Annotated in this window: 54 protein-coding genes and 5 tRNA genes (1 of these 59 cut by a window edge); 28 read left to right on the top strand and 31 right to left on the bottom strand. The window is 72.7% G+C overall.

Translation table 11 applies throughout. The annotated features are described in order from the left end of the window. On the bottom strand, positions 1-591 hold the 5' portion of the coding sequence (locus QRN49_RS11855; protein ID WP_284756011.1) for an acyl-CoA dehydrogenase family protein. The gene continues 1560 nt to the left of window position 1, outside the view; 591 of the gene's 2151 nt are visible here — the first part of the coding sequence; the start codon lies at positions 589-591; its stop codon lies off the left edge, out of view. Positions 592-789: 198 nt separating this feature from the next. Between QRN49_RS11855 and QRN49_RS11850 the strand changes: the two genes are divergently transcribed. Beyond that, positions 790-2256 (top strand): peptide MFS transporter, encoded by a 1467-nt coding sequence (locus QRN49_RS11850; protein WP_111110866.1) that lies wholly within the window; start codon positions 790-792, stop codon positions 2254-2256. A gap of 166 nt (positions 2257-2422) precedes the next feature. Here the strand turns inward: QRN49_RS11850 and QRN49_RS11845 are convergent, their stop codons facing one another. The 5 genes from QRN49_RS11845 to QRN49_RS11825 all read right to left on the bottom strand — a co-directional run bounded on the left by QRN49_RS11845 (position 2423) and on the right by QRN49_RS11825 (position 9004). Beyond that, positions 2423-2710, bottom strand: a complete 288-nt coding sequence (locus QRN49_RS11845) for a hypothetical protein (RefSeq protein WP_111046098.1) — start codon at positions 2708-2710, stop codon at positions 2423-2425. 392 nt (positions 2711-3102) lie between these two features. Beyond that, the gene (locus QRN49_RS11840) at positions 3103-6471 is read right to left on the bottom strand and encodes an ATP-binding protein (RefSeq protein ID WP_284756006.1); all 3369 of its coding nucleotides are present in this window, start codon (positions 6469-6471) and stop codon (positions 3103-3105) included. Further along, positions 6468-7256, bottom strand: coding sequence for a DUF4194 domain-containing protein (locus QRN49_RS11835; RefSeq protein WP_284756005.1), 789 nt, complete (start codon positions 7254-7256; stop codon positions 6468-6470). Before QRN49_RS11835 ends, QRN49_RS11840 begins: the two co-directional genes overlap by 4 nt. Beyond that, positions 7253-8818, bottom strand: a complete 1566-nt coding sequence (locus QRN49_RS11830) for a DUF3375 family protein (RefSeq protein ID WP_284756003.1) — start codon at positions 8816-8818, stop codon at positions 7253-7255. The genes QRN49_RS11835 and QRN49_RS11830 overlap by 4 nt, the downstream gene beginning before the upstream one ends. Positions 8819-8931: 113 nt before the next feature. Next, positions 8932-9004, bottom strand: a tRNA-Val gene (locus QRN49_RS11825). Positions 9005-9219: 215 nt separating this feature from the next. Here QRN49_RS11825 and QRN49_RS11820 point away from each other — a divergent pair. The 5 genes from QRN49_RS11820 to QRN49_RS11800 all read left to right on the top strand — a co-directional run bounded on the left by QRN49_RS11820 (position 9220) and on the right by QRN49_RS11800 (position 11397). Then, positions 9220-9291: transfer RNA gene (locus QRN49_RS11820), tRNA-Gly, on the top strand. 82 nt (positions 9292-9373) lie between these two features. Next, positions 9374-9447, top strand: a tRNA-Cys gene (locus QRN49_RS11815). A gap of 47 nt (positions 9448-9494) precedes the next feature. After that, positions 9495-9569: transfer RNA gene (locus tag QRN49_RS11810), tRNA-Val, on the top strand. Positions 9570-9692: 123 nt separating this feature from the next. After that, entirely contained in the window at positions 9693-10073 is a 381-nt protein-coding gene (locus QRN49_RS11805) for a hypothetical protein (protein WP_284756002.1), read from the top strand. 139 nt (positions 10074-10212) lie between these two features. Next, entirely contained in the window at positions 10213-11397 is a 1185-nt protein-coding gene (locus QRN49_RS11800) for an MFS transporter (RefSeq protein ID WP_284756000.1), read from the top strand. A 24-nt stretch (positions 11398-11421) separates the two neighbouring features. On the opposite strand, the gene QRN49_RS11795 is transcribed toward QRN49_RS11800, so the two are convergent. Continuing rightward, on the bottom strand, positions 11422-11817 hold the full coding sequence (locus QRN49_RS11795; RefSeq protein ID WP_284755998.1) for a hypothetical protein: 396 nt from the start codon (positions 11815-11817) through the stop codon (positions 11422-11424). A 224-nt stretch (positions 11818-12041) separates the two neighbouring features. Here QRN49_RS11795 and QRN49_RS11790 point away from each other — a divergent pair, with 224 nt between their 5' ends. The 4 genes from QRN49_RS11790 (at position 12042) to QRN49_RS11775 (ending at position 14322) form a co-directional block, all read left to right on the top strand. Further along, the gene (locus QRN49_RS11790) at positions 12042-12188 is read left to right on the top strand and encodes a hypothetical protein (protein ID WP_209049601.1); all 147 of its coding nucleotides are present in this window, start codon (positions 12042-12044) and stop codon (positions 12186-12188) included. 34 nt (positions 12189-12222) lie between these two features. Next, positions 12223-12486, top strand: a complete 264-nt coding sequence (locus QRN49_RS11785; protein WP_284755995.1) for a hypothetical protein — start codon at positions 12223-12225, stop codon at positions 12484-12486. 42 nt (positions 12487-12528) lie between these two features. After that, a complete protein-coding gene (locus QRN49_RS11780; RefSeq protein WP_284755993.1) occupies positions 12529-13023 on the top strand; it encodes a hypothetical protein in 495 nt (164 codons plus the stop codon). Positions 13024-13269: 246 nt separating this feature from the next. Then, on the top strand, positions 13270-14322 hold the full coding sequence (locus QRN49_RS11775) for a BLUF domain-containing protein (protein WP_284755991.1): 1053 nt from the start codon (positions 13270-13272) through the stop codon (positions 14320-14322). 3 nt (positions 14323-14325) lie between these two features. On the opposite strand, the gene QRN49_RS11770 is transcribed toward QRN49_RS11775, so the two are convergent. From QRN49_RS11770 to QRN49_RS11745, 6 genes are all read right to left on the bottom strand, one after another. Further along, positions 14326-14826, bottom strand: a complete 501-nt coding sequence (locus QRN49_RS11770; protein WP_284755989.1) for a GNAT family N-acetyltransferase — start codon at positions 14824-14826, stop codon at positions 14326-14328. Positions 14827-14856: 30 nt separating this feature from the next. Further along, positions 14857-15159, bottom strand: a complete 303-nt coding sequence (locus QRN49_RS11765; protein WP_071403887.1) for a DUF4190 domain-containing protein — start codon at positions 15157-15159, stop codon at positions 14857-14859. Positions 15160-15238: 79 nt separating this feature from the next. After that, entirely contained in the window at positions 15239-16342 is a 1104-nt protein-coding gene (locus QRN49_RS11760) for a zinc-dependent alcohol dehydrogenase (RefSeq protein WP_284755987.1), read from the bottom strand. Beyond that, entirely contained in the window at positions 16339-16791 is a 453-nt protein-coding gene (locus QRN49_RS11755; RefSeq protein WP_284755985.1) for a hypothetical protein, read from the bottom strand. Before QRN49_RS11755 ends, QRN49_RS11760 begins: the two co-directional genes overlap by 4 nt. Before the next feature lie 303 nt (positions 16792-17094). After that, positions 17095-18750, bottom strand: a complete 1656-nt coding sequence (locus QRN49_RS11750; RefSeq protein WP_284755983.1) for a catalase — start codon at positions 18748-18750, stop codon at positions 17095-17097. A gap of 134 nt (positions 18751-18884) precedes the next feature. Further along, the gene (locus QRN49_RS11745; protein WP_284755981.1) at positions 18885-19631 is read right to left on the bottom strand and encodes an HpcH/HpaI aldolase family protein; all 747 of its coding nucleotides are present in this window, start codon (positions 19629-19631) and stop codon (positions 18885-18887) included. A gap of 270 nt (positions 19632-19901) precedes the next feature. On the opposite strand from QRN49_RS11745, the gene QRN49_RS11740 reads away from it, so the two are divergent. The 3 genes from QRN49_RS11740 (at position 19902) to QRN49_RS11730 (ending at position 22234) form a co-directional block, all read left to right on the top strand. Beyond that, on the top strand, positions 19902-20495 hold the full coding sequence (locus QRN49_RS11740) for an HdeD family acid-resistance protein (protein WP_259585985.1): 594 nt from the start codon (positions 19902-19904) through the stop codon (positions 20493-20495). Then, a complete protein-coding gene (locus tag QRN49_RS11735) occupies positions 20495-20785 on the top strand; it encodes a hypothetical protein (RefSeq protein WP_111022873.1) in 291 nt (96 codons plus the stop codon). Before QRN49_RS11740 ends, QRN49_RS11735 begins: the two co-directional genes overlap by 1 nt. A gap of 66 nt (positions 20786-20851) precedes the next feature. Continuing rightward, positions 20852-22234, top strand: coding sequence for a hypothetical protein (locus QRN49_RS11730; RefSeq protein WP_209081473.1), 1383 nt, complete (start codon positions 20852-20854; stop codon positions 22232-22234). Between the two features lie 20 nt (positions 22235-22254). Here the strand turns inward: QRN49_RS11730 and QRN49_RS11725 are convergent, their stop codons facing one another. Then, the gene (locus tag QRN49_RS11725; RefSeq protein WP_194621975.1) at positions 22255-22461 is read right to left on the bottom strand and encodes a hypothetical protein; all 207 of its coding nucleotides are present in this window, start codon (positions 22459-22461) and stop codon (positions 22255-22257) included. Positions 22462-22594: 133 nt separating this feature from the next. Between QRN49_RS11725 and QRN49_RS11720 the strand changes: the two genes are divergently transcribed. After that, a tRNA-Gly gene (locus QRN49_RS11720) sits at positions 22595-22666 on the top strand. 284 nt (positions 22667-22950) lie between these two features. Here QRN49_RS11720 and QRN49_RS11715 read toward each other — a convergent pair. The 3 genes from QRN49_RS11715 to QRN49_RS11705 are packed head-to-tail and all read right to left on the bottom strand — an operon-like array spanning position 22951 to position 24601. Then, a complete protein-coding gene (locus QRN49_RS11715; protein WP_284755974.1) occupies positions 22951-23220 on the bottom strand; it encodes a DUF6510 family protein in 270 nt (89 codons plus the stop codon). After that, entirely contained in the window at positions 23220-24011 is a 792-nt protein-coding gene (locus QRN49_RS11710; protein ID WP_284755973.1) for a ferredoxin reductase, read from the bottom strand. The genes QRN49_RS11715 and QRN49_RS11710 overlap by 1 nt, the downstream gene beginning before the upstream one ends. Beyond that, positions 24008-24601, bottom strand: a complete 594-nt coding sequence (locus QRN49_RS11705) for a molybdopterin-dependent oxidoreductase (RefSeq protein ID WP_284755971.1) — start codon at positions 24599-24601, stop codon at positions 24008-24010. Before QRN49_RS11705 ends, QRN49_RS11710 begins: the two co-directional genes overlap by 4 nt. Positions 24602-24836: 235 nt before the next feature. Between QRN49_RS11705 and QRN49_RS11700 the strand changes: the two genes are divergently transcribed. From QRN49_RS11700 to QRN49_RS11665, 8 genes are read left to right on the top strand one after another with little or no spacing between them, the layout of a single operon-like run. Further along, positions 24837-26438, top strand: coding sequence for an ABC transporter substrate-binding protein (locus tag QRN49_RS11700; RefSeq protein WP_111039581.1), 1602 nt, complete (start codon positions 24837-24839; stop codon positions 26436-26438). Next, on the top strand, positions 26435-27463 hold the full coding sequence (locus QRN49_RS11695) for an ABC transporter permease (RefSeq protein ID WP_284755968.1): 1029 nt from the start codon (positions 26435-26437) through the stop codon (positions 27461-27463). Before QRN49_RS11700 ends, QRN49_RS11695 begins: the two co-directional genes overlap by 4 nt. Further along, positions 27460-28347 carry an ABC transporter permease gene (locus QRN49_RS11690; RefSeq protein ID WP_071244656.1) on the top strand — a complete coding sequence of 296 codons (888 nt, stop codon included), beginning with the start codon at positions 27460-27462 and terminating at the stop codon, positions 28345-28347. The genes QRN49_RS11695 and QRN49_RS11690 overlap by 4 nt, the downstream gene beginning before the upstream one ends. After that, positions 28344-30131, top strand: a complete 1788-nt coding sequence (locus tag QRN49_RS11685; RefSeq protein WP_284755966.1) for a dipeptide ABC transporter ATP-binding protein — start codon at positions 28344-28346, stop codon at positions 30129-30131. The genes QRN49_RS11690 and QRN49_RS11685 overlap by 4 nt, the downstream gene beginning before the upstream one ends. After that, positions 30128-32224: a CocE/NonD family hydrolase gene (locus QRN49_RS11680; protein WP_284755964.1), complete on the top strand. Its 2097-nt coding sequence runs from the start codon at positions 30128-30130 to the stop codon at positions 32222-32224. The genes QRN49_RS11685 and QRN49_RS11680 overlap by 4 nt, the downstream gene beginning before the upstream one ends. Continuing rightward, positions 32221-32895, top strand: a complete 675-nt coding sequence (locus QRN49_RS11675; protein ID WP_194654351.1) for a TetR/AcrR family transcriptional regulator — start codon at positions 32221-32223, stop codon at positions 32893-32895. Before QRN49_RS11680 ends, QRN49_RS11675 begins: the two co-directional genes overlap by 4 nt. A gap of 29 nt (positions 32896-32924) precedes the next feature. Further along, on the top strand, positions 32925-33347 hold the full coding sequence (locus QRN49_RS11670) for an SIP domain-containing protein (protein ID WP_111022884.1): 423 nt from the start codon (positions 32925-32927) through the stop codon (positions 33345-33347). Positions 33348-33399: 52 nt separating this feature from the next. Then, positions 33400-33903: a Dps family protein gene (locus QRN49_RS11665; RefSeq protein ID WP_111022885.1), complete on the top strand. Its 504-nt coding sequence runs from the start codon at positions 33400-33402 to the stop codon at positions 33901-33903. Positions 33904-33989: 86 nt separating this feature from the next. On the opposite strand, the gene QRN49_RS11660 is transcribed toward QRN49_RS11665, so the two are convergent. The 6 genes from QRN49_RS11660 to QRN49_RS11635 all read right to left on the bottom strand — a co-directional run bounded on the left by QRN49_RS11660 (position 33990) and on the right by QRN49_RS11635 (position 40597). Next, positions 33990-34652, bottom strand: coding sequence for a response regulator (locus QRN49_RS11660; protein ID WP_111030072.1), 663 nt, complete (start codon positions 34650-34652; stop codon positions 33990-33992). After that, positions 34649-35896, bottom strand: coding sequence for a sensor histidine kinase (locus QRN49_RS11655; protein WP_284755958.1), 1248 nt, complete (start codon positions 35894-35896; stop codon positions 34649-34651). Before QRN49_RS11655 ends, QRN49_RS11660 begins: the two co-directional genes overlap by 4 nt. Continuing rightward, positions 35893-36606, bottom strand: coding sequence for a DedA family protein (locus QRN49_RS11650; RefSeq protein ID WP_284755956.1), 714 nt, complete (start codon positions 36604-36606; stop codon positions 35893-35895). The genes QRN49_RS11655 and QRN49_RS11650 overlap by 4 nt, the downstream gene beginning before the upstream one ends. 93 nt (positions 36607-36699) lie before the next feature. Then, entirely contained in the window at positions 36700-37584 is an 885-nt protein-coding gene (locus QRN49_RS11645) for a glycosyltransferase family 2 protein (RefSeq protein WP_284755954.1), read from the bottom strand. Continuing rightward, entirely contained in the window at positions 37581-39074 is a 1494-nt protein-coding gene (gene rfaE2 / locus QRN49_RS11640) for a D-glycero-beta-D-manno-heptose 1-phosphate adenylyltransferase (RefSeq protein WP_284755952.1), read from the bottom strand. The genes QRN49_RS11645 and rfaE2 overlap by 4 nt, the downstream gene beginning before the upstream one ends. Further along, positions 39071-40597 (bottom strand): aldehyde dehydrogenase family protein, encoded by a 1527-nt coding sequence (locus QRN49_RS11635; RefSeq protein WP_284755950.1) that lies wholly within the window; start codon positions 40595-40597, stop codon positions 39071-39073. Before QRN49_RS11635 ends, rfaE2 begins: the two co-directional genes overlap by 4 nt. A gap of 134 nt (positions 40598-40731) precedes the next feature. Between QRN49_RS11635 and QRN49_RS11630 the strand changes: the two genes are divergently transcribed. Then, positions 40732-41820, top strand: a complete 1089-nt coding sequence (locus tag QRN49_RS11630) for a glycosyltransferase family 9 protein (protein ID WP_284755948.1) — start codon at positions 40732-40734, stop codon at positions 41818-41820. Between the two features lie 472 nt (positions 41821-42292). On the opposite strand, the gene QRN49_RS11625 is transcribed toward QRN49_RS11630, so the two are convergent. The 7 genes from QRN49_RS11625 to QRN49_RS11595 all read right to left on the bottom strand — a co-directional run bounded on the left by QRN49_RS11625 (position 42293) and on the right by QRN49_RS11595 (position 49157). Then, complete coding sequence (locus QRN49_RS11625; protein WP_284755946.1) at positions 42293-42997, bottom strand: SDR family oxidoreductase; 705 nt, start codon at positions 42995-42997, stop codon at positions 42293-42295. A 62-nt stretch (positions 42998-43059) separates the two neighbouring features. Then, positions 43060-44493 (bottom strand): PfkB family carbohydrate kinase, encoded by a 1434-nt coding sequence (locus QRN49_RS11620; protein WP_284755944.1) that lies wholly within the window; start codon positions 44491-44493, stop codon positions 43060-43062. Further along, on the bottom strand, positions 44490-45113 hold the full coding sequence (locus QRN49_RS11615) for a D-sedoheptulose-7-phosphate isomerase (RefSeq protein WP_111022892.1): 624 nt from the start codon (positions 45111-45113) through the stop codon (positions 44490-44492). The genes QRN49_RS11620 and QRN49_RS11615 overlap by 4 nt, the downstream gene beginning before the upstream one ends. Beyond that, on the bottom strand, positions 45110-46438 hold the full coding sequence (locus QRN49_RS11610) for a glycosyltransferase (protein WP_284755941.1): 1329 nt from the start codon (positions 46436-46438) through the stop codon (positions 45110-45112). Before QRN49_RS11610 ends, QRN49_RS11615 begins: the two co-directional genes overlap by 4 nt. Next, on the bottom strand, positions 46435-47436 hold the full coding sequence (locus QRN49_RS11605) for a glycosyltransferase (RefSeq protein ID WP_284755938.1): 1002 nt from the start codon (positions 47434-47436) through the stop codon (positions 46435-46437). The genes QRN49_RS11610 and QRN49_RS11605 overlap by 4 nt, the downstream gene beginning before the upstream one ends. Before the next feature lie 87 nt (positions 47437-47523). After that, positions 47524-48603, bottom strand: coding sequence for a glycosyltransferase family 9 protein (locus tag QRN49_RS11600; RefSeq protein ID WP_111022895.1), 1080 nt, complete (start codon positions 48601-48603; stop codon positions 47524-47526). After that, a complete protein-coding gene (locus QRN49_RS11595) occupies positions 48600-49157 on the bottom strand; it encodes a D-glycero-alpha-D-manno-heptose-1,7-bisphosphate 7-phosphatase (RefSeq protein ID WP_284755935.1) in 558 nt (185 codons plus the stop codon). Before QRN49_RS11595 ends, QRN49_RS11600 begins: the two co-directional genes overlap by 4 nt. A 101-nt stretch (positions 49158-49258) precedes the next feature. Between QRN49_RS11595 and QRN49_RS11590 the strand changes: the two genes are divergently transcribed. The 3 genes from QRN49_RS11590 (at position 49259) to QRN49_RS11580 (ending at position 51792) form a co-directional block, all read left to right on the top strand. Further along, positions 49259-50242 carry a glycosyltransferase family 9 protein gene (locus QRN49_RS11590; protein WP_284755933.1) on the top strand — a complete coding sequence of 328 codons (984 nt, stop codon included), beginning with the start codon at positions 49259-49261 and terminating at the stop codon, positions 50240-50242. A 50-nt stretch (positions 50243-50292) separates the two neighbouring features. Next, positions 50293-50649 (top strand): PRC-barrel domain-containing protein, encoded by a 357-nt coding sequence (locus QRN49_RS11585; protein ID WP_284755932.1) that lies wholly within the window; start codon positions 50293-50295, stop codon positions 50647-50649. Between the two features lie 162 nt (positions 50650-50811). Further along, entirely contained in the window at positions 50812-51792 is a 981-nt protein-coding gene (locus QRN49_RS11580) for an SGNH/GDSL hydrolase family protein (protein ID WP_139196714.1), read from the top strand. Here QRN49_RS11580 and QRN49_RS11575 read toward each other — a convergent pair. After that, a complete protein-coding gene (locus QRN49_RS11575) occupies positions 51749-52618 on the bottom strand; it encodes a universal stress protein (RefSeq protein ID WP_284755928.1) in 870 nt (289 codons plus the stop codon). The two genes, QRN49_RS11580 and QRN49_RS11575, sit on opposite strands and share 44 nt — an antisense overlap. Before the next feature lie 182 nt (positions 52619-52800). Between QRN49_RS11575 and QRN49_RS11570 the strand changes: the two genes are divergently transcribed. Further along, positions 52801-53274 carry an NUDIX hydrolase gene (locus tag QRN49_RS11570; protein WP_350309134.1) on the top strand — a complete coding sequence of 158 codons (474 nt, stop codon included), beginning with the start codon at positions 52801-52803 and terminating at the stop codon, positions 53272-53274. A 208-nt stretch (positions 53275-53482) separates the two neighbouring features. Next, a complete protein-coding gene (locus tag QRN49_RS11565; protein ID WP_284755924.1) occupies positions 53483-55564 on the top strand; it encodes an MSCRAMM family protein in 2082 nt (693 codons plus the stop codon). The last annotated feature ends 471 nt before the right edge of the window (positions 55565-56035 follow it).

Below are 56035 nucleotides of genomic sequence, written 5' to 3'. Positions count from 1 at the left end.
GCTCTGGACGTCCGAGCCGTGGCCGGTCTCGGTCATCGCGAAGCAGCCGGGGACCTCGAACGAGACGATGCCCGGCAGGAACTCGCGGTGGTTCGCCTCGGTGCCCAGGTGGTGCACGGCGGACCCGAACAGTCCCCACTGCACCCCGGCCTTGATCTGCATCGACGGGTCGGCGGTGACGAGTTCCTCGAACGCCGCCAGGTTGCCGCCGTGGTTGCTCTGGCCGCCGAACTCGGCGGGGTAGGGGCGCTGGATCGCCCCGGCGTCGACCAGGGTCCGGAGCTGCTCGAGCACGCGTGCCCGGTGCTCGGGGATCGGCTGGCCCTCGATCTTCTGCATCGCGGGGTCGAGCGCGAGACGCCGGGAGATCCGGCGGTCCTCGGCCCAGCGTCCGAGCAGGAGCTCCTGCACCAGCTCGACGTCGATCCGGACGTCGGTGTCCGTCCCGGCGGTCGGGGTGCCCGCTGCCGGGTCGCCGGCGGCGTCGGCGTTCGGCGCGGCGTGCTGCGCGGCGTTCTTCGCGTCGACGTCCGGCGCGGTGTCGCTGCCGCTGGCGGGGGTGGTGCGCTGGGCGGGTGCGGTGTCGACCATGGGCGGAGTCCTCCTGAACTGCGGTGTCCGTGTTGCACCGTCCACGCTAGACATCGGTGCCGACAGTGGCGGGAACCCCGTGCGGGCCGCACAACCCCGTGTCGCCGGTGCCGTCACGGGGTCGTGGGAACCCTCCAAAGACATGAGTGGGGTTCGACGATTGGGCGTGCCCACCCGGCCAGGGGCAGACTGGCCGCCATGTCACGTACCACCCCCGCGGACCGCGAAGGCCGTCCCGGACGCACCTTCTTCGGGCAACCGTTCGAGCTCTCGACACCGTTCGCCGTGGAGCTCTGGGAGCGGTTCTCGTTCTACGGGATGCAGGGCATCGTCCTCATCTACATGTACTACACGGTCACGCAGGGCGGCCTGGGGATCGACAAGGGCATCGCCACCGGCATCATGGGTGCCTACGGCGGCGCGGTCTACCTGTTCACGATCATCGGGGCGTGGATCGCCGACCGGCTGATCGGAGCTGACCGGACCCTGTTCGGCAGCGCGATCGTCGTGATGCTCGGGCACATCGCCCTCGCGCTCATCCCCGGGGTGGCCGGGGTCGGGGTCGGCCTCGTGCTCATCGCGCTCGGCTCCGGCGGGCTCAAGGCCACCGCCACCACGATCGTCGGCGGCCTCTACAGCCGCGAGGACCCGCGCCGCGACGCCGGCTTCTCGCTCTACTACCTCGGCGTGAACCTCGGGGCGTTCTTCGGACCGCTGCTCACCGGGCTGCTGCAGAGCTCGCTCGGCTTCCACTGGGGCTTCGGCCTCGCCGCCGTCGGCATGGCGGCGGGCCTGGTGCAGTACGCGATCCGGCGGAAGAAGCTGCCCGAGGTCGTCCGCCACGTGGCGAACCCCGTCGACCGCCGCCGTCTGCCGCTCATCGGAGCCGGCGTCGTCGTCGCGCTCGTCGTCATCGTCGTCGCCGTGCTGACCGGCCTGCTCAACGTCGGCAACCTGCCCACCGTCGTGGTGGCGGTCGTCGTGCTGGCCACCATCGGCTACTTCGTCGTGATCCTGTCGAGCGGCATCACCCGTGACGAGCGGTCGCGGGTCTTCGCGTTCATCCCGCTGTTCATCGGCAGTGCCGTGTTCTGGTCGCTCTACCAGCAGCAGTTCACCGTCGTGACGGTCTACTCCGACGAGCGCCTCGACCGCTCGCTGTTCGGCTGGGAGATGCCGGTGTCATGGGTGCAGTCGATCAACCCGGTCTTCATCATCGTGCTGTCCGGTGTCTTCGCGGCGCTGTGGACCAAGCTCGGTGACCGCCAGCCGTCCACCCCGACGAAGTTCGCCCTCGGCACCGGGATCATGGGGCTCGCGTTCCTGCTCTTCCTGCCGTTCACCGGCTCGGGCGAGAACGGCACACCGCTGCTCGCGCTCGTCGGCATCCTGCTGGTGTTCACGCTCGCCGAGCTGCTGCTCTCACCCGTCGGCCAGTCCGTCGCCACGAAGCTCGCGCCGCCGAAGTTCCAGACGCAGATGGTCGCGCTGTTCTTCCTGTCGGTGTCGCTGGGCACCGCCGTCACCGGGGTGCTGTCCCGCTACTACGACCCGGCGGACGAGGCCCCGTACTTCACGATCCTCGGCCTGGTCGCCGTCGTGGTGGGCGTGGTCCTGCTGCTCCTGGCCAAGCCGGTGCTGCGGCTCATGCGCGGCATCCGGTAACCTGAACGGAGCCACACGCCGACGCAACCAAGGAGTCACCACCCATGCTCGAACTCATCGCAGGGATCATCATCGGCGTCGGCGTCCTCGGTGGCGTCGGGTGCTGCATGGCCGTCGCGGCCATGATGAAGAGCGGCTCCGAGGAGTACTGAGTCCCTGACCCGGACTACTCGCCGCTGTCGGTCGTGACCGGCACCAGCTGACGACTCAGGACGGTCGCGCGCTCGAAGGGGCCGCGGCCGTCCTTCGTGTACGCGGGCTCATCGAAGGCGACGGTCCACGTGCGCTGTGTCCCGCCGATCTGACTCCCGCCGGGAGCCACGATCACCCCGATCGGCTCGTCGGCCCACTGCTCGCCGCCCCGATCGGTGTCGATGACCTGCACGAGGGCACCGATGCCGAGACCGGGAGCGTCGTCGGGGCGGGGACTGGGGGAGCGGCGGCGTCCGAACACGCCATCACCGTAGCGGCGAGTGGTCACGGAACGTCTGTGCGGCACCTGTCGACACGCTGACGGCCCGGCCGCCGGGTGGTCAGGACACCCCGCCTGCGGCGCGCCGAGTGGTCAAGAACCGTCGGCTGCGGCGCCGCCAGGCGACGGTTCGTGACCAGCGCGCGGAGGTGAGCGGGGTGTTCCGACCGGCGGGACGACGGCCGGGAGGCCCGTGGCGGGCCCGCACCGCGCCTCCAGGCCGCGGACCGGGTGGTCAGGACACCCCGCCTGCTGCGCTTCGACTGGTCACGAACTTTCGGCGGCGCCGCCGCTATCCGACGGTTCGTGACCACTCGGCGAACCTGAGCGGGGTGTCTTGACCCGCCGACACGCGCGACCAGACCCAACCCGCGTCAGACGGCGGCCGGCTCCACCCGGGCGATCTCGGTGATGGACGAGTGGCCCGTCTCGGGGTGCTTGCGCATCGACAGGAGCCGCTCCATCGACGGTTCGAGCGCAGTGACCTTGTCGAGCGGCGCACTCACGACGAGCTGGAACCCGAGCCGGAGCCACGCGGTGACCGCACGGCCGGCGAACTCCGAGTCCGCCTTGATGAACGCCTCGTCGAGGAACACCGGCGCGAACCGGGGACGGGGACGGGTCTCGTCACCGAGCTGGTAGCGCAGCGCGGCGCCGACGATGAACGCCACGAGCTCCTGCGTCTCACCACCGGACTTGTCGCCGAGCGAGGAGTACACGCCGAGGTCGTTGCCGTCGGTGTCGTACCGGACCGCCGTGATCTCCATGTGCCGGCGGACGTCGAGCACCGCGTCGCGCTGGGTGGTGCGGCCCCGGGCCGCGTCCGGGTCGGGCCGGATGACCGCCATGAAGCGCCGGAGCCGTCGGAACCGCGTCTCGAGCACGTCGTCGGTCAGTTCGGTGTCGACCGAGGCGGACAGGGCTCGGAGCTCACGGCGGAAGGCGGTGACGTCCTCGCGGGTGACCCGGCGGATCTGGATCTTCAGGCGGTCCCGGTTCGCGCCGAACGGCAGCTCCCGCAGGATCTCGTTGACCGGCTCGAGGCGCTCCTCGATCTCGACGACGGCGCGGTCGAAGGCGCCGGCGAGCGGGACGAGGTCCTCGCCGCTCCACTGCGACAGGCGTCGACGCCACTCGCTCCGACGCGCGTGCAGGCCGGTCGCCACGATCTGGTCGAGGATCGCGTGGTAGTCCGGGTACGACGCGACGCCCGTGCCGAGGTTCGGGTCGGGCCAGGCGTCCTGGTACCGCTGGAACGTCAGCGTCAACGAGGTCGAGGCCGCCGCGGCACCGTCGAGTGCCTGCGTGAGCCGCTCCTCGAGCCGGCGCTTCAGCCGTCGCGTGGCGTCGTCGAACCCGTCGACTCCGTCCGGGGCGCCGATCTCCTCGAAGGTCTCCTCGAGCAGACGGGACTGCTGGTCGTCCGGCATCGAACCGGGCGAAGAGTCGAAGCGCTCGAGGATCTCTGCGGCGGCGTCCTGGCCGTCGACGAGCACCGCGTGGCGCTCCTCGAGCCGCTGGACGGACAGCCGTGCGGCGGAGCGACGGTCGGCGGCCTCGTCGAGGGACTTCCGGAGCCGGGCGACCGAGGCCCGCAGTGTCCGGAGGCCGTCGTCGGCGGCGAGCAGCGCCTGCCGTTCCTCGTCGAGCCGGGCGAGGGAGGTCCCCAGCCCGTCGACGTCGATCGCGGCCCACGTGACGTCGACCACGTGCTGGTGCGCGGCGCGGAGCACGTCGAGCGCGGTGAGGTCCTGCGCGACGTCGGTGCGGCGGGCCTCGAGCGTGGCGAGGTCCTGCGCGATCGAGGCGAGCTCCTGCTCGACCGCGGCGACGCGGGCCTCGTTCGTGAAGCCGATGACGTTCGACTGGCGGCGGTCACCGTGCGCGCCACGACGGCCGTCGCGCAGCTGCCCGGACGCGGTGACCCGGCGGCCACCACCGCTGAGGTCCGACGCCGAGGCGACACAGCGGGCGTCGGTGCGGTCGGACTCGATCCGCTCGCGCACCCAGGTGCTGAACGGCGACGGCTTGATGGCGAGCTTGCCGGAGACCATCGCCGGGTCGCCGTCGAGGTCCAGGTGCGGGCCGGTCGGCACACCCTCGAACTGCACGCGGACGGGCAGGCGCAGTGCGTCGATCGCCTCGCTGAAGTCGCCGAGGCGGTCCTGGTCGACGAGCAGCGTGCGGGCGACGGGGGCCAGGACGGACTCGATGGCCGTGCGCCAGCGCTCCTCGCCGGGCAACACGTCGAGCAGTTCCGCCACGAAGGGCAGCTCGGCCGGGTCGATGCCGGCCGCGCGGGCCATCGCGAGCCGGGCCTCGTGCATCGGCAAGGGCATGGCGCCCTGCCGGTGCTCGAGCGACTGGCGCTCCTGCCGCAGGGACCGCTCGCGGTCGAGGAGCGGGTACTCCTCGCGGGTCAGGGCGTCGCGGCGTTCGTCGAGGGCGGTGCGCGCGTCGGCGTACGACCCGAGGAACTCGTGCGAGGCACGCTGGATCCCGATGAAGTCCTGCTCCGAGGAGACCGGGACCCCGAGCACCGCCGTGCGCTCGTCGAAGGTGCCACGGGTGCGGACCACGGCGTCGCGCTCACGGGTGAGCCGTTCGATGCGGTCCTCGAGCTGGGCGAGTGCGTTGCCGCCCTGGTCGCGGAGCCGGGCCTCGGCGTCGCGCAGTTCGATCTCGACGGCGGCGTGCCGGGCCTCGGCCGCGGCGACCTCGGCGCGCGATGCCGTTCGCTCGCGGGCGTTGCGCGACACCTCGGCGTCGAGCAGATCGCGCTTCCGCGAGGCCGTCCAGTGCGCGAACGGCGACACCTCGGCGCCGGTCGCGATGCCGTCCAGGGCCGCTGCGGCCTCGGTCGCACGCGAGATCTCGTCGTGCAGGTCGGTGATGGGGGAGAGGATGCGGACCTTGCGCTCCTCGGTGTCCATCGCCTCGTACGCCTCGTCGAGGGCGGAGAAGTGCGCGAGGGCCCGGTCGGCCGCCTCGTACGTGCCGGGGGTCTCGAGCACGAGCGACTTGTACAGCGCGTCGACGGTCGGCAGGTGCTGGCCGGCCTGGATCCGGGCGAGCAGGCGCATCGCCCGGTTGCCGCCGCCGGAGTCGCCGATGCCCAGACGGGTCTGCAGCGTGTACGCGAGCTCCTGGTAGGTGTCGCGGATGACGAGCCCCGGCACGCGGCCGGTCAGCTCGAGGTGGTGGAACCGCGACGGCACGAACTCCTCGAGCCGACGCAGGTCGAAGGTGTCGTCGACCGTCGCCATGGTCATCTGGATGTCGCCGACCCCGCGGGCGCGCTTCGGCACGATGTACGCACGCAGCACCGTGAAACGCCGTTCGTCGTCGTTCCGGAACGTGACCGCCGCCGCCCCCCACGTGGTCTGGTCGTCGCCGCGCAGGTTCACGTCGCGCAGGCTGCCGGTCTCCGGGTCGCGCCGGGTGTCGACCTTGCCGCGCAGGTACGTGAGCAGGTTGCGCTGGTCGGCGCTGCGGGCGCGGCCGGTGGTGGCGTCGTTCGAGGCGCCGTTGAACGGCACGTCGGACGGCATCATCACGGCCAGGTAGGCGTCCATCAGCGTGGACTTGCCGGTGCCCGAGGCGCCTGAGATGAGCGTCGCCGTGCCGGACAGCTCGACCTGCCGGTGGCCGTGGAACCCACCCCAGTTGACGACCTGCATCGACTCGGCGCGCCACTGCGCGACCGTGTCGAAGAGCGCCGGGATCTCGAACGTGTCGGTCACGCTTCCGTCTCGCCTTCGTCGTCGGTGTCGGTCTCGGCTTCGCCGTCAGTCGGGAGGCCCGGGTCGTCCCCGTCCGTCGGCTCGCCGCCCGGGGTGGTCGCGTCACCCTGCGCGGTTCTGGTCCGCAACCAGGTGTCCAGTTCGAGCAGGCGCTCCAGGGGGAGCAGCACCTCGACGACGCTCGCCACCCGGAAGCGGTCCGGGTCGGAGGTGCGGATCAGGATGCGTGCTGTGACGAGACGCTCGATCGCCTTCGCGACCCGGCCCTCGTCGCGGGTGCGGTCGGTCGCGGTCGCCGGACGGAAGCCCGCCACGTGCCCGAGGATCTCGGACCGGTCGACGACGACCTGGTCCGGGCCCGGTCGGGCGTCGGCGCGCAGGCGCATCCGCAGGTAGACGAGGACGATCGTCTCCTCGCGGGTGTACGGCAGGTCGCGGAGCAGGGTCGGGAACGTGCGGCGCTGGCTCTCCGACCGGGCCTGGCGCTTCCATGCGACCTCGCGGTCACGGTCGACGTGCAGCTCGAGGAACAGGTCGTTCAGGCGGGACCGCAGCTGGTACTCGGCGTCGAGCACCGCGCGCCACTCGTCGGGGTGCGTGCGGGAGCTGACGTACGAGTGCCGCAGCAGTGCCACCAGGGCGCGTCGCTGGTGCTCGTCGAGCCGACCCTCGTCGCCCTCGAAGAGGGCAAAGCTGGACTCGTCACGCTCGTCGTCCTGCATCACGGATGCGGGGTCGTCGTAGGGGACCGTGTCGTCGACCGGTGCCGGCGTCGTGTCGCTCACCGTGCCTCCTGTGCGTTCTCGTCGTGTGCGTCGCCGACCGGAGTGCGCTCGTCGTCGAGCGCAGCGGTGGGCATGTGGAAGGTGATCGCGGTGCCGTCGGGGCGGACCGTCCGGTGCTCGGCGACGTGCGCGGCGGACTCGAAGTCGTCGCGCCCCGTCAGCAGGTGCGCGAGGCCGAAGAGCTCGACCGGTCGGCGCTGCTCGGGCGGCAGCCCGTGGAACGCGTCGACGCTGGAGTCGGCCTCGGCGGAGCGGAGTGCCGCGCGCAGCTCGGTCAGGAGCGGCCCGCCGTGCATGCGGAGCATCTCGACGTCGAGGTCCTCGAAGACGTCGTCGTCGGGTTCCTCGATGGGCGGCGGCACGGACTCGGCGTCCGGGTCGTAGAAGCGCTCGCGCAGCGTGCCGACCTCGGCGGCCGCCGGCAGGAGCGGCAGCGGGATCCGGTCGCGCGCGCCGCCCTGGTCCATCAGGGTGGCGAGGCCGCGGTTGATCGAGCGGAGCACCGCGTCGAGCTCGCGGTCTCGCACCACGTCGTGGGCGACGATCTGGTCGCGGAGCGTGGCGGTGAGCTGACGGCGCTGGGCGAGGACGTCCTCGATGCCCTGGCGCAGGATCGTCACCGTGTTGCGGAAGGCCCGACGCTCGCCGGCTCCGAGACCCTGCGCGAACGGGTGCGCCAGGATCGTCGCGATGTCGTCCCGGAGCCGCAGGAGCAGGGCGTCGTCGCGCAGCAGTTCGAAGGCGCCCTCGAAGGCACGGCCCTCGGGCGTCGCTTCCATCAGGTTGTCCGTGCGGGCAAGGTAGTCGTCGAGGATCTCGCCGATCGGGCGGACCTCTTGCCGGAAGTCCTCGACGATCGAGCGGTGCATCGTCGCGACCGCTTCCTCCACGCGCTTGAAGTCGCTCGGCAGCTGCCGGATCAGGTCGGAGATGTTCGTGTACCCGTCGCGCATCCGGTCGTCGTCGACGGCCACGACGTCGTCGCCGTGCTCCAGGCGCTCCCGCTCTGCCTGCAGCTCGGCGATCTGGGCGTCGATCCGGCGGATCTGCACGTCGGGGTCGGGCTCGGCGCGGGCTGCCCACCGGTGCACGGCGTCGACGATCATCGCCAGCCGGCTCTCGCTGATCAGGGCACGGTCGGCCGACAGGGCGTCGACGAGGCTCAGCGCCTCGAGCGCGTGGCTCGTCAGGGAGTACTGCTCGTCGCCGTCGGGGGAGTTCGAGCGGACCAGCCACTGGGCGCCGACCCACTCGCGGCACAGCGCGCGGCCGTTCGGACGGGTCTCCTGCTCGCCCTCGGTCTGCGCGCTGTCGGTCTGCGCACTGGCCGCCGGTACCGCCTGGTCGCTCGCGGGCACGCGGACGCCCGCCGCCTGCAGGCGCGCCACGTGCTCCTCGACCTGCAGGTGCATGCGGTCGGCGGGGACGTACTGCACGTCGCGGTCGAAGACCGTGCGGAACACGGCGAGGACCGTGGCGCTGGTCGGCCGGGACATGAGCCGCAGGGTCGGACGGTCGAGGACCGCTCGGACCCGGGCGAACTCGAGGTCGACGTCGGTCATGCGCCCCTTCGTCCGATCGTGCTGGTGGTCTGGCCCGCGTGCTGCGGCCTGATGAGATGACAAGAGCCCGACGCTGCTGCGTCGGGCTCTTGTCGGTGGTGGGTGTTGCTGTGTGGGCGATACCAGACTCGAACTGATGACCTCTTCGGTGTGAACGAAGCGCGCTACCAACTGCGCCAATCGCCCCCTGCACTGTTCGTGCGGATCGATACTAGCGGAAGTCCGGCGGTGCATCGAACACGTCGCGCGGCCCGGGTGTGGCGCGCTGTCCGCAGGGGGTGTCGAACCGCCCCGATCCGCATGAACTCGGGGGACACGCCCGGTGAACGGGGAGGATTTTGGTGGAAGTGCCCCGGTGCGTATAGAGTTTACGTCGTCGCCGCGACAGCGGAACGACAAGTGCGGATGTGGCGCAGTGGTAGCGCATCACCTTGCCAAGGTGAGGGTCGCGAGTTCGAATCTCGTCATCCGCTCGAGTGTGGGTCTTCTCGAAGGCCCGCGACTCACCAGAGGGTATCCCACCGTTCGGGTACTCACGGAGACGTGAACCTCAATGGTGGGGTGGCCGAGAGGCTAGGCAGCGGCCTGCAAAGCCGTCCACGCGGGTTCGAATCCCGTCCCCACCTCCAGATCCACCCTCCAAGACCTTGATGGACTCCGGTCCACGCAGGGACTTGGGCGATTGGCGCAGCGGTAGCGCGCTTCCCTGACACGGAAGAGGTCACTGGTTCGATCCCAGTATCGCCCACCACCACGAAGCCCCCGGCAGGACCACCAGGTCCGGTCGGGGGCTTTCTTCGTTCCGGTCTGCTCGTCGTTCCCAGTCCGCCAGGACCGCGATGTTCCGTGGACCCCGCTCGGTACGGTGGTGGTCATGCAGATCGGCCGGAGGCGGAAGCGTGCCCGACGCGGCACCACGCCGGTGCTGTTCCACAAGGTCTGCGAGTGGCAGCGGAACGATCGGGACCCCGGTGACGTCGTCGTCGAACGAGGAGTCTGGCTGGCGTTCACCGCGCGCCGAGTCGCGGTCTACGAGTTCGACGGCCGTGACACCCACGCTGCCGTGCTCGAACTGGACGAAGTGCACGGCCCGACGTGGCAGGAGATGATCGACGAGGCGCCGGCAGACTGGCTCCTGACACACCTGGAACGATTCGCGAGCGGTGTGGACGTCCGCCGGGCGGTGTTGGACGACTACGCCCTCCGACACGGCGGCGGAGCACCGCCGACCATCGAGTGGGCGATCCGGCTGTAGCGACGGAGTTCCCTCGACGGCGACCGGAATGGCCCGGATCGAGTCAGCCGGCCTCGTCGCAGGGCGCGCGGCGTTCGCTGGCCCGCGTGTCGACCACGAGGGGCTGGTGGACCAGAGCGCGGTCGGCCAAGGTGAGCACGTGACCGCCTCGTCGACGACCACTGCCCCTCGGCTCGCTCCGCTGTACGCCGCCGGGTTCGTGACCGCCTTCGGGGCGAACGGCATCGCCGCGGCGGTCGGCGGCGAGCACCTCGAACTGGGCCTGACGCTCGCGTGGCTGGGGCTCTTCCTGGCGCTCTACGACGTCGCCGAACTCGTCCTCAAGCCGGTCTTCGGCGCACTTTCCGACCGCATCGGCCCGCGACCGGTGATCGTCGGCGGACTCATCGTCTTCGCGGCGGCTTCACTCATCGGCGTCTTCGGGACCGGTCCGTTCTGGCTCGGGCTCGCCCGTCTGCTGCAGGGTGCCGGCGCCTCCGCGTTCTCGCCGGCATCGTCCGCCGCGGTCGCCCGCCTCGTGCCGGCGCACCGTCGCGGGACGTACTTCGGTCGGTACGGCTCGTGGAAGGGTCTCGGCTACGCCGGGGGACCGGTCATCGGTGCACTCGTGGTGCAGTTCGGCAGCACGCAGTGGCTCTTCGGGATCCTCGTCGTGATGGCCCTCGTGACGGCGGTGGCGGTGCTCGTCGCCGTCGAGCCGACCGTGCCCCTGCCCCGGCAGCGGGCCACGCTCGCCGTGATGGTCCGAGCTGCCACGGACCGCCAGTTCCTGATCCCGGTCGTCGTCCTGGCCGTCGGCAGCGCTGCGATCGGCGCGCTGACCGGGATGCTCCCGGCGCTCGGCACCGAGGTCGGCATCCCGCTCCTGGTGTCGACGCTCGCGGTCGCCGTCCTCGCCGTGACGTCGTCGCTCGTGCAGCCCGTCGCCGGGCGGCTGCACGACGCCGGGCGTCTCGGCACCGCGGTCGCGGGGATGGCCGGGACGGCCGCGGTGGCCGCTGCGTTCCTGGTGGTCGCCGTCGCACCCTCGGCGGTGGCCGTCTTCATCGCGGCGCTGCTCGCCGGGGCTGGTGTCGCCACGCTGACACCCGTCGCGTTCGCGCACCTCGCCGGGACGACTCCGCCGGATCGGCTCGGTCGCACCATGGGTTCAGCGGAGCTCGGGCGTGAGACCGGGGACGCCGTCGGACCACTCGTCGTCGGTGGTGTCGGCAGTGCGATCGGGCTGCCGTTCGGGTTCGCGGCCTTCGCGGTGGTGGCGCTCGTCGGGACGCTCGTGGCATCGCGGTTGCCGTCGAAGACCGACTCGGCACAGGACGCGTAGGGGATCGACGAACCCGATCGGGCGCTACGCGTACGGGTCAGCGGACACCGTCCCGTACACATCGGTCCGACGTCGGCGATCGCGGTGCGCAGCGACCCAGCGAGCCACCGCGAGCGCGAGCAGCGCGGCGGACACCCCGGCGAGCAACCACACCCACCCGTCGTTTTCCTCGATGAGCAGGCGCAGGGCCAGCAGCCCGAGCGGTGCTGCCAACAGGATCCGTCGGAGCTCGCGCCACGACGGCTTCCACAGCGTGGTGAGGCCCTTCTTCCACCGACCGACCACGACGTACGCGATCACACATCCGGGGATGCAGAGGCCGAGCCACTTCACGATCGCCTCGACCCCGTCGTCGTAGAACGGATGCGCCACTTCGCGGAGGACGCCGCCAGCAGCAGCCGCGACGAGCAGCACCCACATGCGCGCTTCCCAGCGGCGAGGATGCCACCAGGGCGTGCGCCACAACGGCACTCGCTCGCGGACCACCGGCATCGCGACTCCTCCCCGGTCGGGCGTCCAGCCTATGCGCGACCTCGATCAACGACGGGACCGAGAGGCTGCCGTCCCTGGCGGGAATCCGGCCCTCCGCGTACGGTGTGACGGGTAGAGACCGACACCGCAGGTCGGTCCGACGAGGGGGCACCATGAAGATCTTGAGCATCGTGGCACGGGGGATCGGAGCGTTGCTCACGACGGTCGCCAAGACGATGGGCGGGATGCTGGGCGCGAAGCCGTACATCGACTCGCACGCGGCGGAGCTCTTGCCGCGTCGTGAGGACTACCGCCCGTAGATCGTTCGCGCCGGGCCACTGGTTGGATGGGCGCATGACGATCGCTCCCGGGACGGCTCCGCACCGGGGCGCGGTGGTCCTGCTCACCGTGCTGGTGATCGCGTCCTGGACGGCGACTGTCGTACTCCCGCTCCTGGTGCTGCACTTGCTCCTCGGCGTCGACGCACCCGCCGAGAGGGTGTTGCCGATCGCGCTCGGGTGGTTCGTGACCCCAGCACTGACAGCAGCCGGGCTGACCGTCGGACTGGTCATCCTCCGCCGATCGCGGAAGTCCGGAGCGCGTCAGCCGTCACCGTAGGATCGTCGAGCCGCATCCAGCGGAACGACGGGGGAGCACCTGATGGAACAGCACACCGAACAGCGCACGCGACCGCGGGTCGTCACGATCGCCGTGGCGCTCTGGTGGGCGTCCGTCATCATCAGCCTCGTGGCCGCCGCGCCCGGCATGGTCGTGACCATGCGCGAAGCCGGCGGCGCGATCATCGGGGCGTCGATCGGGCTCGTCCTCGTCCTCGCCTGGTCGGCACTGTTCGTGTGGCTGGCGACGCGGATGGGACGAGGCTCCGGGAACGCGCGTCTCTGGCTCGCGATCATCGCCGGGCTGAGTGCCTGCAGCACAGTGTTCGCCATCGCCACCGACGGCGTGGACTGGAGCTTCATCGAGGCCGTCTGCGTCGTCGTCGCCGCGGTGCTCAGCTACCTGCCCAGCGCCCGTCCGTTCTTCCCGCGGGACGAACGACGCCCGCGATCAGCGGAACCCCGCACCATCGGGTGGGACCCGACGACGGGCGAGCGCATCTTCGAGACGCCCCCGTCGGGCGACCGCGCGAACTGAAGCGAACCTCCAGGAACAGCCGGAGAACGTGCGTTCCCCGTTGTGGGGGTACCGCCGGACTCGGGCAGATGGTTCCATTCAGAGGTCGGCATCCTCCGGGTGCCGAACAGCCACGGACCGTCTTGCGTCGCAGTGAAGGTGGTCGCCGCTGGTTACGGTGACCACGAGGTGCCGTCGAGTCGATTCGGGTTCGACACGGCGGCGCCTCCCACACACCGGGGGACCGTCCGACCAGGAAGCAGCACCATGCGATCGCTCGTCTACACCAGCACCCAGACCCGTCCGATCACGGATTCCGAACTCGCCCAGATCCTGGCGGTCGGTCGCGAGAAGAACACCCGGCTCGGCGTCACCGGCATGCTCGCGCACCGCGACGACAACTGCATCGGCATCATCGAGGGCGAGGACGACGTCGTCCGGCAGCGCTTCGACCAGGTCCAGGCCGACCCGCGACACACGAACGTCCGGGTGCTGCTCGACGAGCCGATCGCCCAGCGCTCGTTCCCGGACTGGTCGATGGCGTTCCAGTCCCTCGACCCGCTGATGCACGACGTTCCGGGGTTCAGCGACCTGTTCAGCCCGGGTCGCCCGACCGATCCGGCGTTCGGGGCCTCCCGCGCTCGCGCACTCTTGGACTGGTTCCGGAAGCACCCGCTGGCACCCCTGACGAACCAGAACGCCGCCGACGAGGAAGTCCCGCGCACCCGGGCGATCAACGGTGCGATCGCGGTCCTCCACGACGGGGGACTGTCACGCTTCTCGCTCGAGGGCGTCGCGTCCCGGTCGGGGATGCGGCAGGCCGAGCTCCTCGAGCTCTTCCCCTCCGAGCACGCACTGCTGGCCGCCGCGGTGATGCGGTGGACCCGCGCGGTGTCGGCACCGCTGCTGCCGCTCGCCGGTGAGAAGGGCACGGTGGCGTTCCTGCACGCGCTGCTCTCCGCTCACGCCGAGGACCCGTCCCTCATGCGCCTGATCGCCGCGACGCTGGCCATCTCGACCGACCCGTCGACGGACGGCGCCGACTACTACCGGTCCGCGTACCTGCAGTTCCGCGAGACTGTCCGCACCGCGCTGCAGGAAGACGTCCGCGCCGGCCGCGAACCGGCGACGATGGACCCGATCCGCGGGGCACAGCAGCTGCTCGCCCTCTACGACGGCATCCGCCTGCAGGCGCTGCTGACGCCGGACACCGACGTCGTCGACGCGTTCGACCGTGCCGCCGCCCGCATGCGCCGCGGCTGGTCCGAGCAGTACGAGGAGACCACCGTGTGGGACATCTCCGCGCCGGCCGTGGACTGACGTTCAGCGCACCAGACGCACGGTCCGGGGGATGGGTCCGAACGCCGACTCGGCACCGTCGGGCGTGAAGCCGTTCCGCCGGTAGAAGGCGTGCGCCCGCGGGTTGTCCGCGGCCACCCACAGTGACGCCGGACGATCGGCGAGCACGGTGTCGAGGAGTGCCTGGCCGGCTCCGGTCCCGTGCGCACGTGCCAGGACGTAGAGCGTCGTCAGCTCCTCGGGGCGGACGGCATCCGGCTCGGGGGTCGTCTGCGCCGCGGCGAAACCCACGACGCCGGTGCTGTCGAGGGCGACCCGAACGGCTCCTCGGGCGTCAGGGCTCGCGAGCGTCGACCGCCACATGTCGACCCGGCGACCCGCGTCGAACCACGGGCTCGTGTCCGGGTCGTCGATGAACCGGCCGTAGGTCTCTCGCCACGACACCGTGTGCACGTGGGCGATCGCATCCGCATCGGCGAGCGTGGCCGGGCGGATCAGCGTCGAGACATCAGGATCGTTCCCCACTCGATCAGGGTAACGACCGGCGTCCGGTGCTCAGAGCTGGAGGTCCAGGTCGAAGAACCCGGCACCGCCGAGGAACAGCGGCACGATGACCCCGAACAACGTCAGCGTCGCCCCGATCAGGATCGCCGCGAACGCGATGCCGTCGCCCCGCTCACCGGTCAGTCGCACGTCGCGGCGCGCGATGAACCCGACGACGAGACCGCCGATCGGTGCCACGAACGCGAGGGCGATCGCCACCACCGCGAGCAGGCTGAGGGGCGGTACCGGCACGGCTGCCGATGCGGGGGACCCGGCGGCGCTCGGCGCGGTCTGGTCAGGAGCGAGGTCGGTCACGCCGGTCAGCCTAGGGGCGACGAGGTTTCCTCCGCTCACCCCTGACCGAGGTTCGTCACCAGGTTGATGGCGACCGCGATCAGCACCGTCCCGAAGAAGTACGACAGCAGCGCGTGCGGCAACGCCTTCCTCCCGCGGCGATGCGGTCGAGGATCATCGGGATGTAGCGGTGCCCGTGCTGCTGGGCGCCGCGGACCGTCATGCCCTTGTTCATGATCGCGCCGAACGGGAACTTGTCGACGAGCCCACCGAAGACCCCGAGCGAGAACAGACTTCCGCCCTTCCGGCAGGCGTAGATCGCCTCGCGCAGGGCGGTCGGCCGGTCGGTCTGCAACCGCAGCTGCTGCTTGGCCTGGTCGTACAGGTACAGCGGTCCGGTGCCGTGCGCTTCCATGCCGACGGCCTCGATGCACACGTCGGGACCCCGACCGCCGGTGCGTTCCTTGAGTTCCGGGAGCACGGCGTCGCTCGTGTAGTCCAGCGTCTCGGCACCGATGTGCTCGCGCACCTGTTGCAGCCGTTCGGGCAGACGGTCGATCACGATCACCTGCTCGGCGCCGAGGAGCATCGCCGCACGAGCGGCCATCTGGCCGACGCCACCGGCGCCCCACACTGCGACGGTGTCACCCGGTGTGATCCCGGCCAGGTCGGCTCCGGTCCACCCGGTGGGTGCGGCATCGGAGGCGAACAGGGCAGCCGTGTCGGACACGCCGTCGGGGACCGTGAACGCCCCCTGATCGGCGTAGGGCACGCGGACGTACTCGGCGTGGCTGCCTGCGAACCCGCCGAGCGCGTGGCTGTAGGCGAAGCAGCCGCCGATCGACGACCCCCACATCGCCTCGGTCAGCCCCGGGTTCGGGTTGCCGTTGTCGCAGAGTGAGAACTGCCCGTGGGTGCAGTACCAGCACTGCCCGCAGGCGATGAACGAGCAGACGACGACCCGGTCGCCCACCTTGTGCTTCGTGACGGCCGATCCCGTCTCGACGACCTCGCCCATGAACTCGTGCCCCAGGACGTCACCGGATCGCATGGTCGGGATGTACCCGCCGAGCAGGTGCAGGTCCGAGCCGCAGGTGGTGCTCAGACGAACCTTCAGGATCACGTCGTGCTCGTTGAGGATCTTCGGGTCCTCCACCGTCTCCACCGCGGTCTCGTTGACCCCGGTCCAACAGAGCGCCTTCACAGCACACCCTCCTCGTTGCTCCGTTTCGTCGCCACGTCCACCAACGCGCCGGTGGGTGTGGCCTTCCGTCGGCCGTGGGGGACCGGATCCACCCGGAGCACCTCGCCGACCTCGATGAGTTGCTTCGCCTCACGCAGAGCGGCCCGCAGCCGACCCTGAGAATCCGGGCCGCCGCCTCGGAACCGGGCACGGAGCTCGGTGCCGCGATCGCCGGGCGCGGGACGGGCCTCCACCTCGACGTCCTGCCCGAACGCCGTGAGCGGCGCGGGGATCCGCCCGCCTGGCAGCACCTCGTCCTGGCCGCGGTTCACCGTGACCGCGTGCCAGCCGGAACGCGGTTCGGCCAGCACCTTCCGTGCGGGCCCGGGTGCGCCGCGTCGGCGGCGCGAGACGACGATGCCGACGGCAGCCGTGACCATCGCAGCGGCGGCGAGGTTCCGGGCCCTCATCGTGGTGTCCCAGCGAGGAGTCGGTGGGCAGCGGACGCGTTCGCGCCACACCGCCGGGGATTCGTGTGTTCCATCGCGGCCTCCTTGAGTCGCATCGGTGCGGATCAACGGGACGGGAGCGACGACCGCGCGATCGTGCCGGTCGGGGTCGCGGAGTCGCTCCTGTCGATCCACGATGAGCGTGGCCTCCCTGGCGCCGTCCCGGGTTGTCCGTGATGCGCTGCTGCAGGTGACGGCAGCGAGACGGACGGGAGGCCCGGTGCCAGCTGGCACCGGGCCTCCCGTCCGTCCTGAGGTCGCGTGTCAGACGCGCACGGCACGTTCGTCGGGGACGCAGTGCGTCATCATCAGCCCCTCGACGTCGCGGGAGCCGTTGTGACCGAGGTTCGCGAGGCGGGCGAGCTCGTCGTCGCTGAGCGTCTGGGACTGGAGCGGGGGCAGGTCCTTGACCTCGTCGAGGGTGATGCCGAGGCCCTCGCCGACGCGACGACCCAGGTCGTCCTCGACCATGTAGAAGTGCCAGAGCATGCGCTCCTGCACCGGACGGGCCGCCTGCGAGATGAGGTCGACGAAGTTCGCGACGAGGTCGTCGCGCTCCCAGTCCTGCAGGAGCAGGTACCGCTGGCCGGCCTGGGTGTAGTCGTTCGTCCGGGGGATCCGCTTGCGGGTGAGACGCCCGACGATCTCCGGTCCCTGGTCGTCGTGGGTCGGGTACTCCGCCTCGCGCAGGCCGCCGGTGATCGACGGCTCGTAGTTGACGTGCGGGTTCTCGCCGCCGTGGTCCTGGTGGTACGCCATCTGTCCGTCGCGCTGGTTGGTCGCGACGGCACCGTTCTTCGGGGCGTTCACCGGCAGCTGCAGGTAGTTCGGGCCGACACGGTAGCGCTGCGTGTCCGAGTACGAGAACGTGCGGCCGACGAGCATCTTGTCGTCGGAGAAGTCGAGGCCGTCGACGAGCACGCCGGTGCCGAAGGAGAGCTGCTCGTTCTCGGCGAAGTGGTTCGTGACGTTGCGGTTCAGGACCATCTTGCCGACGGGCTTCGGCGGGAACTCGTTCTCCGGCCACACCTTCGTGTCGTCGAGCGGGTCGAAGTCGAGCTCCGGGTGCTCGTGGTCGTCCATGAGCTGCACGCGCAGCTCCCACTCGGGGTACTCACCACGCTCGATCGCCTCGTACAGGTCCTTCGACGCGTGCCCGAGGTCGCCGGCCTGCACGGCGTCGGCGTCGGCCTCGGTCATCGAGGACACACCCACCGACGGGATCCAGTGGTACTTGACGAGCTTGGTGTCGCCGTCGGCGTTCACCCACTTGTAGGTGTTCACGCCGAAGCCCTGCTGCGTGCGGTAGTTCGCGGGGATGCCGCGCGGGCTGAACAGGTTGACGAGCATGTGCATCGACTCGGGGGTCTGCGACATGAAGTCGAAGATGCGCGCCGGCTCCTGCCGGAAGGTCACGGGGTCGGGCTTGAGGGAGTGGATGACGTCGGGGAACTTGATGGCGTCGCGGATGAAGAAGACGCCGAGGTTGTTGCCGACGAGGTCCCAGTTGCCGTCCTCGGTGTAGAACTTCACGGCGAAGCCACGTGGGTCACGGGCGGCCTCCGAGGAATCACGGCCGCCGATCACGGTGGAGAACCGGATCGCCAGGTCGGTGCGCTTGCCGGGCTCCTGGAACAGCTTCGCGCGGGTGTACTGCGCGATGGGTTCGTCACCCCACGTGCCGGTGGCCTCGAAGTACCCGAAGGCGACGGCACCGCGGGCGTGCACGACCCGCTCCGGGATCCGCTCGCGGTCGAAGTGGCTGATCTTCTCGAGGAACTGGTAGTTCTCGAGCGTCGCCGGGCCACGGGCTCCGACGGTGCGCTGGTTCTGGTTGTCGGAGACGGGGTGGCCCTGGCGGTTCGTCAGGATGCGGCGGTCGTCGCCCTCGGCGGGCGGTTGGCTGGAGACGTCGGTCATGTCTCGTCCTCTCTGCGGTCGCGGTCGGCTCGGGTTCCCGACCGAGTGTGGACCGGGGCGCGGGCACGCCCTCTCAGCGGGGTCGAGGACGCGGACGAGGACCGGTCGCCGGTGCGGCCGCCGCTGACGACCCGTCAGTACGAGGTTCGACCGGTGGCCTCTGAGCCGAGCACCGCGGCCGCTCCGTGGGCCAGCAGGGTGCCGTCGGTGACGACGGCGACGCGGTCGAAGCCGAGTGCGCGGAGCCGTTCGGCGCGCGCCAGGTCGCCGGCGAAGGCGCCCGTGTGCTTGCCCGCGCGGCGGGCTGCGGCGACGATCGCGGGGAGTGCGCCGTCGTCGTGCAGCAGTACGTCCAGCTCGATGCCCAGTCCGATCGACAGGTCGAAGGGACCGACGAACACCGCCGAGACGCCCGGGACCGCCAGGATCTCCTCGGCGGCACGGAGGCCCGCGGGTGTCTCGAGCATCACCCACACCTCGGGGTCGGCAGCGACGGCGGACGGTGCCGAACCGCCCCAGAGTCCCGCCATCGGCCCCCAGCTCCGCCGGCCCCGCGGTGGGTAGTGCGCGGCACGGACGGCGTGCTCGGCCTGCTCGACGGTCTCGATCATCGGGACGATCACGATGTCGGCGCCGAGGTCGAGCGCACGGCCGATCGCGGCGTCCGAGCCCTCGGCGACGCGAATGGCGACGGGGACCTGCGGAGCGACCGCGCCGAGCGCCGGCATCGTCGCCAGGAGCGTGGCGTCGTCGAAGGCGCCGTGCTGGGCGTCGAGGCCGAGCCAGGCGAACCCGTTCTGGGCGATCTGTGCGGTGGTGCGGGGTTCGCCGAGCGTGCACCACACGCCGTCGGCGCGGCCGTCTCCGAGTGCTGCTGGCACCGTGGTCCTCCGTCTGGTCTGCCGTCGCGGGCGTCGGCGTTCGGTCGTCCGGCGCGTCAGGCTACCGCCCACGGGGAACTCGACGCGCACGCGGTGGCGTCGAGGCCGGGCCGGGCCGGGGGTGGCCTCATGCGCACGCATGGGACATGGACAAGTGCTCAGCTTCGGGTGTAGTCCTGTGCGCAGGACGCACTGCACGGGCGATCACAGGTCGCCAACACCCACCAGCACCGCAGCACCAGCCGGGACCTGCAGGGAGGTCGGACGGACATGCGTGACGAACGTGACGTCGGCCAGCGGACGGGCTCGCGTCCGCCGGCCGGCGACGGGATCCGGGTGGCGTTCGGGATCGTCGGCGCGGTGGGCGTGCTCGCCGGACTGGCTGCGATCGTCCTGCCCCACGCGACGCTGTTCGCGGTGTCGTGGGTCTTCGGGATCTACCTGGTCGTGTCGGGGGCGGCGCTGGTCGTCCGGGGATTCCAGGTGCACCCTCGGGTCTGGTGGCGTCAGGTCGGGCTGGTGGTCCTCGGGGCGCTGGTCGCCGCCGGCGGTGTCGTCGCGATCGTGTTCCCGCCGATCGGGGCGCGGTGGGTGGCACTGCTGCTCGGGTTCGCCTGGATCCTCGAGGGCATCGCACTCATCTATGCACCGTGGGTGGGCCGCCGTCCGCTGACCGTGGTGCTCGCCGTGCTCAGTGTGCTGAGCGGCATCCTGGTGATGAACCTGCCGGGCCTCGGCGCGCTCGTGACGGTGGCCGCGGTGGGGAGCGTGCTCATCGTGTTCGGTGTCGTCCAGCTCGTCGTCGCGTTCAGCTGGCCGCGTCCGGAGGGAGAGCGGACCGGCCTGCCGGTCCCTGGCCCCTGATGCTCGCCGTCCGCTGGGAACAGCAGGGACCGAAGTCCTGGGTGGCGCGCGACCACGGGACCAGCCTGGGGCTCGTGCTGCACGTGCGTGAGCGGTTCCTGGCGTTCGACCAGGACGACCGGCCGCTCGGGAGCGCAGCGTCCCTGGCGGCGGCCCAGCAGCTCGTCGCCGGTGCCGTCCGCGCGAGTGCCCCGGCCCGGCGGGACACCGTCGCGGTGGTGCTGTCGGTGCTCGCGGCGCTGACCGTCGGGGGAGCGGCCGTCGTGCTCGCCGCGCGCGCCCTGATCTGAACGGCGATCATCGGCGGCGAGGTGGACCGACGCACACACGGCGGGTGCACCGGTACCGTTGCGTCCGTGAACGACGACCCCGATGCCGCCATCGCCCAGCACGTCCACGACGCCTGGGACGGTTCCCTGCGCCTGGTGCACATCACGATCTCGGACGAGGACGGTGACGCCTACCCCGGGCAGGACGTCGACCGGTGGGTGATCGACGTCCGCGTCCCGATCACCGACGACGACGAGACCGAGGCGGTCTCCGTCGCCGAGGTCACCGCGTTCACGAGCCGTGCACCGGAGTCGCTCGAAGCGCTGGTGCTCGGTTACCAAGTCTCCGACGTCGCCGGGTCCTTCGCGTCCGCCGTCGCCGCGCAGGACGCGACGGGGGAGACGTTCTTCTCGCTGCAGACCCACGCCGCCGAGATGCTCGGCAAGCCCGACCTGCTCGCCGTCGACCGACTCACGGTCCGTCCCGCCTACCGAGCGCTGCCCGGACTGGTGCCGGCGATCGTCGACGCCGTCCGCCACGGTCCGGCCGGGCGCACCGCATCCTGGGTGCTCACGGACCCGACGGTGTGGGACGTGCCGTTCCGCGAGGACGACCGGTCCGCCGGCGCGTTCGTGCAGTGGGCCGACACCGCGGTGCTCACCTCGATGAACGCCGCGCCGGACGACCTGGAACACCTGTCGCTCGTGCCGCCTGCCGGTGGCATCGTGATGGGGTCCCGGGCGGACGAGGTGCACCTCGGCGACGCGATCGACCACGCGATGACGCAACCCGCGATCGCGGTGCCGTTCGAACTGCCGCCGAAGCTCCCCGCCAGCATCTGGGCCGCCGCGCCCGAGGACGTCCACGGCGTGCACCCGGACGAGACCACGGGGTCGATCACGGTGGAGACGCACGACGAACAGCTCGAGGTCGTCGGTTCGCCCGGCACCGCACCGCAGCTCGTGGGGATCTCGGCCTCGGCCGACGCCGCGACCCAGGAGTGGCTCCGCACCGTGCACCAGCGTTGGTGGCAGTACGAGCCGGACCTGCACGCCCGCATCCACGACGTCGTCGACGAGTACCTGTCCACCGGGCACATCGAGTCGGCGTCGGACGAGCTCGCCGGGCACCTGCACGCCCCCGACCTGCCGCCGTACCGGACGGAGTGGCCGGGCACCGGCACCGTCCTGCTCGAGGAACTCGGCGAGGACACCGAGCCCATCGTCTTCGACGCCGTGCTCGAGGACGGCACCCGGCACGAGCACATCGGCGTGGTCGTCGTGCACGAGTCCGGACACGTCCGCGCGTTCCTGCACGACGAGTGGGAGCCCGGGTTCCCGGCCGCCGAGGCCGCGGTCGCGCACCTCATCAGCCTGGGTGCCGGCGAGTTCTTCGCGGACGCCCTGCACGACGAGCTGTCAGCGGGTGTCGAGCACGCGATCCTGACGGGCGACGTCCGCGGTCACTGACCGGGCCGCCCTGGGTCGGTTCAGACCGGGCGGTAGATCGCGATCGGCGGGGTGTCGTCGTCGCCCGCGTCGTGGGCGTCGCCCGTCGCGAGCCAGGTGCGGCCCTCGTGCTCGATCGTGGTCGGCAGGTCGCCGTGCACCAGGATCCGGATCGCGGGGGTGTCGCCGTCGACCAGGTCGACGCCGTGGGCCTCGGTCCCGCCGGGATTGTCGTGCACGTAGCTCATGGTCCGATCGAACTCCGTCGACCTGACGGACGGCCCGCGCCGCGCCGGACACGCCCGGAACCTTCACCGGAACCGGTGATGCCGCCCTTCTTCGGGTAGAGTCATCTCCGCACGGCCAGGACGGCGTGTGAATGCGGATGTGGCGCAGTGGTAGCGCATCACCTTGCCAAGGTGAGGGTCGCGAGTTCGAATCTCGTCATCCGCTCAGAACAGGAAGACCGGAACCCCCGTCGCTCGGAAGAGCGGCGGGGGTTCCGTCGTTGCGGGGCGTCGCGGCACCGAAGGCGTGGGGGCCCAGCGGGCGCAGGCTTCGGGTTCCCGCGCCCACCGGGCGCGGAGGCGACCCTGCCCCCACCGGCACGCGCCGGGTGGGTGGCCCGGCGCAGTTCCGAGGATGTATCCGGAGCCGTCCCCCGTTCGGGTGGGAACCGGATCCGGGGTTGCGGGAACCCGCAAGAAACCCGCACGACCCGCCGTTCGAGCCTTGTGCTACTCGATGCCGTCCGGTAAGTACGCCGACATCGTGCGGGCGCCGGGCAAGCCGACCCACCGCCGGGCCCCGGACTCCACGACCGTGACGAGCACCGTTTCGCACCCGCGGCAGCGCGCCACCGACCCCATCGCGGTGCGGTAGACCGTGGTCTGCCCGAGCACCCCGAGCGACCCGCACCCGGCGCAGCGCAGGGCGACCACGGTCGGCTCGGGCCCCAGGCTGTCGGCCAGCGTCCCCGCCAGCGCGTTGCCGTCCACGACGACCATCAGTTGCCCCCGAACCGTTCGGCGCGGACGTCACTCGTGTCGTGTCCGAGCTCGGTGAGCCAGCGCAGCACCTGCTCGACGAACGGCGTCGACCCGCACACGTAGACCAGGGCGCCCGCGTCCGGCGGGAACACCGCGGCAGCGAGCGCGTCCCGCGTCAGCCGTCCGGCCGGCACGGTCGAGCCTGGAGGCGCGGTGCGGCTGTACACGTGGGTCACCTCGAGCGGTGCCCGGCTCGCGAGCGCCTGGTCGAGTTCCGCACGGAAGAACACGTCGGCCGGTGTGCGGACGGCCGCGAGGAGCCGGAAGGGCGCCGGGTCGTCCGCCTCGGCGTGGGAGGTCACCATCGCGACGAGCGGCACGATGCCGGAGCCGCCGGCGATGAGCTGCACCGGCCGGGTGGACTCGCCCGGCCGCCAGACGAACCAGCCGCCCAGGGGTCCGTGGACCTCGAGCGCGTCGCCGACCTCGACGGCGTCGACGAGGAACGGCGAGACCTCGCCGCCGTCCACCCGGTCGACCGCGAGCACGACGTCGGTCGCGGGGCCGGCCGACGCGATCGAGTACGAGCGCTGTGCCTGGTAGCCGTCCTCGGCGGTCAGTCGCAGGTCCAGGTGCTGCCCGGGGTCGTTGCCCGGCCAGGTGGGGACGTCGAGGACGATCCGGCGCGCGTTCGTCGTCTCGCGGCCGACGGACGCGACGGTGGCGGCGTGCCAGGCCGGCCGCCTGCGGGTGGCGGGACGAGCGGAGGGGGTGATCCGTGCCTCCAGGCCGGTGTCGGGGAGCGTCACCAGTACCGCTCTTCCTTCCACGGGTCGCCGTGCAGGTTGTAGCCCGCGTTCTCCCAGAAGCCGGGCTCGTCGTCGGACTGCATGACGATGCCGCGCACCCACTTGGCGCTCTTCCAGAAGTACAGGTGGGGGACCAGCAGGCGGGCGGGCCCACCGTGCTCGGGCGTCAGGGGCTCGCCGTCGGCCCCGAACGCGATCCAGGACTTGCCGTCGAGCAGCTCGTCGAGCGGGACGTTGGTCGTGTAGCCGCCGTAGCTGTGCACCATGCAGTAGTCGAGTTCGGTCTCGACGTCCTCGAACAGGCGGTCGAGCGGGACACCCCGCCACGGCATGTCGAGCTTGGTCCAGTGCGTGACGCAGTGGATGTCGACGGTGACGTCCTCGACGCCGAGTGCTTGCACCTCGTCCCAGGTCCACTGGTGCAGGCCGGACTCGGTGCGGATCGAGAAGGCCCAGTCGGTCGGCTCGATGTCGGGCGTCGCCCCGGCGGACAGGACGGGCCAGTCGCGGACCAGGGTCTGACCGGGCGGGATGCGGGTGTCGTCGCGGTCGTCGCGGCGACCGCCGAACCCGCGGGTGAACGTGGCCATGGTCCTCCTCGGGGACGTCGGTGCGTTCCCGATCATGCCGTGTGCCGGGCGGTGCCGTGTAACGGGTTGGTAAACGTTCCGCCCGTGTACGGAACGGTCGTATCCCAGGCCGGATCCCCACCGGTCCGCCGTTCTCGGCGCCCTCGGCACCGACGCGACGGCTGGGAGCGGGCTTGGGGGATCGGCCGAGGACCTCTATCGTTCACCGGAACGATTACAGGAGGGGTCACCCCGAATGCAGCCCATCGTCCCCGAACCCCGCAATGCCCACGGTCCGAGCCGTCGGGCGCTCATCACCGGCGCCGCCGGTCTGGCCGGCCTCGGCCTGCTCACGCTCGCCGGATGCAGCTCCGGTGCGACCGCCGGCACCCCCACGATCCCCGAGGCCGCGGCCACCGGCGTCGCCCGTCGCGGCGGACGCCTGCGCATCGCGCGGCCCGCCGCGTCCGCCGCCGAGACCCTCGACTCCGCGAGCTCGCTGTCGGCCTACGAGTACCTCGGCGCGCTGTACAACCGGCTCGTCAAGCTCGACCAGCAGGGCACCCCGGTGCCGGACCTGGCCGAGGAGTGGTCCGCGAACGCCGACGGCACCGAGTGGACCTTCGCGCTCCGCCGGGGCGTGACCTTCCACGACGGGTCCCGGTTCACCGCCGACGACGCCATCGCGAGCATCCGGCACATCCTCGACGAGAAGACCGGAAGCCCGCAGGCCGGGGTGCTCGGCGAGGTCATGGACGCCGACTCGATGCGCGCCGTCGACCCGTACACGCTGCGCTTCTCGCTGACGAAGCCGAACGCCGAGTTCCCGTCGCTGCTCACCGCCTACCAGTGCTACATCGTGCCGGCCGACGCCATCGCCGACATCGGCCGCACCGGGATCGGGACGGGGCCGTTCCGGCTGTCGTCCTTCACCCCGGCCGGCGCGGGCAGCGTCGAGGCGTTCCCGGACCACTTCGCCGGCCGCCCGGCGCTCGACGGCATCGACTTCTACTCGATCCAGGACACCACCGCGCGGGTGAACGCCCTGCTCGCCGGGCAGATCGACCTCATCTCGCAGACCAACCTGGACTTCGCGACCGCCCGGGTCGTGTCGGCGTCCGACCGCGCCACCGTCGCCCGGTCGAAGAACGCCCAGTGGTACACGATCCCGATGCTCGCCACGAGCGACGAGTTCAGCGACCCGCGGGTGCGCCAGGCGATGAAGCTCGCCTACGACCCCCGGAAGATCGTCGACACCGCGCTGCAGGGGACCGGTTCGGCGGGCTGGGACAACCCCGTGCCGCCGCAGCTCGCCGCGTTCGTCGACGACCACCGCGAGTACGACCCGGACAAGGCCCGGGCGCTGCTCAAGCAGGCCGGGCGCGAGGACTTCCGCGCCGCGATCTACACGTCGAGCTACGAGTCGGTGTTCACCCCGATGGCCGTCGCCTACCGCGACGCCGTCGCCGACGCGGGGATCCGTCTGACCGTCCGCAACGCGAGTTCGGACTCGTACTACACGCAGATCTGGATGCAGAAGCCGCTCATGGTGAGCTACTGGTTCACGGGGCGGCCGATCGACCAGCTGCTCAACCAGATCTTCCGCTCGGGGTCGTCGTACAACGAGAGCGCCTGGTCGAACGAGACCTTCGACGGGCTGCTCGACGACGCCCGCGCCGAGATGGACGACGCCAAGCGGCTCAGCCTGTACCAGGACGCCCAGCGGCTCGTCGTCGAGGACGGTGCCGACATGACGCCGATGTTCGGCGACCGGCTCGTGGGGTTGTCCCGCGACGTCGTGAACTACTCGGAGTACGGCTTCGAGTTCGACTACCTGCGGATCGGACTGCGCCGATGACGACCACGAACACGCCGTCGGACGTCCTCGTCCCCGTCCTCCGCCGCGTCGGCATCGCCCTGCTGACGGTGGTGCTCGCCTCGCTCTTCGTGTTCCTGGCGGTGCAGGCACTCCCCGGTGACGTCGCCCAGCAGCTGCTCGGGCAGAACGCCACCCCCGACGCCGTGAAGCAACTGCGCGACACCCTCGGCCTCGACCAGAACGTCTGGCTCCGCTACCTGCAGTGGCTCGGCGGCGCCGTGCACGGCGACTTCGGCACCTCGCTCGTCAGCGGCGAGCCGGTCGCCCCGACGCTGTTCACGGCCTTCCGGAACAGCATGCTCATCGCCGTGCCCGCGATGCTCGTCGGCGTCACGGTGTCCCTGACGCTCGGTGTCGTCGCCGGTGTCCGCCGCGGCCGTCCGAGCGACAAGGTCATCTCGATCGTCAGCCTGGTCGTGATGAGCGTGCCGGAGTTCATGGTCGCCACCGTCCTGGTGCTGCTGTTCGCGATCGGCCTGCCGGTCTTCCCCGCCGTCGTGCTGCGGGGGAGCGACGCCACCGTGGCCGAGCTGCTGCCCACCATCTGGCTGCCGATCATCGTGCTGACCCTCGCGATGGCCGCCTACATCGTGCGGACGGCCCGCTCGTCGACCATCGACGTGATGGCGTCGGAGTTCGTCACGACGGCCGAGCTCAAGGGCCTGACGATGCGCCGGGTGGTGTGGAAGCACGCGGTCCCGAGCGCCCTGCTCCCGACGCTGAACGTCGTCGCGCTCAACGTCGCGTGGCTGCTCGGCGGTGTCGTGGTGGTCGAGAACGTCTTCAACTACCCGGGGATGGGCAAGCTCATGCTCGAGTCGGTGTTCAACCGCGACCTGCCCACCATCGAGGCGATCGCCCTGCTGAGCGCCCTGATCTACGTCGTGTGCAACCTGGCCGCCGACCTCGTCGCGCTCGCACTCGACCCGAAGCTGCGGACCCGCCAGCGACGACCGCGCACGCGCACCCGCAGCGCCCGCAGCACCAGGAAGGCCGCCGCATGACCGCCACCGCACCCCGCCGCCGCGTCGGACGCGACGTGCTCGCCGGCGCGCTCGCACCCCTGCGCGGGTCGACGGCGCTGAGCATCGGCCTCGGCCTCATCGCCCTGCACGTCGTCCTCGCCCTGCTCGCGCCGGTCATCGCCGGGCACGACCCGGTCGCAACGAACGCCGGCGACGTGCTCGCCGGTCCGACGTGGACGCACTGGCTCGGCACCGACCAGTACGGCCGCGACGTGCTGTCCCGCACGCTGAACGGCGGCCGGTACGCGCTGTCCGTGACCTTCCTCGCCACCACGATCGCCGTCGCGGTCGGCACGGTGCTCGGCTGCGTCACGGCCTACGCCGACAACTGGTTCGACGAGGTCGTCATGCGCGTCGTCGACGCCCTGCTCAGCGTGCCGTCGATCCTCGCGCTCCTGGTCGTCGTGACGGTCTTCGACGCCGGCCTCTGGGTCATCGTCCTCGCCGTCACGGTCGTCTACGCCCCCGCGGTGACCCGGGTCGTCCGCGGCGCCGCGCGCACCGTGATCACGCAGGACTACGTCACCGCGGCCCGTGCCCGGGGCGAGCGGCCGCTGTCGATCGTGTTCCGCGAGATCCTGCCGAACGTGCTCGACGTCGTGCTCGTCGAGTACGCGATGCGGGCCTCGTGGATCGTGCTGCTCGTCGCGTCGCTGTCCTTCCTGGGCTTCGGCGCGAACCCGCCGACCCCGGACTGGGGCCTGATGGTGCAGGAGAACCGCACCGCGCTCACCGTGGTGCCGCTCGGCACGCTCGCCCCGATCGTGGCCCTCGCCACGCTGGTGATCGGACTGAACCTCGCGGCCGACGGCCTGAGCAAGTCGCTCGGTGTCGACCGCGCCAAGCAGGGAGTCAGCGCATGACCCGCACCGACACCGGCACGACGTCCGCCGCGACGGCGACCGTGCCCGACGCGATCGTCCGCGTGGACGACCTGTCCATCTCGTACGCCGCCGGCAAACGGCGCGTCCCCGTCGTCCGGGGTGTCTCGTTCGCGATCGAGGCCGGTCGCACCCTCGGCCTGGTCGGCGAGTCCGGCAGCGGCAAGTCGACCGTCGCGCGGACGCTCCTCGCACACCTGCGCGCCGGGTCGGCGATCGACGGCGGGACGGTCCGCGTCGACGGCGCCGACGTGTTCGCCCTGTCGCCGGCCGGCCGCCGGGCGCTCCGCGGCGGCACCGCCTCGGTCGTCGCCCAGAACGCCGGACAGGCACTCACCCCGTCGATGCGCGTCGGCGAGCAGATCCGTGAGGCCCTCCGCGCCCACGGCGAGCCCGACGGCCCCGAACGCGTCGCCGAGCTGGTCCGGCTGGTCCGGCTGCCGGACCCCGACGCGACCGTCCGTCGGTACCCGCACCAGTTGTCCGGCGGGCAGCAGCAGCGCATCGCCATCGCGATGGCCGTCGCCGCCCGACCGCGCGTGCTCGTCCTCGACGAGCCGACCACCGCCCTCGACGTCGTCACGCAGGCCGCGGTCCTCGACCTGGTCGCCGACCTCGGTCTCCAGCTCGGCATGGCCGTCCTGCTCGTCAGCCACGACCTCGGAGTGGTGTCCGCCATGGCGGACGAGATCGCCGTGATGCGCGACGGCGAGGTCGTCGAGCACGCCGCCACGGCGGCGCTCTTCGCCGCTCCGCAGCACGAGTACACGCGCGCCCTGCTGGCCGCGGTACCGGACGGGCGACGGCCTGGAGGGACGGGCCACGTGCCCGACGACGCGACCGCCCCCGGGACGGTCGGCTCCATGGCCACCGGCACCGTGCCTCCCGAGCGCACAGCCCGCCCCGTGGTGACCGCGGACGACCTGGTGATCCGCTACGGCCGCGGCCTGCCGGCCGCCGTCGACGGGGTCTCGTTCACGATCGCCGCGCACGAGACGCTCGCCGTCGTCGGCGAGTCCGGCAGCGGCAAGTCGACGCTCGCGACGGCGCTGGCCGGCCTGGTGCCGGCCGAGTCGGGGACGTTCACGTACGACGACGGCACGACGAGCGGCGACCTGCGCGAGCCGATCGCCGGCCGCGCGCCCGCCCTGCGGCGCGCGGTGCAGCTCGTGTTCCAGAACGCGGACACGTCGCTCAACCCGCGGCGCACCGTGGGTGCAGCCGTCGCGCGGCCGCTCCGGTTGTTCAGCGGCTCGTCCTCGCGCGATCGCGTCGGGGCACTGCTCAGCCAGGTCGGGCTCGGGCCGGAGTTCGCCGACCGTCTGCCCGCGCAGCTGTCCGGTGGGCAGCGGCAGCGCGTCGGGATCGCGCGCGCACTCGCGGCCGAGCCGTCGCTCGTGATCGCGGACGAGATCACCACCGCGCTCGACGTGCAGGTGCAGGCGGGGATCCTCGCGCTGCTGGCCGACCTGCAGCGCGAGCGGGGCCTCGCCTGCCTGTTCATCAGCCACGACCTCGCCGTGGTGCGGGGCGTGGCGGACCGGGTCGCGGTGATGACCGGCGGCCGGATCGTCGAGATCGGACCGACCGAGCGGGTGTTCACCGGCCCGAACCACCCGTACACGTCGACGTTGCTCGCGGCGACGCTCGAACCCGGCAGCACGACCCTGCCCGACGTCGGTGACGGGGTGCCGCGCTGGCGGCACGCCGACGGCTGGACCGACCACGGCGACGGACACCGCACCCGCAACTGGGAGGACGCATGACCACCGACGACGGCACCGACCACGGCACCGCCGCCACCACCTTCACCGCCATCGGCGACCCCGGCTCGCTGCCCGCGGGCGTGACGGTCCGCGACGAGTGGATCCCGATGCCCGACGGTGTCCGGCTGCACGCCCGGATCTGGGCACCGTCGCAGTCGCCGACGCAGCCGGGTGAGCCCAACGGTCCGACACCGGTGCTGCTCGAGTACCTGCCGTACCGGCTCGACGACTGGACCGCACCGCGCGACTCGGAGCGGCACCCCTGGTACGCCCAGCACGGGTACGCCTCGGTGCGGGTCGACATCCGCGGCACCGGGTCGTCCGACGGGTTCTTCGACGACGAGTACAGCGAGCAGGAGCTGCTCGACGGCGAGGCCGTGATCGCCTGGCTCGCCGAACAGCCGTGGTCGACCGGCGCCGTCGGCATGTTCGGCATCTCGTGGGGCGGCTTCAACGCGCTGCAGCTCGCGGCCCGGGCACCCGCCGCGCTCAAGGCCATCGTGACGGTCTGCTCGACGGACGACCGGTACGACAACGACGTGCACTACGTCGGCGGTGCCGTGCTCGGCATCGACATGGCGGCCTGGGGCGCGACCATGTTCGCCTTCAACTCGCGGCCGCCCCGGCCCGAGGTCGTCGGCGCCGGGTGGATCGACCGGTGGCGGGAACGCCTCGAGGCGAACCGCCCGATGACGCCGGTGTGGCTCGCGCACCAGGAGCGCGACGACTACTGGCGGCACGGCAGCGCGGCCGAGGACTACGACGGCATCCGCGCCGCGGTGCTCGCCGTCGGCGGGTGGGCGGACCCGTACCGGGACGCCGTGCTCCGGCTCGTCGACCACGTCAGCGCCCCCGTGAAGGGCATCGTCGGCCCGTGGTCGCACCAGTACCCGGACCGTGGGCTCGCGCCGGGGCCGTCGATCGGGTTCCTGCAGGAGACCCTGCGGTGGTGGGACCGCTGGCTGCGCGGGGTGGACACCGGCGTCGAGGACGACCCCGCACTGCGGGCCTGGATCAACGAGGGCGAAGCCCCCGCGCCCTACTACGCCGGCCGCCGCGGTCGCTGGATCGGTGCCGAGGCGTGGCCCTCCGCCGCGACCCACGAGCGCGTCCTGCCCCTCGCCGCCCTGCGCGGCGGCGACCTCGGGCCGGTCGTCGTGCGGTCGCCGCAGCACACCGGGGTGGACGCCGGTCGGTTCTTCCCGTTCGGCAACGCCACCGACCTGCCGACGGACCAGCGCGCCGAGGACGGCCGGTCGGTGACCTTCGACCTGCCCGTCGGCAAGGCGTTCGACCTGCTCGGCAACGTGCTCGTGCGGCTGTCCGTCACGAGCGACCAGCCCCGGGCCACCCTGACCGTGCGGCTCTGCGACGTCGCACCGGACGGCTCGTCGACGCTCGTCACGCGCGGGGTGCTGAACGCCGCGAAGCGCGACGGCATGGACCGCGACGACGTGCTCGAGCCCGGGACGCCCGCCGACCTGCCCGTGCGCCTGGTCTCGACCGGACACCGGTTCGCCGCCGGACACCGGCTGCGCATCGCGGTCTCCTCGTCGTACTGGCCGTGGGTGTGGCCGCACGGCGTCGAGGCCACCGTGACGATCGACCCGACCGCCTCGAGCGTCACCCTGCCCACCTGGACCCGGGAGACCGACGACGGGGTGGTCTTCGCCGAGCCCGAACGGTCCGAGCCCCTCGTGATCGAGCGCGTCGCGCCGGCCGACCCGCTGCCGCAGCGCACGGTGACGCACGACGTCGAGACGGGGGAGTGGACGCTCGACGTCGACCCCGGGTACGGCGGCGGACGCGTCTACCCGGACGGCCTGGTCTTCACCGAGGACGCTCGCGAGACGTACCGGATCCGCTCCGACGCCCCGACCAGCGCACGGGCGAGTTCCCGCTGGGCGATCGGGCTGACGAAGCCGGAGTGGGCCGCGCGACTCGAGACGACGTCCGAGGTCACCGCCGACGCCGACACCTTCCACGTCGTCAACACCGTGCGCGCCTGGGCACGCGACGGCGGACCCGACGAACCCGAGGTGCTCGTCACCGAGCGGACCTTCGTCGACGACGTCCCACGGACCTCGGCGTGACCGCGGCGGCACGCGTCCGGCAGCGGCCGGAGGTCCGACGCGCGATGATCGTCGAGGCCGCCCGCGCGGTGATCGTCCGGAACGGTGTCGGCGCCACCGGGCTGCGCGACATCGCAGCCGAGGCCGGCGTCTCCGTCGGCACCGTGACGTACCACTTCGGCAGCGTCGCCGAGATCCTCAACGAGGTCGTGGTGCTCGAGACGGAGCGCTTCTACGGCGCCATCGTCGCAGCGGTCGACGCCGAACCCGACGTGCTGGTGGGGTTGCGGATGCTCGTCGCCCCGCTGTTCGGCGACACCGAGCAGGTCCGGCAGCACTGGCGGATCTGGTCCGACTACTGGACCGCGGTGGTGCGACGGCCCGAGGTCGCCGCCGAGTACGCCGAACGCATCCGCGTCTGGGAGGCCTGCCTGGTGCGGGTCATCCGGCGCGGGGTGGAGGCCGGGGTGTTCGGTGGCACACGCCAGGGCAGCGACGGCGGCGACCCCGTCGACGCCGACACCGTCGCGCTGCAGCTCGCCGCGTACAGCGACGGTGTCGCGACCCAGATCGCCCAGGGCGTGCCCGGCCTGACGAACGCCGTCGCCCTGTCGTGGATGTGGCGCTTCCTGTCGCACGAACTCGGTGTGCCCGCTGTGGACATCGCCGGAACCGGTCGTTCCCCCTTGTGATGAGGTAAGGCTTCCCTTACCGTTGCCACATGGCACGGACCCGGCGACAGCCCAGCGAACGCATCCTCATCGCGGGCGGTGCCGAGGACCTCGTCGAGATCCACCGCCAGCTCGAGGAACTCCCCGAGAACACGTACGGGCAGGTCTTCGTCGAGGTCGCCCTCGACGAGCAGATCCGCATCCTGCCGGCCCCGCCGCGCGTCACCGTGACCTGGCTGGTCCGGAGCGCCCGCAGCTCGGCCGTCGCCCCGCTGGTCTTCGCCGACCACGGCGAAGCGCTGGCACACGCCCTGACCGGGTGGGCCGCCGAGTGGTGCGTGACGGGCTGTGAGCCCCGCACCTCGGTGTGGATCGGGTGCGCGGACAGCCCGTGGATCGAGCGCGCTCGGTCCATGGTGCAGCTCGAACTCACCGACGCCGGCCAGCAGGTCCAGGTCGAGTACGGCGGGTAAGGGCAGCCTGCTCTTCCTTGCAATGTGCAAAAGACGGGGGCATGGTTGTGCCATGACCACGCAGAGCAGCACCACCACACCGAGCACCACGTCCCCGTTCTCGACCACGCCGGAGCTCGCAGCCGGGGTCGCCCAGTTCCTCGCCCCCGTCGTCATCGACCTCGAGGCGCTCGTCGTCAACGGCAAGCAGGCCCACTGGCACGTCCGTGGCCGCAACTTCGTCGGCGTGCACGAGCTCCTCGACGAGATCGTCGAGCACGCGCAGGACTACGCGGACAAGGCTGCGGAGCGCATCGTCGCCCTCGGCCTGCCGGTCGACTCGCGCATCGCGACCGTCGCCGCGAACACCACCCTGCCGCCGCTGTCGCAGGGCTTCCAGAACTCCGACGTCACCGTCACCGAGGTGATCGCCCAGATCGACGCCGCGCTGCTGCAGGTCCGCCGTGCGGTCGACGGCCTCGACGAGGTCGACCTCAACAGCCAGGACGTCGCGATCGAGATCGAGCGCGCGCTGACCAAGGACCGCTGGTTCCTGCAGGCGCACCTCGCCGCCTGAGTCGCGACCACCCCGCTGACGGGAGGCCCGGTGCCAGCTGGCACCGGGCCTCCCGTCCGTCTCGGGTCGCGCTCCGGGCCCGCACCTCACGCGGACGGCGTGACCAGCCCGCTCTCGTACGCCAGCACCACGGCGTGCACCCGGTCCCGCAGCTGCAGCTTCGCCAGGACGCGGCCGACGTGGGTCTTCACGGTCTGTTCGGCGATGAACAGCTCCGCCGCGATCTCGCCGTTCGACCGCCCCCGCGCCATCAGCAGGAACACGTCACGCTCCCGGTCGGTCAGCACGTCGAGCACCTCGGTCCGCGGGGCCGCTGGCTGCGGACCGGCGACGAAGGCCTCGACGAGGTGCCGGGTCACTCTCGGGGCGAGCAGGGAGTCGCCGGCCGCGACGGTCCGCACGGCCTGCACGAGCTCCTCGGCGCTCGCGTCCTTCAGCAGGAACCCGCTCGCCCCGGCACGGAGCGCGTCGAACACGTAGTCGTCGATGTCGAACGTCGTGAGCATCACCACGCGGACGGGCGACTCCGCGGGCGCCGCGGTGATCCGCCGGGTCGCCTCGATCCCGTCGAGCTCCGGCATCCGGACGTCCATCAGGATCACGTCCGGCCGGAGCCGGATCGCCATGACGACCGCCTCGGCACCGTTCGCGGCCTCGCCGACGACCTCGACGTCGTCCTGGGCCTGGAGGATCGCCCGCAGTCCGACACGGAACATCTGCTGGTCGTCGACCACCATCACCCGCGTCATCGCGTTCCCCCGTCTGCCGTCGGCTGCGACGTGGTCGCGGTGGGCTGGGTGGGCAGACTGACGGCGACGCGGAAGCCGCCGTCCGGGTCCGGTCCGTGGTCGATGGTGCCGCGGAGCGCGGCGACCCGCTCGCGCATGCCCGCCAGGCCGAAGCCGCCGTCGTCCGGCGGCGCACCGGGCACGCTGCCGGCCGGTGGCGCGGTGTTGGCGACCTCGACCGTGAGGGCCGAGCCGTGCCTCCCGACCGTCACGACGGTGGTCGCACCGGGCGCGTGCCGGGCGACGTTGCCGAGCGCCTCCTGCACGACCCGGTACACGGTGAGCTGTGCGAGCCGGTCGACGTCGTCGCGGTCCGGGTCGAGCCCCTCGTCGAGTCGGAGGTCGACGGGGATGCCGGCCGCGCGGGTGGCCTGCACCAGTGCGGGCAGGTCGGCGAGCCGCGGCTGCGGCGCACGCTCGGCGTCGGCGTCGCCACGCAGGGTGCCGAGCAGCTGCCGCATCTCCCGCAGGGCCGTGCGCGAGGTCTCGGCGATCGCGGCGAACTCGGTGCGGGCGTCCGGTGGCAGGTCCGCGACGCGGTACGGAGCGGACTCGGCCTGCATGTGCACGACGGACATGCTGTGGGCGACGACGTCGTGGAGCTCACGGGCGATCCGGGAGCGCTCCTCGACCGTCCGGCGTCGGGCCTGCTCGAGCTCGGTGTCGCGGCGGGCGGCGGCGAGTTCCTCGCGCACGGTCCGGCGCTGCCCGATGACGACCGCAGCGGCGGCCACGACGAGGGTGTCGCCGGCGCTCACCACGAAGCTCGTCGCCCAGACGTCGACCTGCCCCCACCGGTCGGGCGTCACGCCGATGAGCAGCAGGGTGAGCAGCGTCGCCGCGACCCAGACCACCGCGGTGAGCAGCCAGGTGGTGCGGACGCCCAGCACGACGAGCAGCACGCTGAGGCCGACGATGCTCGTGACCGAGACCGGCCAGGGCCCGATGGTGCCGGGTGCCGTCAGGACCCCGAGGCCGGCGAGGGCGACGAGGTGCGCGACCGACGCCGTGCGGGGGAAGAGCGGTGCGAGGCCGATGCTCGCCGAAAGGACGGCGGTCACGAGCAACGCGAGCGGCACGGGGACGCCGTAGAACACGGCGGTCACGGGTGCGGCGACGGCGAACAGGGACACCGCGACGACGACGAAGCCGATCTGCACGGCGGGCCGGACCCAGGTGGGTCGGGGCTTCGGGACGACGGTCACGGGCGGGCGGTCTCTCCGGTTCGGGCGAGGCAGGGTTCGGGGGCGATGGCGGTGGCTGTGGCGGGTGTGGCTGTGGTGGCTGCGGCTGCGGCTGCGGCGCGGGCGTCACGGGCTTCGCGCCTGCGGCTGATGGTACCGAGCACCCGGTCGACCGCGATCCCGAGCCCGGCGGCGACCACCATCGACACCAGCGCCGCGACGATCGGTTCGTGCAGCACGCTCGACGCGGCCAGGGCGATGCCGATCGACACCGCTGACCACGCCAGCCCCGCGATCGCGCTGATCGCCAGGAACCGGCGGTAGGACAGCCGGGTCGCTCCTGCGGTCATGTTGACCGCGACCCGGCCGACCGGGATGAAGCGCCCGGTCAGGATGAGGCTGGCGGAGCGGCGCTGCATCTGCCGCTCGGCGAACGCGAAGGCCGCCGCGATCCGTGGTCGCTTCGACCGGGCCAGCCGGGCGAACCCGATCCGGCGTCCGATCCAGTACGCGATCGAGTCGCCGGCGATCGCTCCCAGGGCGGCGGCGACGAGCACCACGGCGAGGACGGGCTGTCCGGACGTCGCGGCGATCGCGGCGACCGCGACCAGGGCGGACTCGCTCGGCACCGGCGGGAAGAAGCCGTCCACCAGGCACAGGACGAAGAGGACGACGTAGACGAGCGGACTCGCGGCCAGCTCGACGACGAGCGGGGTGATCTGGTCGAACACGGGGTGCTCCCTCCCGCCGACGGAACTCGTCGACGAGGACGACGCTACGGAGCCGATGCGCGCTGGCCATCCCGCGGCGGTCTCGACCACCCCCTACCGCGGTATGACGTTCCCGTCCGCGAAGACCACGTCGGGTGCGTCCACACGGCGGTCGACGACGGTGGTCGGGGCCTCCAGGTGCACGGCACCCGAGGGCATGATGCCCGCACCGCCGAACCGTTCCATCACCCGCCACTGCGCGACGACGTCCTCGCCGGCGTGGTCGGGCGGCAGGGTGTCCCAGAACCGGAAGCCCCCGACCTCCTCGAGCGCACGGCGGTCGTAGAGCGCGCAGGCACCGACCCACGCGACGCGGTAGGGCATCCACTCGCCGGGGTGCAGGTCGAGGTCGGCGGCGACGTGCGTCGGGTTCGCGGCGTTGTGCAGCGACCAACGGTCGAAGCCGGGGGTCCCGCGGCGCACCACCTCGGGCACGACCGGGCCGTCCCACCGTTCGAACACCGAGGTCTCGTGGGGGCGGCGGTCCTGCAGGTACGACAGGCCCTGCACGGCGCTGCCGACGAACCCGCAGCCCAGGGTGCGCAGCGCGTCGAGCATCCGCGCGATCGACCCCGGCTCGAGCCAGACGTCGTCGTCGAGGAACAGCACCGCTGCTGCCTCGGCGTGGTCGAGCAGGAACTGCCGGTGCTCTGCCAGGCCACGCCGTTCCGGGTGGGTGAGGAGCGTGACGGGCCGGCCCTGCGCCTCCAGGACGCGGAGCATCGCGGCGACCGCCGGCGCGCTGGCGGCGTCTCCGTCCGCGGACTGGTCGCTCAGCACGACGCGCAGGTCGACGTCGGTCTGGGCGGCGAGGCCGGCGAGCGTCGTGGCGAGCTCGGCCGGCCTCCCGACGGTCGGGATGAGCACGTCGACGTCGACCCTGCTCGTGTCCGCTGGATCGGGGGCCTTCGCCCAGGACCCGGACCAGCGGGCGGTCACGGTGCCGGGTCCGGTTCGGGCCGCGCAGCGGCTTCGCGGATCCGGCGCACGACGGCGCTGGTGGAGTGCTCGGGCACGTAGTCGACCATGACGACCTCGCCGCCGTAGCCGCGCACGACCTCGGTCTCGGTCAGCATCTCGGGCGAGTAGTCGCCGCCCTTCACGTAGACCTCGGGGCGCAACCGTTCGATGAGCGGGATCGGGGTGTCCGTCGCGAACACCGTCACCAGGTCGACGCAGGCCAACGCGGCGAGCACGCCGGCGCGGTCCTCGGCCGGGTTGATCGGCCGCTCCGGGCCCTTCAGCCGGCGCACCGAGTCGTCGTCGTTCAGGGCGACGACGAGCAGGTCGCCCAGGTCACGGGCCTGGCGCAGGTACGTGGTGTGCCCGCGGTGCACGACGTCGAAGCAGCCGTTCGTGAAGACGACGCGGCGGCCGGCCTGGCGTGCGGCCTCGACGGCGGTGGCGAGCTCGTCGTGGTCGACGACGGTCGCCGCCGGCGCGGTCACCGAGTCGAGCAGGGCCGCGGCGGTGCAGACGGACGTGCCGGCCTCGCGGACCACGACGTCGGCAGCGGCCTGGGCGACCGCGACGGCGTCGCGCAGGGGTGCCTGCACGGCGAGGGCGACGGTCGCGGCGGCACAGAAGGTGTCACCGGCGCCGGAGGCCTGCTGCTCCGAGGCGGGCGTCGCACGCGTGCGGAACCCCTGGTCGGAGCCGGGCTCGAGCAGCACGGTGCCGTCGCGGTCGAGCGTGACCACCGCGGCACGGGCGCCACTGCGGGCGAGCACGTCGCCACGGGCTGCGACGACGGTGCCGACGCGGTCGGCACCGGTGCCGAGCTCCGTGCCGAGCAGTGCGGCGGTCTCACCGGCGTTCGGCGTGACGAGGTCGGGGTGCAGCGCGGCCCAGCGGGTCAGGTCGTGCGCGTCGACCACGACGGCGCCGGGGCGGTCACGGTCGAGCATCGGCACGACGTCCTCGGCCCGGACACCCAGGCCGTAGTCGCACACGACGGCGGCGTCGGCGCACCGGACGGCGCGGGCCACCGAGCGGGCGAGGCGTTCGCCGTGCTCGGCGGTCGGGGTCGCGGCGAGCTCGTCGACCCGGACCACGACGCGGTCACCGCCGACCACGCGCGACTTCATCGTGGTGCGGGCACCGGGGATCTCGACCAGGAACGACGTGTCGACGCCGGCTGCTTCGAGTCGCTGGCGCAGGACGTCACCGGCCTCGTCGTCACCGATGAGCCCGACCATGCGGACGCGGGCGCCCAGGGCGCGGGCGTTCACGGCTGTGTTCGCCGCACCGCCGGGCACCGCGATGGTCTCGGTGACGCGCACGACGGGGGCCGGGGCCTCGCGGGAGACCCGCTCGGCCTCGCCGACGGTCCAGCGGTCGAGGATGCAGTCGCCGATGACGACGACGAGGGGTTCGCGGTCGTCGATCGTGGCGACGAGGTCACGGACCAGCCGGACGTCGGCGGTCATCGGGTGCCTCCCACGGTGTCGGCGCTGCCGGCGGTGGCGCCGGCAGCGGCTGCGGGGCCGGCGGTGCCTGCTGCGGCGCCGGTGCTGCTGGTGGCTGCGCTGCTGCTGTCTGCTGCCGTCGACGGCTCGGCGGTGCGGCGCGGCGGGGCTGCCTCGAGGTGCACCACCGTCGTGGTCGTCATCTCGTCGAGCAGGTGCGGGCCGTACCCGAACCCGGCGCCCGAGGCACCGCGGGGCTGGGCGCTGCCGCCCGGAGCACCACCGAACACGGCGTTCACCTTGACGGTGCCGACGGGCAGCTCGGCCGCGGCACGGAGCGCGTGCGCGGTGTCGTTCGTCAGCACCGTGGCTGCGAGGCCGTAGCGGTCGGCCGCGGCGAGCCGGAGGCCCTCCGCGAAGTCCGTCACGACGCGCACCGGGGCGATCGGGCCGAAGGTCTCCTCGGTCAGCACGAGCATGTCGTCCGTGCAGTCGGTCAGGACGGTCGCCGGGTAGAACGATCCGAGCCCGCCGGGCGTGACGCCACCGGTCCGGGCCGAGGCGCCGCGGGCGATCGCGTCGTCGACGTGGTGCTGCACGAGCTCGCGCAGCCGGTCGTCCACGAGCGGCCCGAACTCGGCGGCGGGTGCGGCCGTGCGGCGCTCCGCCTCGGCGACGAGCGCGGCGACGAAGGGCTCGGCGACGTCCTGGTGCACGTACACCCGCTCGACGCTGGTGCAGATCTGGCCGGTGTTCGCGAACGCGCCGAGGGCGACCTGTGCGGCGGCCCACTCCGGGTCGACGTCGGCGTCGACGATGACCGGGTCGTTGCCGCCGTTCTCACGGATGACGTGGGCGCGGGTGGTCACGGACACCTCGCTCAGGCGGTCACCGGTCGCGGTCGACCCGACGTGCGCGTAGACGTCGATGCCCTCCTGCGCCAGGAGCAGCTCGCCGGTCGTCGCGTCGCCGTCGACCCCGATGAGGACGCCGTCCGGCAGGACCTCGGCGAGCAGCGCGTTGAGTCGGGCGAAGGTCGCTGGGCACCGTTCGCTGCCCTTGTGCACCACCGTGTTGCCCGTGACGATCGCTGCGCCGAGGATCCCGCAGGCCACGGCGACCGGGTCGTTCCACGGCGTCAGGGCGAGCACCACGCCACGCGGGTGCGGCACCGACCAGTCGGCGGCACCGAACTGGCCCCGCAGGGCCTCACCGCGGTGCACCGGCCCGAGCTCGGCGTACTGCACGAGCGTGCCGATGCCGGCCTCGACCCCACCGAGGGCGTCGCCGGGCACCTTGCCGGTCTCGCGGGTGTTCAGGTCCGCCAGCTCCTGCGCGTGCGCACGGAGATGCTCGGCCGCGGCGTGCAGCAGGGCACCGCGCTCGGCCGGCGCGGTCCGGGCCCAGGCACCGGCAGCGGCACGGGTGCGGGCGACGGCGTTGCGGACGTCGTCCTCGGTCGAGCGGCGCACGGTGGACGCGATCGATCCGTTCACGGGGTCGGTCACCACGAGGTCGTCGGCGGCGGGGGGTGCGATCGTCATGGGGTCCTTCCGGAGGCGGGCGGGGCCTCACACGGTGCTCGTGCTCCGCTGTGTGCGGTCACGGCATCGCGCTTCTCGTCCATCCGGGGGCGCTGCTGGACGTCCGGACGGGTCCGACCGGTAGACGTGGAGCTGTGCAACAGATCGGTGTGGGCGGAGAACGGTTCGACGGTGTCAGCGAGATCGCGGTGCTCCGCGGCGGGGGACTGGGCGACCTGATGTTCGCCCTCCCGGCGGTCGAGGCCCTGGCCGCCGCGTACCCCGGGGCCCGGATCACGCTGCTCGGGGCGCCGTCCGCGCGGCCGGTGCTCGCGGGCCGGACCGAGGCCGTTCATGCCTTCGAGGAGCTCCCCGTGGTCCCCGGCGTGCGGGACTCCGGCGAGGGCGCACCGACCGAGCAGGACTTCTTCGACCGGCTGCACGGGCGCTTCGACCTCGCGGTGCAGCTGCACGGCGGCGGCCGGAACTCGAACCCGTTCCTGCTCCGGCTCGGTGCCCGTCACACCGTGGGCACCGCCACCGAGGACGCCGAGGTCCTGGAGCGCTGGGTCCGCTACGTCTACTACCAGCACGAGGTCGTCCGAGCACTCGAGGTGGCCTCGCTCGCCGGTGCCGAACCGGTCACCCTCGATCCCCGACTGCACGTCCCCGAGGCCGCGCGAGCCGGGGTCCGGCAGCGCCTCGGCGTCCGGGGACGGCTCGTCGCGATCCACCCGGGTGCCACCGACCCGCGTCGCCGCTGGAGCCCCTCGCGCTTCGCCGAGGTCGCCCGTGCCCGGCTCGCCGCCGGGGACGACGTGGTGCTCGTGGGTGACGACTCGGACGTGCCGGCGGCGTCCGCCATCGTCGCTTCGCTGCCGCTGGAGCTGCGGGAGCGTCTGCACGACCGCACCGGGTCACTGCCGCTCCGTGAGCTCCCCGACGTCCTCGCCGCTGCCGACGTCATGGTCGGCGACGACTCCGGCCCACGGCACCTCGCCGTCGCCGTCGGGACCCCGACCGTCGGGGTGTTCTGGTTCGGCAACGTGATCAACGCCGGGCCGTTCGACCGCGGTCGGCACCGTGTTCACCTGTCCTTCGTGACGCAGTGCCCGGTGTGCGGCATCGACGTCACCCAGGTCGGCTGGACCGCCGAGCGGTGCGAGCACGACCCGTCCTACGTGGACCAGGTCGAGCCGGAGGCCGTCCTCACCAACGTCGAGGACCTGCTCCGCACGCTCTGACGCTGCGCACGGCGCCAGAAGCGCCCGGTGCGAGGTTCTCCACTCCGTGGGACGCTCCGGCCCTCGCACGGAGTGCAGAAGCTCGCACCGAGTGGCGGGCGCGACCGGCTTCCGGCCTGGAGGCGCGGTGCCAGCCCGTCACGCGCCTCCCGTCCGCGCCGTGGCGCGCCACGAGCGCCCGGTGCGAGGTTCCGCACTCCGTGCGGCGCTTCGGCCCTCGCACGGAGTGCGGAAGCTCGCACCGAGCGGTGGACGCGACCGTCGGACGGCCGGGAGGCGCGGTGCCAGCCCGGCACGCGCCTCTCGTCCGCGCCGTGGCGCGTCACGAGCGCCCGGTGCGAGGTTCCACACTCCGTGCGGCGCTTCGGCCCCCGCACGGAGTGCGGCAGCCCGCACCAGCGCCCGGCACACGGACACACGGGAGGCGCGGTGCCAGCCGGCACCGCGCCTCCCGTCCATCAGCGGCGAGCGTTCACGGCCAGCTCGGCTCCGTCGCCGGCATGATCGACAGCTCGCGGATCTCGCAGCCGGCCGGCTGCGAGAGCGCGAAGACGATCGAGTTCGCGACGTACTCCGGCTCGATGAGCTGCGCGTCCGGGCCCGGCTTGTACTGCTCGGTCCGGTCGGCGAAGAAGTTCGTCCGCATCCCGGCGGGGATGATGTTGGTCACGCCGATGCGACCGGCGGTCTCGGCGGCCAGCGCCTGCGAGAACCCGCGGACGCCGAACTTCGACGCCGAGTACGCGGTGCCGTCGCCGACGCCGCGCAGGGCGAGCGACGACGAGATCGTGACGACGCGGCCGTGCGTGGCCTCGAGGGAGGGCAGGGCGGCGCGCACGGTCGAGGCGGTGCCGATCAGGTTGACGCCGACGATCTGCTCCCACTTGCCGGACGAGATCGCGTCGATCGGGGCGGGGGTGTCGATGCCCGCGGCGGTGACGACGGCGTCGAGGCCACCGTGCCGCTCGGCGGCGTCACGGACCGCCTGCTCGACGGCGTCGGTGTCCGAGACGTCCACGGCGACGGCGTCGATGCCCTCGGGGACCGCGTCGATCCGCAGGTCGAGGACGATCGGGGTGCCGCCGGCCTCGGTGACGGCAGCCACGACGGCGGCGCCGAGTCCGGAGGCGCCGCCGGTGACGAGGACGCGGCCGATGGGGGTGGTGGGGACGGGCATGGATGTCCTTTGCGTAGTGGAGCGGGAAGTGGTCGAGCAGGTGTGGAACGGCGAGCGGACGCTCAGCCGACGCGTTCGATCGCGGCGGCGAGCCGGGTGGTCGAGCGGCCCGGGTGGAACGGCACGGTGACGACGCGGCCTCCCCACTCGGCGAGGGTCGCCGTCTCGGGCAGTTCGCTCGCGGTGTAGTCGCCGCCCTTCGCCCAGACGTCCGGACGGAAGCGGCGCAGGGCCTCGTCGGGGGTGGACTCGTCGAACACCACGACGGCGTCGACGCAGTCGAGCGCCAGGAGCAGCTCGACCCGGTCGTCCTGGGTCACGATCGGCCGGTCGGGGCCCTTCAGAGCACGCACCGACGAGTCCGAGTTCAGGCAGACGACCAGGCAGTCGCCGAGAGCGCGGGCGGCCGACAGGGTGCGGGCGTGCCCGGCGTGCAGCAGGTCGAAGCAGCCTCCGGTCGCGACGACGGTGCCGCCGGCGCTCCGGACGTCGTGCACCACGCGCATGGCGTCCCGGTCGGCCCCGGGCACGGCGAGCGGCGCGGGGCCGTCGTCGGCGAAGAGCGCGGTGACGCCGCCGGCGGCCAGGTACTCGGACGCGGCGACCACGCCGGCGGAGACGGCCTCGGGGACGTCCGCGCCGGACGCCAGTGCGACGGCGACACCCGCGGCGAGCCGGTCGCCGGCACCGCAGGGGTCCCCGGCGCTGACGGACGGAGCCGGCACGAAGCGGCTGTCGCCCTGGGCGTCGGCGAGCAGCGCACCGCGGTCACCCATCGTCACGGCGACGGCGCCGGCCTGCCACTGCTCGACGAGCCGGGCGGCGGCGACGGTCGCGAAGGGCACGCCGTGTCCCTCGACGTCCGTGAAGCGCCGCGCCTCGGCAGCGTTCGGGGTGGCGACGGTGGTGCCGGGGACAGGGGCAGCGCCCTTGGGGTGCGGGTCCCAGACCACCGGCAGGCGCTCGGCCGCACGGGTGAGGGCGTCACGGAGTGCCGGGGCAGCGGCGACCCCGCGGCCGTAGTCGGCGACGACGATCGCGTCGACGCCCTCGAGCGCGGCGGTCATCGCGTCGGTGGCACCGGGCACGGGCGGGGTCGCGCAGCCCTCGTCGATCCGGACGAGGGCGTGGTCGACGACGCGCACGCGGGTCTTCACGGGGGTCGGGACTCCGGATGGTCCGGCGACGATCGTGACCTCGGGGAGCAGGTCGCGGATCTCCTGGGCACGGCCGTCGTCGCTCAGGACGGTCACCAGGGTGACGTCGTGGCCGTCGCGGGCGAGCATCGTCGCGACGAGTCCGGCACCACCGGCACGGCGGTCGTCGGTGGCGACGTCCACCACGGGGACGGGGGCGTCCGGGCTCAAGCGCTCGCTCGTGCCGGACACGTCGACGTCGAGCAGGGTGTCGCCGACGACGGCGATGCGGAAGCGCGGAGCGACGGCACGGCCACCGGCAGCACCGGAACGCGGAGCGACGGCAGCGGGCCCGCTCATCGACGGCCCCCGCGACGCAGCGTCGGCTCCATCGCCTTGCAGAGCGCGTGCACCAGGACGAGCTGCGCCTCCTGCACGTTGGCGGACGGCCCCTCGATGCAGATCGCGTCGTCGACCAGGTCGGCGAGCGGGTTCGGTCCGGACCCGGTCAGCGCGAGGGAGCGGGCACCCACGGCACGTGCGGCCTCGGCGGCACGCAGCAGGTTCGGGCTCTTGCCGCTCGTCGACAGCAGCACGAGGACGTCGCCGGCCCGGGCGTGCGCCGACACCTGCCGCGCGAACACCTGGTCGTAGCCGTAGTCGTTCCCGATGGCGGTCACGGCAGAGGTCTCGGCGTGCAGCGAGATGGCCGAGTACGCCGGTCGGTCGCCCTCGAAGCGGCCGGTGAGCTCGGACGTCAGGTGCTGCGCCTCGGCAGCGGAGCCGCCGTTGCCCGCGGCGAGCAGCCGACGCCCGGCGACGAGCCGCCCGGCGATGTCGTCCGCCCACTCGGCGATGTGGTCCTTGTGGTCGACGAGGGAGGCGATCACGGGGACCGACGCCGCGACGTGGTCGACGACGACGCGGGCGCTGTCGGTGACGGCGCGGTCCTCGAGCCCGGTCTGCTGGTCGATGGTCATCGTGCGGTCCTCTCCGTCGGATGCGCGGCGCGGGTGACCCGGCCGGCGTGGGTGGTGCGCGAGCGGCCGGCGGCGGGCCCGGTGGTGCTGGCGGACGACGTCGCGCCGGTGAGCAGGCGCTCGTAGACGCGCTCGCTGTCGGCGGCGACCTTCTGCCAGGTGTAGCGGGACTCGGCGCGCTGTCGACCGGCTCGGCCGTACGCCTCGCGGCGCTCCGGGTCGTCGAGCAGTGCGCCGACGGCCTCGGCGACCGCGGTCTCGTCGCGCGGCGGCACGTGCAGGCCCGTGGCGTCCTCGACGACGGTGTCGATGAGTCCGCCGACGCTCGACGCGACCACCGGGCGACCGCAGGCCATCGCCTCGAGCGGCACGATGCCGAACGGCTCGTACCAGGGGGCGCAGACGACGACGTCGGCGCTGCGGTAGACGGCGGGCATGTCGTGCTGTCCGAGCTGCCCGCGGAACGTCACGTGGTCGCGCACGCCGAGCGACCGGGCGAGTGCGTCGAGACGCTGGTACTCGGGGTCGTCCACCAGGTCGGCACCGGCGACACCGGCACCGCCCACGACGACGAGCTCGACGTCACGGCCCTGTTCGACGAGCGCGGCGAGAGCGGCGATGGTCGTCCCGACGCCCTTCCGCTGCACGAGCCGTGACGCGGTGAGCACCCGGAGCGGACGGTCGCGCTGTTCGACGGGGCCGTCCGGATGGAAGAGCGACACGTCGACCCCGCACGGCACCACGGAGATGCGGTGCAGCGGGACACCGAGGGCCTTGAGCTCGAACGCCTCGTCCGAGCACGTCGCGACGACCTGGTCGACGCTCCGGCCCACGGCGGGTTCGACCCACTCGCGCTCGGCCGGGCTGGTGTCCGCGGCACCCTGGTGCCGGCGCTTGACGACACCCAGGGCGTGGAAGGTCTGCACGACCGGGATCCGCACCCCGCCGGTCCGGGCCTGCACCTGCGTCACCGCGTCGAGGGCGGCGTGGCCGGACATCCAGAAGTGCGCGTGCACCACGTCGGGGCGGTCGAGGAACCACTCGGCGGCGAGCACCGACGCGAACGTCCCCATGAACGGGAACAGCTCGTCCTTCGGCACGGCACGCGCGGGACCGGCGTCGACGTGCACGACGTCCACACCGGGGCGCAGGGGCACGCGGACCGGCTGCGACGCGTCGTCGCGCCGCGTGTAGACGGTCACGTGGTGGCCGCGGTCGGCCAGCGCACCGGACAGTTCGGCGACGTGGACGTTCTGCCCACCGGCGTCGACCCCGCCGAGCACGGCGAGCGGACTCGCGTGCTCGGACACCATGGCGATCTTCATCGCAGGCTCCCTTCGAGCGCGGCTCCCGCCGCACGGTTCCGTCGCGCACCGCGCGCGACGGCGTCGTCGAGCAGGTCGTCCCAGTCGGCCAGGAACCGACCGAGCGCGTGCCGTGCGAGCACGGCCTCACGCGCCACGAGCCCCCGTCGACGCGCCTCGTCCGGGTCCTCCAGCAGCAGCCTGGAGGCCCGCACCAGCTCCTCGACGTCGGTCGCGATCGCCCCGGCCTCACCCGGGACCGTGCGGGCCGCGTCCGTCGTCGCGAGCACCAGGACCGGCATGGCCATGTGCATCGACTCGATGAGCGACAGGCCGAGCGAGGTCCAGCGGTTCGGGTGCACGTAGGCCCGCCGTTCGGCCAGCGCCGCGTGCATGGGGTCGGCCTTGACATCGCCCTGCGCGACCACGCGGTCGCCGAAGCCGAGCTCCGGCAGTCGTTCGGTGCCGATGCCCCAGACGTCGACGGGGGCGACCTCGGCGAAGCGGGGGAGCAGGTCGGTGCCGACGACACGGTTGCGCCGGACGGGTTCGTTGATCACGACGCCGAGGCGCTCGAGCGCACCCGTGTACAGCGGGCCGGGGTCGACGACGCCGTGCTCGACGACGGTGGTCCGGGTGGTGCCGCAGTCCCACATCAGGGCGTTCCAGTGCGTCACGTGCGCGATCGTCAGGTCGTCGCGGTCGCGCATGGGGTGCAGGCTGTTCGGCACGTCGACCCGCGGGGCGTTGTGCTCCACGAAGACGATCGGGACGTCACGGCCACCGAGCAGACGACGGGCTTCCTCGAGCTCCTCGGTGCGCTGCAGGACGACCCCGTCGACCTCGGCCTCGGCGATGTCGGCCGGGTCGATCTCGATGGCGGAGTCCGGCCAGGCGCGCCCGCCGCGGCCGAGTCCCCAGGCGTCGCGCGCCGGGGTGGTCGGGATGAGGTACTCGTGCTGGCCGCGGACGAAGGCGTCCATCCAGCCGCCGTGCACGTGCCACACGAGGATCCGCATGCAGGGCCTTCCGGTCGGTGTCGATGGGGCTGCTCCCCACCGCTGCCGGAGCAGCGGGAGAAGGAGCAGGAGAAGCAGTGGCGCACGCTACGCAGCGCCTTCTGGGCCGCCCCGCAGACTTCTCGGATCAGTCCGCGAAACGCGGTCGAGGAGCCGTTCGTGGGCCTCCAGGACGTCCGCGATGCGCACTCCGGACAGGCACGGGTGGCCGGGGACCGGGCACTCGCGAGCGCGGCTGAGCCGGCACGGTGCGGCCTGGTCGCCGAGCAGTTCGACGAGCGGGGCGTACGGCGCCCACTTCGCGGCGGGGACGACCGGCGAGAACAGACTCACGATGGGCGCCCCGACGGCCGCGGCGAGGTGGGCCGGACCGGTGTTCCCGACGACGACGACCTCGGCGCCGGCGAGGACGGCCGCGAGTTCGGCGGGGCTGGTGCGGCCGCCGAGGTCGATGCCGGTGTCCCCCGCCACGGCGGCGGTCAGCGCGCGTTCGCCGGGGGAGCCGGTGACGACGACGGGGACGCCGCGCTCGGCGTAGGCGGCGACGAGCGCACGGTGGTGGGACTCCGGCCACGACCGTGCCGGGACGCTGGCTCCGGGGTGGACGACCACGTAGCGGTCGAGCCCGGCCACGGGCGGGGGCAGGACGGCGTCGTGGCGCACCGCGAGCCTCCCGTCGTCGTCCGGCGGCAGCCGGAACCCGGCCGCCTCGGCGATCCGCAGCGCGCGCTCGGGCTCGGGGAGGTCCTCGGGCAGGTCCTCGCCGGGGCGCAGCCGCACGTCGAGCAGCGACCCGGGGTGGTCGACCGAGGCCCCGGAGACCCGGGGGACCCCGGCCAGGCGCAGGAGCAGCGCGAGGGGCAGGGGCGACTGGTGGAAGGACGTCAGGACGACGGCCTCGTCGGGCTGTTCCTCGGCGACCAGCGCGCGGAACTCGGCGAGCAGGGCGTCGTCGATCGGGCGTGCGGTCTCGGTGACCCACGGTGCCGCCCACACCCGCACCCGGTCGATGCCGGGCAGCAGGTCGGCGGCCGGCGCCCCCTGCGGTCCGCACAGCATCGTCACGTGCGCGGCACCGGCGGCGACCGCGCGCACCGCGGGTCCGGCGACCAGGACGTCGCCGAACGAGTCGAGCCGGGCGACGAGGACGCGCCGACCGGCGCTCACGCCTGGTCCGCCACGCTGCCGACGTGCTCGAGCACCAGGGTGACGGCCTCGTCCAGGTCCGCGGCGACGGTGTCGGCCTCGTCGATCTCCTGACGGCGGGTGCGCGGGGTGGGCACGAGGATCCCCTGCGCGCCGGCGTTCCGGGCGGCCTGCACGTCGGCGCCGATGTCACCGACGACGACGATCGACTCCGGCGGGATGCCGAGCCGCTCGGCGGCGTCGAGGACCATCCCGGGCCGGGGCTTCCGGCAGGCGCAGTCGTCACCGGCGTCGTGCGGGCAGACGCACCACACGTCGAACGGGCCGACGAGCTCGTCGACCCGGGCGTTGGTGGCGTCGACCTGTTCGCGCGTGGCCATGCCCTTCGCGATCACCGACTGGTTCGTGACGACGCCGAGCTGCAACCCGGCGGCACGCGCCCGGTCGACGGCGCGGCGGGCACCGGGGACGGGGACGACCAGGTGCGGGTCGGCGTTGTACGGGACGTCCACCACGAGGGTGTCGTCGCGGTCGAGGAGCAGGCCGCGGATGACGCGGTCCGGTGCGAGGGACATGCTCCGTGACTACCGGTCGACGGCCGGGGACCGCCCCAGGAAGAGCCGCGGAGCGCGGGGCCCGGCAGGACCGTCAGCGTGTCCGGTCTACCGTCGCGGCGGTGACCGCCCTCGAGAACCTGCCCGACCCCGACGGACGCCCGGAACTGCTCGTCCTCCGTGCCATCAAGCTCGGCGACCTGCTCGTCGCCGTCCCCGCACTGCACGCGCTCCGCCGCGCGTTCCCCGACCACCGCATCACCCTGGCCACCACGGCGTGGTTGGCGCCGGTCGTCGAACTCGTGCCGGCGGTGGACGTCCACCTGGCCCAGCACGGTCTCGACCACCCGATCGCGGTGCCGCACGGTGCCGTCGACGTCGCCGTCAACCTGCACGGCGCCGGCCCGGAGTCCTCGGACCTCGTCGCCGCGCTCGCCCCGCGCCGGGTCATCGGGCACGCCGACCCGACCCACGACTACGAGGGCCCGGAGTGGCCGGACGACGTGCACGAGCGCGACCGCTGGGCGGACCTGCTGACGTGGCACGGCATCCAGGCGGACGCCACCGAGGTGCACATCGACCGCCCCGCCGAGCCGCCGGTGGTCGCCGACGCGGCCGTCGTGCACGTGGGTGCCTTCCACGGTGCGCGGCACTGGCCGACGGACCGCTTCGCCGACGTGGTGCGCGGGCTCCGGGCGCGCGGTGCCGACGTGGTCCTGACGGGAGGCTCGGACGACGTCGTGCGCGCCCGTACCGTCGCCGACGCGGCCGGCCTGGCGCCGGAGGCGGTCCTGGCCGGCACCCTGGACCTGCAGGCCTTCGCCGCGGTGATCGCCGCGGCGCGGCTCGTCGTCACGGTCGACACCGGCGCTGCGCACCTGGCGACCGCGTACGGGGTGCCGTCGGTCGTGCTGTTCGGCCCGGCCCCGCCCGAGGCGTGGGGCCCGCCGTCGACCGGTCCGCACATCGTGCTCACCGACGCCTCGGTCCGCCGCGGCGACGTCTTCGCCGAGGACCCGGACCCGGCGATCCTGGCCGTGACCGCGGACGACGTGCTCGGCGCGGTGGACCGGCTCCGGGTGACCGCTCAGGCGGCCGGGCGGTAGCGTCGACCGAGAGCCACCCGGACCTGCCGGATGCTCGGAGGGAGTCCTTCGTGTTCGAAGCCGCGAACATCCGTGACTGGATCGGTCTGCCGGTCGTCGACGAGGCCGACGACAAGGTCGGCACGCTCGAGAGCATCTACTACGACACCGCCACGTCCGAGCCGGCGTTCGGTGCCCTGACCACCGGCATGGTCGGGTTCCAGAAGCTCGTCTTCGTCCCGCTGTTCGGCGCCACCGTCGCCCCGAAGAACCTGCGTGTGACGTTCCCGAAGAAGCTCGTCAAGGACGCCCCGTCGATCTCGACCGATGGCGAACTCGACGCCGCGACCGAGCCCGAGCTGTTCCAGCACTACGGGCTGGAGTACCGCACCGGCAGCGGTGGCGAACGCCGACTCGGACGCCGCTGAGCCCGTCCCACCCCACCCGACCGACCCCACCCGACCGACCGATCCGCCGCACCCGCCCGGAGGCCGCAACTGCTCCGCACCGCCCGTACGACGCTGCTCGCCGCCCTGGCGGCGGTCGCCGTCGTCGGGCTGGTGGTGGCCGGGGTCGCGGCACCGGGGCCGGTGGAACCCGCGTCGGCCGCGCCGATGTGGCCCGTCCCGCAGCCCTACCCGGTGCCGGACGACCCCACCGAATCGCTCGCCGACCTCCCGCCCGGCAGCGAGTACGTCGCCCTCGGTGACTCGTACTCCGCCGGCTACGGCCTCGGCGACCGGACCCGGCTGCCCACGAGCGCGTGCGTGCAGTCGGCCCGTGACTACCCGCACCGGCTCGCGGCGCGGTTCGGCCTCGACCTGACCGACGTCACGTGCGCGGGCGCCACCAGCGAGGACGTCACGACCGGACACCAGTTCACGGGCGTCCCACCCCAGATCGAGTCGCTGTCGTCGCGCACCCGGCTCGTGACCCTGACGATCGGCGGCAACGACGCGGACCTGTTCGGCACCGCCGCGTCGTGCCTGGCGATCTCGGCCGACGGCCCGGTGTTCTCCGGACGCGACGCGCCGTCGTGCGAGAGCACGCTCGTGCAGGACGGTGAGGACCAGCTCAGCGTGAAGATCCAGTCGCGGGTCGCGCTCGGGATCGCCGACACCCTCGCAGCGGTGCAACGGGCCGCACCGAACGCCGTCGTCGTGTTCCTCGGGTACCCGGCGATCTTCCCGGACGCCGAGCACACCCCGGCGAAGGGCTGCTTCCGCTCGGCGCTCGACCTCGGCACGCTCGCGGGGTCGTTCCCCTCGGACACCTTCCCGTTCACCGACGACGACGTGGCGTACCTGCACGGTGTGCAGGAGGAGCTCGACGCCGTGTCCGCATCCGCCGCCGACGCCGCCGGGGTGCGGTTCGTCGACGTCCTCGAACGCACCGAGGCCCACTCGGCCTGCGCCCCGGCGGACGAGCGCTACGTCGCCGGTGTCAGCCTGACCGGCTCGAGCGACCTGCGACGCATCGACCTGAAGGCCGGCGCCCTGCACCCGAACGGCCGCGGTGTCGCGTACCTCACCGACCAGATGGCCGACGCGATCCGGGAACTCGCCGGCTGACCCGTCCGGACCCCGCGCTGTCCGTGTGGGCCGCCGGAGGGACGACGCAGACCGGTGCCGCCGTCTCACGGACGACGTCGTGGAGCAGTGCGCCGGACAGCACCCGCACGTGCCCCCGTCCGAGCACCACGAGCGACGCCCGCCGGGTGCGCGATGCGATGGCGTGCCCCGGGTGTCCCTCCACGAGCAGCGGCCGGATCCGCACCGCCGGGAACCGCGCGGTCAGGTCCTCGGCGACCCGCTGCAGCAGTTCGGCGTTCCGGGCACGCCACCGCAGCGGGTCCTCGGCGAAGTCTGTGAGCCCGGTCCGGGTCAGCACGGGCATCTCCCACGCCCGGAGCAGCGTCAGTCGTCGGTGCAGCCGGACGGCCTCGGCGACGGCGATCGAGACGGCCCGTTCGTCGATGGGTTCCTCGACGGCCAGCACCACGTCGCCGTCGATCGGGTGCGGGCCCTCGGGGACGATCACGGTCGGCACGGCCGCACGGACCGCCACGCGCGCCGGGTCGCCGCCGGCCGTCGAACCGCGTCGGCTCCGGAAGGTCCCGATCACCAGGAGGTCGCCGCCGTCCGACTCCTCGACCAGGGCGGTGGCGAACGGCCCCGCGTGCCGGTGCACCTCGACGGTCACTCCGGGCAGAGCGGCGCGCGCGGCCTCGGCCAGGCGGTCGGCGACCGGTCCGGGACCCTCGATCGCCGGGTCGGCTCCGATGATCCGGATCCGCTCGATCCCGCTGTCCGCGCGGGCGGCGATCCACCGCAGCGCCTCGTCGTGCGGCATCGCGGCGTCCGCGGCCAGCGTCACCGTCGTCCATCGTTCGTCCATCCCGATCGGCCTCCTCCATCGCAGGTCCTCCGGGGGCGTCACACGGCGCTCCGTGCGCCACACGGTACTCCCGGCGCGGACGTGGGGAACCGGCGGTGGAACCGAGCACGTCGGGTGGTGCGCGGCGCGTGTGTGGTGATCCGGGCCTCCCGGCCGGGTCTGCGTAGTCTCGAGGCGTGGTCGTGAGCGCCGGACTGTTGCTGCACCGGACCGGTCCGTCCGGGCCCGAGGTCTTCCTCGCGCACATGGGCGGGCCGTTCTGGCGGAACCGGCCGCGTGCCTGGTCGATCCCGAAGGGGCTGGTCGAGGCGGGCGAGGAGCCGCTCGGCACCGCGCTGCGCGAGTTCGCCGAGGAGATCGGCGTGCCCGCCCCGGTGACCGCCGCCGACCTGATCGACCTGGGGGAGTTCCGGCAGGCGTCGGGCAAGCGGGTGCGGGTGTTCGCGGCACGGGCGTCGGGGTTCTCGGTCGACACCGTGCGGAGCAACACCGTGCGGCTCGAGCTGCCGCGCGGGTCGGGGCGGTTCGTGGAGGTGCCCGAGGTGGACGACGCACGGTGGGTCGGCCTCGACGAGGCGCGGGAGCTGGTGGTGGCCGGGCAGGTCGCGGCGCTCGACGCCCTCGTGGCGATGGGTCGCGGTGCTGGCGGTTCCTGACGCGCCGCTCGTGTTCGTCGAGGGGTCACGAACTGTCGTCCGGCGGCCCTCCAGCCGACACTTCTCGGTCACTCGGCGACCGGCACGCGGCAGGTCGTGACCACTCGGCGAGACCTTCTCGGCTGTTTCGGACACCGGACACGAGCCGCGCCCGCTGGATAGTCTGAGGGGGTGTCGGGTTCTCCGGCGCCACAGCAGGGGAGCACACATGCGGCGCTGGCGCGCGATTACGGCAGGGCTGACGGCCCTCGGACTCGGAGCAGGACTCGCGATCGGCGGCGCGACCAGTGCGTCGGCGGAGCCGGTCGGCAACTGGGGGACCTTCACCCTCAGCGGAGCGAGCCGGGCCTACACCGGCACGATGACGCTCGCCGGGTTCCCCGAGACGACCTTCACGTCGGACTCCCGGCAGTCGACCATCGTCAGCGGGGCATCGACCTGGCAGTCGGCGTCGACCCCGTCGGGCGCGGTCTACGGGACGAGTCGCGGCCAGACCTACATGAACCAGCGGCCGAACGTCGACTCGCCCACGACCGGCGCCTCGACGACCACCTACACGTTCGCCGAGCCGACGCCGGGTGCCCAGAGCTGGTCGTTCGTGCTCGGCGACGTCGACGCGGACCGGGCGACCATCTCGGCCACGGTCTCCGGGGGTGGCGCCGCGACCGCGGAGCAGCTCGGCTACGTGAGCTCCTACAACTCGTGCTCGGCCGCCGTCGCCGGAGGGCCGTCGTGCACCGCCGACCCCGACGGCACGACCGGGCAGGACCGGCCCACCTGGGACCCGGCCACCCGGACCCTGACGGGCAACACCGGCGCGGTCGACACCGCCGGTGCGACGGCCTGGTTCACGCCGACCGTGTCGCTCACCAGCCTGACGATCACCTACCAGCAGCGCAGCGGGTTCCCGGTGTACCAGACCTGGTTCGCCAACCGCACCGCCGCGATCACCGGCACCGCGACCCTCGACGGAGCGCCGATCCCCGGGGCGCTCGTCCGCGTCACCGCTCCGCGCGGCACCGTCTACACGACGACGACCAACCCCGACGGCACCTACTCGTTCCCGCAGCTGCCGGTCATCGCGAACTACCGCGTCGAGATCACCCCGCCGGACGGCGCCGAGGGCCCGGACCAGCCCACGACGGTCTCCCTCGCCCAGGCAGGCTCACCGGGCGGCGTGGACCAGCAGGCCGACTTCGCGTTCACGTCGCCGGAGGACACCGTGTCGGTCATCGGCACCGTGGTCGACGAGGACGGCCGACCGGTCTCGAACCTCGAGGTCGTCATCACCGACCCGGACTCCGGGGACGTCCTCGTCGACACCACGACGAACAGCGACGGCGTCTACACCGGCTCGGACCTGCCGGCGGACACCGAGCTCGACGTGTCCGTCGCCGACGAGCCGCCCGTGACCATCACGACCGGCGACGTCGACGCGGCACCGGCAGTCCCCGACGAGATCGACGCCCCGGCCGCCGTCGTTGCGACGGTCGCGGGTGTGGTCTCGCTCGACGGTGCACCCGTGCCCGCCGGCGCAGTGGTCGAGCTCGTCGACGGCACCGGCGCCGTGGTCGCATCGACGGTGACCGATGCCGACGGTCGCTACGTCTTCGCCACCGCGGCGGGCACGTACACCGTCCGGACCGAACGACCGGAGCCGGGGGCGACCGGGGCGACCTCGAACACCGGTGTGACGGCCGTCGCCGGCGAGCGTGCTGCGTCCGACCTGCCGTTCGCCTCCGCCGCCGCAGCCGCCGAGGTCACGACCGACCAACCGGGCACGGTCGTCGACACGAACGGCGAACCCGTTCCGGACGTCGAGGTCGTCGCGACTCCGACGGACACACAGTCCGGCGATCCCGTGTCGGTCGTCACGGACGACGACGGTGCGTTCGACCTGACCGGCTTGGAGCCCACGACCGAGTACGTCGTCTCGGTCGACGTCGAGGGGGCCGAGACGGCGACCGTCGTCACCCCGGAGTCCGGGGCTGCGACGCCGCTGGCGTTCGTGGTGCGGGCTGCGGCAGGTCCGGCGCCGGCTCCCGCTCCGTCGCCGTCGCCGAGTGGCTCTCCTTCGGCGGATCCGACCGGCCCCGCTGCCGGCTCGGGCTCTGGCTCCGCACCGGTCTCGGGCCAGGGCGACGCGGGGGACGGTGGACCGTTGGCGTACACGGGGGCAGACCTCGGTCCGGGGCTCATCGCCGCCGGGGTGCTCGTGCTGCTCGGTGCGGCGCTGCTGACCTACCGCGCGGTGCGCAACCGCCGCCGCACGGACCACTTGCAGGACTGACCGCCCGGCGGGCGCGGTCGCGGCGGCCGCGGTCGCGGTCGCACAACACGCCGCCCGCGTCCGCCGAGGGGTCACGAACCGTCGCCCGCCGACCCGTCAGACGACAGTTCGTGCGACCTCGATGCCGCGCCAACGGCATGTCGTGACCACTCGGTGCCAGGCCTTCCGCCTCCGCCGCGGTCGTACAACACGCCGCCCGCCTCCACCGCGGTCGCAGAACAGGCCGCCCGCGCCCGCCGAGGGGTCAGAAACCGTCGCCCGCCGGATCCGCAGACGACAGTTCGTGCGACCCCGACGACCCACCAACGGCATGTCGTGACCACTCGGCGCCAGGCCGCCCGCCTCCACCGCGGTCGCACAACACGCCGCCCGCGTCCGCCGAGGGGTCACGAACCGTCGCCCGCCGAGCCGTCAGACGACAGTTCGTGCGACCCCGACGCCACGCCAACGGCATGTCGTGACCACTCGGCG

Source organism: Curtobacterium sp. ME-Dv--P-122a, from assembly GCF_030209645.1.
GTDB lineage: Bacteria > Actinomycetota > Actinomycetes > Actinomycetales > Microbacteriaceae > Curtobacterium > Curtobacterium flaccumfaciens.
This window is presented reverse-complemented; position numbering and strand designations above follow the sequence as displayed.

What these genes read in the sequence shown, in the direction of transcription:
- QRN49_RS11830 (WP_284756003.1), bottom strand. Translation starts at nt 8,818, where the DNA reads ATGACCGACGTCGACCTCGAGTTCGCCCGGGTCCGAGCGGTCCTCGAC.
- QRN49_RS11735 (WP_111022873.1), top strand. Translation starts at nt 20,495, where the DNA reads ATGCTCGCCGTCCGCTGGGAACAGCAGGGACCGAAGTCCTGGGTGGCG.
- QRN49_RS11595 (WP_284755935.1), bottom strand. Translation starts at nt 49,157, where the DNA reads ATGTCCCTCGCACCGGACCGCGTCATCCGCGGCCTGCTCCTCGACCGC.
- QRN49_RS11850 (WP_111110866.1), top strand. Translation starts at nt 790, where the DNA reads ATGTCACGTACCACCCCCGCGGACCGCGAAGGCCGTCCCGGACGCACC.
- QRN49_RS11665 (WP_111022885.1), top strand. Translation starts at nt 33,400, where the DNA reads ATGACCACGCAGAGCAGCACCACCACACCGAGCACCACGTCCCCGTTC.
- QRN49_RS11695 (WP_284755968.1), top strand. Translation starts at nt 26,435, where the DNA reads ATGACGACCACGAACACGCCGTCGGACGTCCTCGTCCCCGTCCTCCGC.
- QRN49_RS11725 (WP_194621975.1), bottom strand. Translation starts at nt 22,461, where the DNA reads ATGAGCTACGTGCACGACAATCCCGGCGGGACCGAGGCCCACGGCGTC.
- QRN49_RS11700 (WP_111039581.1), top strand. Translation starts at nt 24,837, where the DNA reads ATGCAGCCCATCGTCCCCGAACCCCGCAATGCCCACGGTCCGAGCCGT.
- QRN49_RS11785 (WP_284755995.1), top strand. Translation starts at nt 12,223, where the DNA reads ATGACGATCGCTCCCGGGACGGCTCCGCACCGGGGCGCGGTGGTCCTG.
- QRN49_RS11790 (WP_209049601.1), top strand. Translation starts at nt 12,042, where the DNA reads ATGAAGATCTTGAGCATCGTGGCACGGGGGATCGGAGCGTTGCTCACG.
- QRN49_RS11635 (WP_284755950.1), bottom strand. Translation starts at nt 40,597, where the DNA reads ATGACGATCGCACCCCCCGCCGCCGACGACCTCGTGGTGACCGACCCC.
- QRN49_RS11670 (WP_111022884.1), top strand. Translation starts at nt 32,925, where the DNA reads ATGGCACGGACCCGGCGACAGCCCAGCGAACGCATCCTCATCGCGGGC.
- QRN49_RS11680 (WP_284755964.1), top strand. Translation starts at nt 30,128, where the DNA reads ATGACCACCGACGACGGCACCGACCACGGCACCGCCGCCACCACCTTC.
- QRN49_RS11755 (WP_284755985.1), bottom strand. Translation starts at nt 16,791, where the DNA reads ATGAGGGCCCGGAACCTCGCCGCCGCTGCGATGGTCACGGCTGCCGTC.
- QRN49_RS11780 (WP_284755993.1), top strand. Translation starts at nt 12,529, where the DNA reads ATGGAACAGCACACCGAACAGCGCACGCGACCGCGGGTCGTCACGATC.
- QRN49_RS11615 (WP_111022892.1), bottom strand. Translation starts at nt 45,113, where the DNA reads ATGACCATCGACCAGCAGACCGGGCTCGAGGACCGCGCCGTCACCGAC.
- QRN49_RS11660 (WP_111030072.1), bottom strand. Translation starts at nt 34,652, where the DNA reads ATGACGCGGGTGATGGTGGTCGACGACCAGCAGATGTTCCGTGTCGGA.
- QRN49_RS11575 (WP_284755928.1), bottom strand. Translation starts at nt 52,618, where the DNA reads ATGGACGAACGATGGACGACGGTGACGCTGGCCGCGGACGCCGCGATG.
- QRN49_RS11610 (WP_284755941.1), bottom strand. Translation starts at nt 46,438, where the DNA reads ATGAAGATCGCCATGGTGTCCGAGCACGCGAGTCCGCTCGCCGTGCTC.
- QRN49_RS11775 (WP_284755991.1), top strand. Translation starts at nt 13,270, where the DNA reads ATGCGATCGCTCGTCTACACCAGCACCCAGACCCGTCCGATCACGGAT.
- rfaE2 (WP_284755952.1), bottom strand. Translation starts at nt 39,074, where the DNA reads ATGACCGCCGACGTCCGGCTGGTCCGTGACCTCGTCGCCACGATCGAC.
- QRN49_RS11605 (WP_284755938.1), bottom strand. Translation starts at nt 47,436, where the DNA reads ATGCGGATCCTCGTGTGGCACGTGCACGGCGGCTGGATGGACGCCTTC.
- QRN49_RS11805 (WP_284756002.1), top strand. Translation starts at nt 9,693, where the DNA reads ATGCAGATCGGCCGGAGGCGGAAGCGTGCCCGACGCGGCACCACGCCG.
- QRN49_RS11715 (WP_284755974.1), bottom strand. Translation starts at nt 23,220, where the DNA reads ATGGTCGTCGTGGACGGCAACGCGCTGGCGGGGACGCTGGCCGACAGC.
- QRN49_RS11705 (WP_284755971.1), bottom strand. Translation starts at nt 24,601, where the DNA reads ATGGCCACGTTCACCCGCGGGTTCGGCGGTCGCCGCGACGACCGCGAC.
- QRN49_RS11565 (WP_284755924.1), top strand. Translation starts at nt 53,483, where the DNA reads ATGCGGCGCTGGCGCGCGATTACGGCAGGGCTGACGGCCCTCGGACTC.
- QRN49_RS11750 (WP_284755983.1), bottom strand. Translation starts at nt 18,750, where the DNA reads ATGACCGACGTCTCCAGCCAACCGCCCGCCGAGGGCGACGACCGCCGC.
- QRN49_RS11740 (WP_259585985.1), top strand. Translation starts at nt 19,902, where the DNA reads ATGCGTGACGAACGTGACGTCGGCCAGCGGACGGGCTCGCGTCCGCCG.
- QRN49_RS11795 (WP_284755998.1), bottom strand. Translation starts at nt 11,817, where the DNA reads ATGTGGGTGCTGCTCGTCGCGGCTGCTGCTGGCGGCGTCCTCCGCGAA.
- QRN49_RS11620 (WP_284755944.1), bottom strand. Translation starts at nt 44,493, where the DNA reads ATGAGCGGGCCCGCTGCCGTCGCTCCGCGTTCCGGTGCTGCCGGTGGC.
- QRN49_RS11685 (WP_284755966.1), top strand. Translation starts at nt 28,344, where the DNA reads ATGACCCGCACCGACACCGGCACGACGTCCGCCGCGACGGCGACCGTG.
- QRN49_RS11625 (WP_284755946.1), bottom strand. Translation starts at nt 42,997, where the DNA reads ATGCCCGTCCCCACCACCCCCATCGGCCGCGTCCTCGTCACCGGCGGC.
- QRN49_RS11690 (WP_071244656.1), top strand. Translation starts at nt 27,460, where the DNA reads ATGACCGCCACCGCACCCCGCCGCCGCGTCGGACGCGACGTGCTCGCC.